The 54,987-nt window shown below is 72.3% G+C and carries 56 protein-coding genes and 1 riboswitch (1 of these 57 only partly in view); of the genes, 19 read left to right on the forward strand and 37 right to left on the reverse strand.

Annotated elements, in window-relative coordinates:
• Positions 1–182: 182 nt before the first annotated feature.
• Complete coding sequence (locus tag ACFWWQ_RS20615) at positions 183–485, forward strand: hypothetical protein (protein WP_384598131.1); 303 nt, start codon at positions 183–185, stop codon at positions 483–485.
• A gap of 28 nt (positions 486–513) precedes the next feature.
• Here ACFWWQ_RS20615 and ACFWWQ_RS20620 read toward each other — a convergent pair whose 3' ends face one another.
• From ACFWWQ_RS20620 to ACFWWQ_RS20645, 6 genes are all read right to left on the reverse strand, one after another.
• Positions 514–2,115 (reverse strand): type VI secretion protein, encoded by a 1,602-nt coding sequence (locus ACFWWQ_RS20620; protein ID WP_384598254.1) that lies wholly within the window; start codon positions 2,113–2,115, stop codon positions 514–516.
• A gap of 269 nt (positions 2,116–2,384) precedes the next feature.
• The gene (locus ACFWWQ_RS20625) at positions 2,385–3,851 is read right to left on the reverse strand and encodes an ATP-binding protein (RefSeq protein WP_384598256.1); all 1,467 of its coding nucleotides are present in this window, start codon (positions 3,849–3,851) and stop codon (positions 2,385–2,387) included.
• Between the two features lie 28 nt (positions 3,852–3,879).
• Positions 3,880–5,439 (reverse strand): SCO6880 family protein, encoded by a 1,560-nt coding sequence (locus tag ACFWWQ_RS20630; protein WP_384598133.1) that lies wholly within the window; start codon positions 5,437–5,439, stop codon positions 3,880–3,882.
• Complete coding sequence (locus tag ACFWWQ_RS20635; protein ID WP_384598135.1) at positions 5,436–6,734, reverse strand: hypothetical protein; 1,299 nt, start codon at positions 6,732–6,734, stop codon at positions 5,436–5,438. The genes ACFWWQ_RS20630 and ACFWWQ_RS20635 overlap by 4 nt, the downstream gene beginning before the upstream one ends.
• Positions 6,724–7,572, reverse strand: coding sequence for a hypothetical protein (locus ACFWWQ_RS20640; protein WP_384598137.1), 849 nt, complete (start codon positions 7,570–7,572; stop codon positions 6,724–6,726). Before ACFWWQ_RS20640 ends, ACFWWQ_RS20635 begins: the two co-directional genes overlap by 11 nt.
• Positions 7,573–8,122: 550 nt before the next feature.
• Positions 8,123–8,431: a hypothetical protein gene (locus tag ACFWWQ_RS20645; protein WP_143945021.1), complete on the reverse strand. Its 309-nt coding sequence runs from the start codon at positions 8,429–8,431 to the stop codon at positions 8,123–8,125.
• Between the two features lie 614 nt (positions 8,432–9,045).
• On the opposite strand from ACFWWQ_RS20645, the gene ACFWWQ_RS20650 reads away from it, so the two are divergent.
• Together ACFWWQ_RS20650 and ACFWWQ_RS20655 are read left to right on the forward strand one after the other, a co-directional pair.
• The gene (locus tag ACFWWQ_RS20650) at positions 9,046–10,053 is read left to right on the forward strand and encodes an NlpC/P60 family protein (RefSeq protein WP_384598139.1); all 1,008 of its coding nucleotides are present in this window, start codon (positions 9,046–9,048) and stop codon (positions 10,051–10,053) included.
• A gap of 224 nt (positions 10,054–10,277) precedes the next feature.
• On the forward strand, positions 10,278–11,096 hold the full coding sequence (locus ACFWWQ_RS20655; RefSeq protein WP_384598141.1) for a phosphatase PAP2 family protein: 819 nt from the start codon (positions 10,278–10,280) through the stop codon (positions 11,094–11,096).
• Between the two features lie 120 nt (positions 11,097–11,216).
• Here the strand turns inward: ACFWWQ_RS20655 and ACFWWQ_RS20660 are convergent, their stop codons facing one another.
• Together ACFWWQ_RS20660 and ACFWWQ_RS20665 are read right to left on the reverse strand one after the other, a co-directional pair.
• Positions 11,217–12,809 (reverse strand): FAD-binding oxidoreductase, encoded by a 1,593-nt coding sequence (locus ACFWWQ_RS20660; RefSeq protein ID WP_384598143.1) that lies wholly within the window; start codon positions 12,807–12,809, stop codon positions 11,217–11,219.
• A gap of 228 nt (positions 12,810–13,037) precedes the next feature.
• Positions 13,038–13,271 (reverse strand): hypothetical protein, encoded by a 234-nt coding sequence (locus ACFWWQ_RS20665; RefSeq protein WP_384598145.1) that lies wholly within the window; start codon positions 13,269–13,271, stop codon positions 13,038–13,040.
• A 201-nt stretch (positions 13,272–13,472) separates the two neighbouring features.
• Here ACFWWQ_RS20665 and ACFWWQ_RS20670 point away from each other — a divergent pair, with 201 nt between their 5' ends.
• Both ACFWWQ_RS20670 and ACFWWQ_RS20675 read left to right on the forward strand, forming a co-directional pair.
• Entirely contained in the window at positions 13,473–14,321 is an 849-nt protein-coding gene (locus ACFWWQ_RS20670) for a hypothetical protein (RefSeq protein WP_384598147.1), read from the forward strand.
• A 343-nt stretch (positions 14,322–14,664) separates the two neighbouring features.
• The gene (locus tag ACFWWQ_RS20675) at positions 14,665–14,850 is read left to right on the forward strand and encodes a hypothetical protein (protein WP_384598149.1); all 186 of its coding nucleotides are present in this window, start codon (positions 14,665–14,667) and stop codon (positions 14,848–14,850) included.
• Positions 14,851–14,875: 25 nt separating this feature from the next.
• On the opposite strand, the gene ACFWWQ_RS20680 is transcribed toward ACFWWQ_RS20675, so the two are convergent.
• Positions 14,876–15,277 carry a metal-sensitive transcriptional regulator gene (locus tag ACFWWQ_RS20680; protein WP_384598151.1) on the reverse strand — a complete coding sequence of 134 codons (402 nt, stop codon included), beginning with the start codon at positions 15,275–15,277 and terminating at the stop codon, positions 14,876–14,878.
• A 195-nt stretch (positions 15,278–15,472) separates the two neighbouring features.
• Here ACFWWQ_RS20680 and ACFWWQ_RS20685 point away from each other — a divergent pair, with 195 nt between their 5' ends.
• Together ACFWWQ_RS20685 and ACFWWQ_RS20690 are read left to right on the forward strand one after the other, a co-directional pair.
• On the forward strand, positions 15,473–16,093 hold the full coding sequence (locus ACFWWQ_RS20685; protein WP_030286220.1) for a DUF47 domain-containing protein: 621 nt from the start codon (positions 15,473–15,475) through the stop codon (positions 16,091–16,093).
• Between the two features lie 9 nt (positions 16,094–16,102).
• Entirely contained in the window at positions 16,103–17,101 is a 999-nt protein-coding gene (locus tag ACFWWQ_RS20690; RefSeq protein WP_384598153.1) for an anion permease, read from the forward strand.
• A 139-nt stretch (positions 17,102–17,240) separates the two neighbouring features.
• On the opposite strand, the gene pstB is transcribed toward ACFWWQ_RS20690, so the two are convergent.
• The 4 genes from pstB to pstS all read right to left on the reverse strand — a co-directional run bounded on the left by pstB (position 17,241) and on the right by pstS (position 21,480).
• Positions 17,241–18,017 carry a phosphate ABC transporter ATP-binding protein PstB gene (gene pstB / locus ACFWWQ_RS20695; RefSeq protein WP_384598155.1) on the reverse strand — a complete coding sequence of 259 codons (777 nt, stop codon included), beginning with the start codon at positions 18,015–18,017 and terminating at the stop codon, positions 17,241–17,243.
• A 134-nt stretch (positions 18,018–18,151) separates the two neighbouring features.
• Positions 18,152–19,243 (reverse strand): phosphate ABC transporter permease PstA, encoded by a 1,092-nt coding sequence (gene pstA / locus ACFWWQ_RS20700; protein WP_384598157.1) that lies wholly within the window; start codon positions 19,241–19,243, stop codon positions 18,152–18,154.
• A complete protein-coding gene (gene pstC, locus ACFWWQ_RS20705) occupies positions 19,240–20,229 on the reverse strand; it encodes a phosphate ABC transporter permease subunit PstC (protein ID WP_384598159.1) in 990 nt (329 codons plus the stop codon). The genes pstA and pstC overlap by 4 nt, the downstream gene beginning before the upstream one ends.
• Before the next feature lie 126 nt (positions 20,230–20,355).
• Positions 20,356–21,480 (reverse strand): phosphate ABC transporter substrate-binding protein PstS, encoded by a 1,125-nt coding sequence (pstS, locus tag ACFWWQ_RS20710; RefSeq protein WP_384598161.1) that lies wholly within the window; start codon positions 21,478–21,480, stop codon positions 20,356–20,358.
• Positions 21,481–22,022: 542 nt separating this feature from the next.
• On the opposite strand from pstS, the gene ACFWWQ_RS20715 reads away from it, so the two are divergent.
• Both ACFWWQ_RS20715 and ACFWWQ_RS20720 read left to right on the forward strand, forming a co-directional pair.
• Entirely contained in the window at positions 22,023–23,126 is a 1,104-nt protein-coding gene (locus tag ACFWWQ_RS20715; protein WP_384598258.1) for an NlpC/P60 family protein, read from the forward strand.
• Positions 23,127–23,559: 433 nt separating this feature from the next.
• On the forward strand, positions 23,560–24,951 hold the full coding sequence (locus tag ACFWWQ_RS20720; RefSeq protein WP_384598163.1) for a PP2C family protein-serine/threonine phosphatase: 1,392 nt from the start codon (positions 23,560–23,562) through the stop codon (positions 24,949–24,951).
• A gap of 90 nt (positions 24,952–25,041) precedes the next feature.
• On the opposite strand, the gene ACFWWQ_RS20725 is transcribed toward ACFWWQ_RS20720, so the two are convergent.
• The 4 genes from ACFWWQ_RS20725 to ACFWWQ_RS20740 form a co-directional block, all read right to left on the reverse strand.
• Positions 25,042–25,383: a DUF2516 family protein gene (locus tag ACFWWQ_RS20725; RefSeq protein ID WP_384598164.1), complete on the reverse strand. Its 342-nt coding sequence runs from the start codon at positions 25,381–25,383 to the stop codon at positions 25,042–25,044.
• Between the two features lie 98 nt (positions 25,384–25,481).
• Entirely contained in the window at positions 25,482–26,165 is a 684-nt protein-coding gene (locus ACFWWQ_RS20730) for a hypothetical protein (RefSeq protein WP_384598166.1), read from the reverse strand.
• Positions 26,166–26,212: 47 nt separating this feature from the next.
• The gene (locus ACFWWQ_RS20735) at positions 26,213–26,644 is read right to left on the reverse strand and encodes a helix-turn-helix domain-containing protein (RefSeq protein WP_384598168.1); all 432 of its coding nucleotides are present in this window, start codon (positions 26,642–26,644) and stop codon (positions 26,213–26,215) included.
• Positions 26,645–26,754: 110 nt separating this feature from the next.
• Positions 26,755–27,264: a hypothetical protein gene (locus ACFWWQ_RS20740; protein ID WP_384598170.1), complete on the reverse strand. Its 510-nt coding sequence runs from the start codon at positions 27,262–27,264 to the stop codon at positions 26,755–26,757.
• Between the two features lie 475 nt (positions 27,265–27,739).
• Between ACFWWQ_RS20740 and ACFWWQ_RS20745 the strand changes: the two genes are divergently transcribed.
• Positions 27,740–28,702 carry a LysR family transcriptional regulator gene (locus tag ACFWWQ_RS20745; protein ID WP_384598172.1) on the forward strand — a complete coding sequence of 321 codons (963 nt, stop codon included), beginning with the start codon at positions 27,740–27,742 and terminating at the stop codon, positions 28,700–28,702.
• 69 nt (positions 28,703–28,771) lie between these two features.
• Here ACFWWQ_RS20745 and ACFWWQ_RS20750 read toward each other — a convergent pair whose 3' ends face one another.
• Complete coding sequence (locus ACFWWQ_RS20750; RefSeq protein ID WP_384598260.1) at positions 28,772–29,548, reverse strand: oxidoreductase; 777 nt, start codon at positions 29,546–29,548, stop codon at positions 28,772–28,774.
• A gap of 527 nt (positions 29,549–30,075) precedes the next feature.
• On the opposite strand from ACFWWQ_RS20750, the gene ACFWWQ_RS20755 reads away from it, so the two are divergent.
• Entirely contained in the window at positions 30,076–30,801 is a 726-nt protein-coding gene (locus ACFWWQ_RS20755; RefSeq protein WP_384598174.1) for a DUF4232 domain-containing protein, read from the forward strand.
• A gap of 291 nt (positions 30,802–31,092) precedes the next feature.
• On the opposite strand, the gene ACFWWQ_RS20760 is transcribed toward ACFWWQ_RS20755, so the two are convergent.
• From ACFWWQ_RS20760 to ACFWWQ_RS20775, 4 genes are all read right to left on the reverse strand, one after another.
• Positions 31,093–31,236, reverse strand: a complete 144-nt coding sequence (locus tag ACFWWQ_RS20760) for a hypothetical protein (protein ID WP_384598175.1) — start codon at positions 31,234–31,236, stop codon at positions 31,093–31,095.
• Positions 31,237–31,597: 361 nt separating this feature from the next.
• Positions 31,598–32,029: an ankyrin repeat domain-containing protein gene (locus tag ACFWWQ_RS20765; RefSeq protein WP_384598177.1), complete on the reverse strand. Its 432-nt coding sequence runs from the start codon at positions 32,027–32,029 to the stop codon at positions 31,598–31,600.
• A gap of 259 nt (positions 32,030–32,288) precedes the next feature.
• Positions 32,289–33,287, reverse strand: coding sequence for an asparaginase (locus tag ACFWWQ_RS20770; RefSeq protein ID WP_384598179.1), 999 nt, complete (start codon positions 33,285–33,287; stop codon positions 32,289–32,291).
• Positions 33,288–33,341: 54 nt separating this feature from the next.
• The gene (locus tag ACFWWQ_RS20775) at positions 33,342–33,884 is read right to left on the reverse strand and encodes an ABC transporter substrate-binding protein (protein ID WP_384598181.1); all 543 of its coding nucleotides are present in this window, start codon (positions 33,882–33,884) and stop codon (positions 33,342–33,344) included.
• A gap of 318 nt (positions 33,885–34,202) precedes the next feature.
• Between ACFWWQ_RS20775 and dtd the strand changes: the two genes are divergently transcribed.
• Positions 34,203–34,628 (forward strand): D-aminoacyl-tRNA deacylase, encoded by a 426-nt coding sequence (dtd, locus tag ACFWWQ_RS20780; protein ID WP_384598183.1) that lies wholly within the window; start codon positions 34,203–34,205, stop codon positions 34,626–34,628.
• Between the two features lie 93 nt (positions 34,629–34,721).
• On the opposite strand, the gene ACFWWQ_RS20785 is transcribed toward dtd, so the two are convergent.
• The 13 genes from ACFWWQ_RS20785 to ACFWWQ_RS20845 form a co-directional block, all read right to left on the reverse strand.
• Positions 34,722–35,687: a YgfZ/GcvT domain-containing protein gene (locus ACFWWQ_RS20785; protein ID WP_384598185.1), complete on the reverse strand. Its 966-nt coding sequence runs from the start codon at positions 35,685–35,687 to the stop codon at positions 34,722–34,724.
• A 132-nt stretch (positions 35,688–35,819) separates the two neighbouring features.
• Complete coding sequence (locus ACFWWQ_RS20790) at positions 35,820–36,287, reverse strand: Fur family transcriptional regulator (RefSeq protein WP_384598187.1); 468 nt, start codon at positions 36,285–36,287, stop codon at positions 35,820–35,822.
• A 36-nt stretch (positions 36,288–36,323) separates the two neighbouring features.
• Positions 36,324–37,337 (reverse strand): ABC transporter substrate-binding protein, encoded by a 1,014-nt coding sequence (locus ACFWWQ_RS20795; protein ID WP_384598189.1) that lies wholly within the window; start codon positions 37,335–37,337, stop codon positions 36,324–36,326.
• Positions 37,338–37,345: 8 nt separating this feature from the next.
• Positions 37,346–38,149 carry an ABC transporter ATP-binding protein gene (locus ACFWWQ_RS20800; RefSeq protein WP_384598190.1) on the reverse strand — a complete coding sequence of 268 codons (804 nt, stop codon included), beginning with the start codon at positions 38,147–38,149 and terminating at the stop codon, positions 37,346–37,348.
• A complete protein-coding gene (locus ACFWWQ_RS20805; RefSeq protein WP_384598192.1) occupies positions 38,149–39,243 on the reverse strand; it encodes a FecCD family ABC transporter permease in 1,095 nt (364 codons plus the stop codon). The genes ACFWWQ_RS20800 and ACFWWQ_RS20805 overlap by 1 nt, the downstream gene beginning before the upstream one ends.
• 116 nt (positions 39,244–39,359) lie before the next feature.
• Positions 39,360–39,443: riboswitch (cobalamin riboswitch) on the reverse strand.
• An 86-nt stretch (positions 39,444–39,529) separates the two neighbouring features.
• The gene (locus ACFWWQ_RS20810; RefSeq protein WP_384598194.1) at positions 39,530–40,135 is read right to left on the reverse strand and encodes an FABP family protein; all 606 of its coding nucleotides are present in this window, start codon (positions 40,133–40,135) and stop codon (positions 39,530–39,532) included.
• A gap of 346 nt (positions 40,136–40,481) precedes the next feature.
• Positions 40,482–40,760 carry a DUF3099 domain-containing protein gene (locus ACFWWQ_RS20815; RefSeq protein WP_384598196.1) on the reverse strand — a complete coding sequence of 93 codons (279 nt, stop codon included), beginning with the start codon at positions 40,758–40,760 and terminating at the stop codon, positions 40,482–40,484.
• 179 nt (positions 40,761–40,939) lie between these two features.
• Entirely contained in the window at positions 40,940–41,227 is a 288-nt protein-coding gene (locus ACFWWQ_RS20820) for a DUF1416 domain-containing protein (protein ID WP_143943862.1), read from the reverse strand.
• A 32-nt stretch (positions 41,228–41,259) separates the two neighbouring features.
• Entirely contained in the window at positions 41,260–42,105 is an 846-nt protein-coding gene (locus ACFWWQ_RS20825; protein WP_384598198.1) for a sulfurtransferase, read from the reverse strand.
• A 165-nt stretch (positions 42,106–42,270) separates the two neighbouring features.
• Complete coding sequence (locus tag ACFWWQ_RS20830; protein ID WP_384598200.1) at positions 42,271–42,378, reverse strand: Ms5788A family Cys-rich leader peptide; 108 nt, start codon at positions 42,376–42,378, stop codon at positions 42,271–42,273.
• Positions 42,379–42,582: 204 nt separating this feature from the next.
• Complete coding sequence (locus ACFWWQ_RS20835) at positions 42,583–43,281, reverse strand: DUF2993 domain-containing protein (protein ID WP_384598202.1); 699 nt, start codon at positions 43,279–43,281, stop codon at positions 42,583–42,585.
• Positions 43,282–43,527: 246 nt separating this feature from the next.
• On the reverse strand, positions 43,528–44,727 hold the full coding sequence (locus ACFWWQ_RS20840) for a hypothetical protein (RefSeq protein ID WP_384598204.1): 1,200 nt from the start codon (positions 44,725–44,727) through the stop codon (positions 43,528–43,530).
• A 10-nt stretch (positions 44,728–44,737) separates the two neighbouring features.
• Positions 44,738–44,983, reverse strand: a complete 246-nt coding sequence (locus ACFWWQ_RS20845) for a MoaD/ThiS family protein (RefSeq protein WP_384598262.1) — start codon at positions 44,981–44,983, stop codon at positions 44,738–44,740.
• A gap of 342 nt (positions 44,984–45,325) precedes the next feature.
• Between ACFWWQ_RS20845 and ACFWWQ_RS20850 the strand changes: the two genes are divergently transcribed.
• A complete protein-coding gene (locus ACFWWQ_RS20850) occupies positions 45,326–47,059 on the forward strand; it encodes an ABC transporter ATP-binding protein (protein WP_384598206.1) in 1,734 nt (577 codons plus the stop codon).
• Positions 47,060–47,289: 230 nt separating this feature from the next.
• Entirely contained in the window at positions 47,290–49,191 is a 1,902-nt protein-coding gene (locus ACFWWQ_RS20855; RefSeq protein WP_384598264.1) for an ABC transporter ATP-binding protein, read from the forward strand.
• Between the two features lie 34 nt (positions 49,192–49,225).
• Here the strand turns inward: ACFWWQ_RS20855 and ACFWWQ_RS20860 are convergent, their stop codons facing one another.
• Together ACFWWQ_RS20860 and ACFWWQ_RS20865 are read right to left on the reverse strand one after the other, a co-directional pair.
• Positions 49,226–50,119 carry a Fic family protein gene (locus tag ACFWWQ_RS20860; RefSeq protein WP_384598266.1) on the reverse strand — a complete coding sequence of 298 codons (894 nt, stop codon included), beginning with the start codon at positions 50,117–50,119 and terminating at the stop codon, positions 49,226–49,228.
• A 39-nt stretch (positions 50,120–50,158) separates the two neighbouring features.
• A complete protein-coding gene (locus tag ACFWWQ_RS20865; RefSeq protein ID WP_384598208.1) occupies positions 50,159–51,022 on the reverse strand; it encodes an alpha/beta hydrolase family protein in 864 nt (287 codons plus the stop codon).
• Positions 51,023–51,258: 236 nt separating this feature from the next.
• Between ACFWWQ_RS20865 and ACFWWQ_RS20870 the strand changes: the two genes are divergently transcribed.
• From ACFWWQ_RS20870 to ACFWWQ_RS20890, 5 genes are all read left to right on the forward strand, one after another.
• The gene (locus tag ACFWWQ_RS20870; protein WP_384598210.1) at positions 51,259–52,068 is read left to right on the forward strand and encodes a winged helix-turn-helix domain-containing protein; all 810 of its coding nucleotides are present in this window, start codon (positions 51,259–51,261) and stop codon (positions 52,066–52,068) included.
• 115 nt (positions 52,069–52,183) lie between these two features.
• Positions 52,184–53,209 (forward strand): LacI family DNA-binding transcriptional regulator, encoded by a 1,026-nt coding sequence (locus ACFWWQ_RS20875; protein ID WP_384598212.1) that lies wholly within the window; start codon positions 52,184–52,186, stop codon positions 53,207–53,209.
• Positions 53,210–53,520: 311 nt separating this feature from the next.
• Complete coding sequence (locus ACFWWQ_RS20880) at positions 53,521–53,814, forward strand: hypothetical protein (protein ID WP_384598214.1); 294 nt, start codon at positions 53,521–53,523, stop codon at positions 53,812–53,814.
• 17 nt (positions 53,815–53,831) lie between these two features.
• Positions 53,832–54,056 carry a hypothetical protein gene (locus tag ACFWWQ_RS20885; RefSeq protein ID WP_384598216.1) on the forward strand — a complete coding sequence of 75 codons (225 nt, stop codon included), beginning with the start codon at positions 53,832–53,834 and terminating at the stop codon, positions 54,054–54,056.
• 163 nt (positions 54,057–54,219) lie between these two features.
• Positions 54,220–54,987: the 5' portion of a S1C family serine protease gene (locus tag ACFWWQ_RS20890; protein WP_384598218.1), read on the forward strand. The gene runs 336 nt beyond the window's last position; the window shows 768 of its 1,104 coding nt (coding positions 1–768); its start codon is at positions 54,220–54,222; its stop codon lies off the right edge, out of view.

The raw sequence follows: 54,987 nt of genomic DNA on the forward strand, positions 1-54,987 counted from the left end.
GCTAAGCCTTTCAGCGCCGATGGTACTGCAGAGGGGACTCTGTGGGAGAGTAGGACGCCGCCGAACAATTTTTGAGCTCCGGTCTCCGGAAACCATTCAGTGGTTTCCGGGGGCCGGAGCATTTTTGCGTTCAGGGCCCGGATTTCACTGGTCAGCGGGGGCGGGCGCTGCGTGCTGAGTCGATGGCGTACCTGATCAGACCGGTGACGGCGGACGAGTGGAAGCGGCTCAAGGAGCTGAGGCTGGAGGCGTTGGCCGATCCCGTGGCGCGGGTGGCGTTTCACCGGACGTCCGAGGCGGCGCTCGGCTGGTCGTGGAGCCTGTCGGAGCCGGTGGTGGGCCGCGTACGGGTGTGGGTGCACGAGGAGAGCGCCCCGGCGGAGGGGCTGTACCGGGCGCTGGGGTTCGTACCGACGGGGCGGACGCCGGGGAATCCGAAGAACCCGGCGGCCGTCGAGCGGGAGATGGCGCTGCCCCGGCTGTAGGCGGGTGCCCGCCCCGGGGCCGCACGGCTCAGAGGGGCAGGGCGGCGTGGGGCCAGCGGGCGCGGGCCTGTTCCGGGGAGCGCATCGTGGCGAGGGTGAGCAGGCCGCGGGACGGGTCCGCGCGGAGGAGGTCCGGCAGGGCGGGCAGCGGGGCCAGTGCGGCGATGTCGTCCAGGGCGAGGGTGAGCGGCGGGTCGAGACGGCCGGTGGCGGAGCGGGCGGCCAGCCGGCGGCCGTGCTCGACGACCTGCGTCAGGAGCGCGGTGAGCAGCGGCATCGCGCCCGGGTCGGTGCGCGGGTCCTCCAGCGCCTCGCCGACGACGTAGAGCGTGCCGCCCTCGTCGAGGAAGGAGTCGAGGACGAGGGCGTCGGCGCGCTGGGCGTTGCAGGCGTCCCGGATGTGGACGGAGCCGAGGGCGGACAGGGCCCGGCTCGCCAACTCCTTCGCCTGGTCGCGGCGTTGCGGGTGGGCCGTCAGCACCGACTCCAGCTCGCCCGCCTGACCGGTGGCGCACTTCGGGTCGGTGCGCAGGATGCGGACCGGCTCCTGGGCGCCGCCGCCGGCGTGCGCCCAGCGGTGCAGCTGGCGGAACGGGCGTCCGTCGACCGCGGCGGCGTGCAGCCAGCAGCGCAGCAGCGTCCGGGCGGCGTCGGCGACGGCCGCGTCCAAGGTGCTGTGCGGCTGTACGGGGGCCAGCAGCGCGGCCGCGCGGGAGGCGGCGGTGGCGAGGTCCTCGCAGCCGGTCGTCGGCGACCAGCGGAGCCGGGACGGGGTGTCGAGGCGGTGCGCCGGGTCGTAGACGAGGACCGGGCCGAGCTTGGCGCGGGAGTCCTTGGTGGCCGACCAGAGGAACGGATCGGTGGTCGCGACGACGACGGGGCCCGGCGCGGCGGTGACGGCGGCCAGCGCGGCGGCGGTGGCGGCGGCTCGGTCGGTGCCGAAGTGGAGGCGGGGGAGGGGCGGTTCGGCGGCCTCGGTGGGGGTGGCGAGGGCGATGGCGGGGAGCGGGGCGGGAGCCGCACCGGGGGCTTCGCCCGTGCCCGTGCCCGCGCCGGGAGTCGCGCGCGTACCAGGAGCGACGTCCGCGGTGGGCGTGGCGCTGAGGGCCGCACCCGCGCCGAGTGGTGGGTGCGGGCCGGGAGCCGTCTCCGTAACGGAAGCCGTGCCGAGGCCCGTACCCGTCCCAGGAGCTGAGGTCGTGTCGGGGGCCGGGGCCCCCGATGCCGTCCTCGGAACCGCCTGCGCGCCTGGTCCCGTAGGGGACGTCGGGGACTGCTCGGACGGCCCGGGAAGCGCCCCCGCCCGCCGGGCCCGCCGCACCGCCCGGTAGCGCGTCAGTGTCCCCAGGGCGAAGAGGGTCAGGACCAGGAGGACCATCAGTTCGCCGATGAGGAGCCCCCAGAAGAGGCCGTAGCCGGCGAGTTGGGACTTGGGGGTGGCGGGCCAGGCTCCGGGAAGGTCGTGGGGTTCGGTGATGAGGTGGCGCAGGGCCGTGGGGGTGCCGGAGTAGGTGACGCCGTCCGGCCAGGCGCCGTGGCTGAGGAGTCCGGCGAGGCCGGTCGCCGTCCAGATCAGGACGCTCAGGCCGAGGAGGAAGGCCAGCAGGCCGATGAGCAGGGAGTCCGGGATGCCGCCGTGCTGCCGGGGGCCGCGGTCGGGCCGGGGGGCGCGGGGCGCGTCGTACCGGGGGCCGTGCGGACCGGAGTCGTACCGGGCGCCGTGCGGGTCGTACCGGCCGTCGTACGCCCCTGGACGGCCGTCGTATGCCCCCGGATGGCCGTCGTACGCCCCCGGATGACCGCCTCGCGGGTCGTGGTCGTACCGGGCGCCGGGGGGCGCGTAATCGTCGCCGTACGCCCCCGGGTGGCCGTTCCGGGGGGCCGGGTCGTGTGGGGGAGTCACGCCACCGTCTCGCTCGACTCGCCCTGGAGTTGGCGGGCCAGGGCCAGGGCCTCGGCGCGCTGTTCGGCCTCGGCGTCGGCGGCGGCTTCCAGGGCGCGGGCTTCGTCCGTGGGCAGGGCGGAGGCCGCGGAGACCTCGGACGCCTCGGTCATCGCGCGGTCGGTGTAGACCAGCGGGCGCTCCGCCTCCGTGATGAGGTGTTTGACGACCTGGACGTTGCCGTTGACGTCCCAGACGGCGATGCCGGGCGTCAGGGTCGGGATGATCTCGACGGCCCAGCGGGGCAGGCCCAGGACCTGGCCGGTGGAGCGCGCCTCGTCGGCCTTCTGGGCGTAGATGGTGCGGGTGGACGCCATCTTGAGGATGGCGGCGGCCTCGCGGGCGGCGGCGCCGTCGACGACGTCACTGAGGTGGTGGACGACGGCGACGAAGGAGAGGCCGAGGCGGCGGCCGAACTTCAACAGGCGCTGGAAGAGCTGGGCGACGAAGGGCGAGTTGATGATGTGCCACGCCTCCTCCACCAGGAAGATGCGCTTCTTGCGGTCCGGGCGGATCCAGGTGTGCTCCAGCCACACGCCGACGATCGCCATGAGGATCGGCATGGCGATGGAGTTGCGGTCGATGTGCGAGAGGTCGAAGACGATCAGCGGGGCGTCGAGGTCGATCCCGGCGGACGTCGGGCCGTCGAACATGCCGCGCAGGTCACCGTCGACGAGGCGGTCGAGGACGAGGGCGACGTCCAGGCCCCACGCCCGGACGTCGTCTATGTCGACGTTCATCGCCTCGGCGGCCTCCGCCTCCGGGTGGCGCAGCTGCTCGACGATGTCGGTGAGGACGGGCTGGCGCGGCGGGCCGGAGCCGTCGTCACCGCCGCCGAACTCGCCGAGCACCGTGGAGTGGGCGACCTTGAGGGCGAAGCCGGACCGCTCGTCCAGGCCGTGGCCCATCGCGACCTCGATGATCGTCCGCAGCAGCGCGAGCTGGCCGGTGGTGGTGATCGACGGGTCGAGCGGGTTGAGGCGGATGCCGCCGTTGAGGGCGGCGGTCGGGTCGAGGCGGATGGGGGTGATGCCGAGCTGCTCGGCGATCAGATTCCACTCGCCGACGCCGTCCTCGCCCTGGGCGTCGAGGACGACGACCTGCCGGTCCCGGAAGCGGAGCTGGCGCAGGACGTACGTCTTCTCCAGCGCGGACTTGCCGTTGCCGGACTCGCCGAGGACCAGCCAGTGCGGCGCCGGGAGCTGCTGGCCGTAGAGCTGGAACGGGTCGTAGATGTAGCCCTTGCCGCTGTAGACCTCGCGGCCGATGATGACGCCGGAGTCGCCGAGACCGGGGGCGGCGGTGGGCAGGTAGACGGCCTGCGCCTGCCCCGTGGAGGTGCGTACGGGCAGCCGCGTCGTCTCCACCTTTCCGAACAGGAAGGTGGTGAAGGCGTCGGTGAGCGCTCCGAGCGGATCGAGCATGGCCATGACGTACGCGCCTCCCAGCGGCTTAGCGGCGGATTCCGGTCGCGAACGGCAGGGTGTTGACGAACGCCCGGTGGTGCTCGCGGTCGCACCACTCCAGCTTGAGATAGGACTTTCCGGCCGAGGCGCGGATGGTGCGCTTGTCGCGGGCGAGCGCCTCGGGGGAGCGGGAGGAGACCGTGAGGTAGCCGACGAGGTTGACCCCGGCGGCGCCGGAGGCGAGGTCCTCGCCGCGCTGGTCGACGCGGCCGTGGTGGGCGACGTCGCGGGGGTCGACGACGCGGTTCATCTTCGCGGCGCGGCTGGCCTCGGCGTCGTCGTTGGTCTTCTCCGTCAGCATCCGCTCGATGGCGATCTCGGTGGGCTCCAGGTCCATGCAGACCGCGACGGTACGGATGACGTCCGGGGTGTGGACCAGCAGCGGCGCGAGGAAGTTGACGCCCACCGGGGTCAGCGGCCACTCCTTGATCCAGGCGGTGGCGTGGCACCAGGGGGCGCGGGTCGTCGACTCGCGGGTCTTGGCCTGGAGGTAGGTCGGCTCCATCGCGTCCAGCTCGGCGGGCCAGGTGTTGCGCTTGCTCATCGCCTGGATGTGGTCGATGGGGTGGTCCGGGTCGTACATGGAGTGCACGAGGGAGGCGAGGCGGGCCTGGCCGAGCGGCTGGCGGACGCGGATGTCGGCCTCGGCGAGGCGGGCGCAGATGTCGGTCAGCTCGCGGGCCATGACGACGGCGAGCCCGGCGTCGCGGTCGAGCTTGCCGCGGGAGGTGCCGCCGCGCTGGGCGGCCGCGGCGCGGGCCATCGTCATCGCCTCGGCGGCCAGCTCGCGGTCGTAGTGCATGCAGGCGACGAGGTAGGCGCGGTGCTGTTCGGAGGAGGTGGAGACCATCGACTGGAGCTGGTCGTACGACTCCTGGAGCCAGGCGGGGGAGGCGGTGTCGCCGCGCTGGGCGACGTCCTTGGCGTGCGCGTCCGGGTCGGCGGGCAGGGTGCGGGCCAGCATCTGGAGGCGGGTGACGAAGCCGTCGCCGTTGGCGACGTGCTTGAGCAGCGTGCCGAAGCGGTCGACCAGCGCCTCCTGGTCCTCGCTGTCGCGCAGGCCGACGCCGGGGCCCTCGATCTCGATGGCGGCGGTGACGGTGCGGCGGTCGGCGTGGAGGAGGACGGCGATCTCGTCGGGGCCGAAGGGGGCGGCGAGCCAGTTGATGCGGCCGATGCCGGGCGGCGGGCCGATCTCGACCTCGCGGCCGTCGAGCCGGATGCCGGCCTCGGCGGCGGCGGAGCGGTAGGCGGTGCCGCGGCGGAGGGTGCGGCGGTAGCTGCGCCGGATCTCGAACCACTTGTAGAACGTGCGGCCCTTGTACGGGACGTACACGGCGGCCAGGCCCAGCACCGGGAAGCCGGTGAGGGCGGCGATCCGCAGGGCGAGGACCTTCACCATCAGGCCGCACACCATGCCGAGGAAGGCGCCGGCGATGATCAGGGCGATCTCGCCGGTTTCGCGGTTCTTGCCGACGACGGCGTTGGGCCGGGCACGGCCGATCAGATACGTCCTGCGGGGCGCGATCGGATGGGGTGTGGTCACCGCCCTTCACCTCCTGCTGACTTGCCGGTGCGGGAGCCGCCGGGGGCGCCGGTGCCGGGGTGGGTACGGGGGGCCGGGGGGGCGGTGCGGGTGCTGTGCGCGGCGACGCCGCCGGCCACGCCGTTCGCGGGAGACTGGCCGCCTCCGCCGCCCTGGGACTGGCCGCCGCCGTCGGACTTGCGGGTGCTGTGGGTCTTGATGCCCTGGGAGACCAGCGCGGCGGGGGAGGAGACCATGGCGGCGGCCTGGCTGCCGTCGGTGGCGCGGCCCTTGTTCGTCCGGGCGGAGATCATTTCGTCGCCGAAGCCGGGGACGAAGCGGTAGATCATCGCGCTGGCGAAGATCGCGAGGATGATGATGGCGAGGCCGGAGACGACGGCGGAGAAGGCGTTGGGGCCCTCGTCGGAGGAGAGCGCGCCGGCGATGCCGAGGACGATCACGATCACCGGTTTCACCATGATCACCGCGATCATGATCCCGGCCCAGCGGCGGACGTGGCCCCACATGTTCTTGTCGACGAGCCCGGCGTAGACGACGGTGCCCAGCAGCGCGCCGACGTACAGCAGCGCGGCGCGGATCACCAGCTCCAGCCAGAGCACACCGGCGGCGAGTACGGAGACCAGCGAGACGACGATCAGCATGATCGGGCCGCCGCCGATGTCGGTGCCCTTCGTCAGCGCCTCGGAGAACGCCCCGAAGAACGTGTCGGTCTTCGCGCCCGTGCCCTTCGCGATGATCTCGGTGACGCCGTCGGTCGCCGAGACCACGGTGTAGAGGATCAACGGCGTGAACGCGGAGGCGAGCACGGTCAGCCAGAGGAATCCGATGGCCTCGCTGATCGCCTCCGTGAGCCGCACGCCGCGCACGGCGCGCTTGGCGACGGCGAGGAGCCACAGGACGAGGGTGAGGACGGTCGAGGCGGCGAAGACGACGGCGTACTGCCGCAGGAACGCGGAGTTGGTGAAGTCGACCTGCGAGGTCGCCTTCACGGCGTCGGACAGCTTGTCGACGATCCAGGCGGCGGCCTTGGCGCAGCCCTTGGCCAGGGAGGTGAGGGGGTCGAGGGGGTTGTTGTCGGAGAGACCGGGGGTGGGGGTGCTGGGGGCCTTGTCGCCGTCCAGGCAGTAGTCCTTGGCGGGGCCGGACAGCGCGTCGCAGGGGTTGCCGCTCCCGCTCGGCGAGGGGTCGGGCGACGGGGCGGCCATGGCCCGGGTCGCCAGCATGAAGAGCGTCGCCTGCGCACCGGCCAGCAGGGCGGCCACCGAGGTCGCGCGACGGCGGATGTTACCGGGCATAAGTGAACCCTCCGAACTCGTCGACGGCCTTCGTGATTTCCTCCGCGCCGGAGGCCGGGACGTCGCCCGTCACCGGGGCGGGCCCGGTCTTCTGGGTGTCGGCGGCGATCTTCCAGTCGCCTCCGGTCCAGGCCAGGTCGAAGGTCCAGGTCTTCCAGTCCGTGCGCACCGGGTCCGTGGAGCCCGTGCCGGCCAGCCCGATCAGGGCCGTGTACCAGACGGACACCTTGGCGGTGCCGTCGCCGAACTTCTCGACCTTGGTCCCTACGGGAATGGTGCGGGAGATGAAGTTCTTGCCCTTGGGGGCGTTGCCCGCGGCGTCCAGTCCGAGCCGCTTCAGGAACGCGGGGGAGTACGCCTTGTCCTGCGACGCCTTGAGCTCGGCGGCCACATCGGGGGTGTAGACGGCGGGCAGGATCTCGTGGCGGCCGGCCGTGCGGAACATCCGCTCGGACCCCAGCGCCACCGCGTAATTCGCCGCCGCCGACTGCGCCCCCTGCTGCGTCTTGGCGAAGCCCGAGGCGATGGTGCCGTTCTTGCCCTCCACGGGGGCGGTGCCGGTGGGGGCGGTGGGCCGGGCGGCGGGGCCGCTCTTGGGGGCGCCGTCCGCGGTGTCGTCGGTGCGGGCGGAGGTGGAGCCGCGGTTGGCGAAGGCGATGGCGGCGATGAGGAGGACCACCACCCCGACGACGGCGATGAGATTGCGGCTCGACAGACCGGCCCGGGACCGGCGTCCCGAGCCGTAGGCGTCGCTCTCGCTGTCCGGGAGTCTGGTGCGGGTCTGGCCGGTGGGACTCGTGTAGTCGCCACCGCCGTAGCCGTCGTCGTCGCTGCTCATCGCGTACGTGCCCCCTCAACCGCCATTGCCGTCTCCACCGTCCTCGCCGTCCCCGCCGTTGTGGGGCTGCCCTCGTATGACCGTAGCCGCGTGGTGGGCGGCTCGGGCGAAGTGGTGCGAGTACATCTCACGGTGACGGGTCCTCAGCTGCTGTGCGGTGGGGGCGAATGGGGTACTGCAGGGCATTTGCCCCCTTGGTGTGCACCCGCTTCGCCGCCTGCCGCTGTGGCCTTCTTCCTTCCGGACGGACCTGTCCCCACGGGGCGGCCGCCCCAACCGGTCCGCTGGTCGCGGGCGTGCCGGGTCCGGCCGGGGGTCCGGCCGTACGCGGGTGGGCGGACGTCAGCATGGGGCCTCGGCGCGGGAGGTGGGGCCGTCGGGGGGTGGATGGAGGCATACGGGCGGCGGACGGGGCGCATGCGGTGGCGCCGGTGGCGGTCCGGCCCGGCTCGGGGTGCGGCCCCGCGGCGGGGGCCGCGGGGCGTGCGGGGCGGGGAGGTGACGGCCCGTCGGCCGCCGGGTGGGGCGGCCGGGGCGCGTCCGGTGTGCGCTAGACGGCCATGCCGTAGACGATCGTGAAGAGGGTGCCGAGGGAGCCGATGATGAAGACGCCGGTGAGGCCGGCGACGATCAGGCCCTTGCCCTGCTCGGCGCTGAAGGTGTCGCGGAGCGCGGTCGCGCCGATGCGCTGCTTGGCGGCGCCCCAGATGGCGATGCCCAGGCAGAGCAGGATCGCGACGGCCATGACCACCTCGACCATCACGCGCGCTTCGTTGCCCAGGGTGCCGAACGGGCCCCAGTCCGGGGCGATTCCGCCGATGATGGTGTTGATGTCGCCTTTGCCGGCCGCAATGAACATTTTGAACTCACCGCCCCTTTATGGGTAGTTGTGGTCCCCTGCATGTGCTGACAGGGGTCAGTCTCCATCTTCGCCGACAAAGACACCACTGGATGTCGACTTGGCGGCATTCTTGCGCGGATTTCGTAGGGGCGGGGTGAGGATCGGCCCGCACGGCGCCCCGCGTCGCCCATCATGCCCATGGCGTCACCGTGTGTATCACGTATGATAACCGTGAGCAATGATGGGCTGAAGGGCGGCCCGGTGTGAGGTGGGCCGGAGTGGGCCGGGGGTGGACCGGAATGGGGTCGTCGGGGCAGGTCCGGGGGTGCGTCCCTTCCCGGGAGGAGGGACGTGGCCTGGGGCGCGGTGGTTCCGTGTCGCACCGTCACTTCGGTGCGGGGGGACCTCGCAAGGATCATCGGCAGGGCCACGAGACGGATCGCGAGGAGGAGGGGGCGCGAGGTGGCGCCCGGGGTGGGGCCGGGGCCGGGCGCGCCCGGTAGCCTCTCGGCCGTACGCCGCTCCCCGGTGAGCGCCCCCTGCGCCGAGGTGTGCGCCGCCGTGCGGTGGGAACTTCCAGGGGTGGCGGGGAATCGGCGGCGAAGTGAGCCCGGATGGGGGAGGGTTGGGACGTGCGGAAACTCTGGATAGCAGGTGGTATCGGGGCGGGGCTGATGCTCTGCCTCCTCGCGCTGCTCGTGATCGGCACGTACACCGCGGCCGCCGGGCTGGTCGGTGCGGCCGGTGGGCGCGCGCTCGGGCTGGCCAAGGGGGCGGTGCCCGCCGAATACCAGCCACTGGTGCAGAAGTGGGGCCAGCTCTGCCCGGCGATAAGCCCCTCGCTGCTGGCCGCGCAGCTCTACCAGGAGAGCGGCTGGAACCCCCGGGCCCAGAGCCCCGCCGGTGCGCAGGGCATGGCGCAGTTCATCCCCGGTACCTGGGCCACCCACGGCGTCGACGGCAACGGCGACGGCAAGAAGGACATATGGGATCCGGCGGACGCCATCGCGTCGGCGGCGTCGTACGACTGTGAGCTGGCGAAGTACGTGAAGGACGCGCCGGGCGACTCCACGCACAACATGCTCGCCGCGTACAACGCGGGCGCCTACCGCGTCATCCAGTACAGCGGCGTCCCGCCTTACGGCGAGACACAGAACTACGTCAAGACGATCACCACGCTCGCCAAGAGCTTCGAGGCGCCGACGGCGCCGGTCGCGTCGAACAAGCAGGCAGCCGCGGCCATCTACTACGCGCAGGCGAAGCTCGGCACGCCCTACCTCTGGGGCGGTACGGGCACCGCCGCGCAGAACGGCCGGTTCGACTGTTCCGGGCTGACGCAGGCCGCGTACCACTCGGTCGGAATAGATCTGCCGCGGGTGGCGAACGACCAGTGGAACGCCGGTCCGCACCCCAAGCGCAACGAGCTGCTCCCCGGCGATCTGGTGTTCTTCGCGAACGATCTGACGGACCCTCGGTCGATCCACCACGTCGGGATGTACGTCGGCGGCGGATACATGATCAACGCGCCGCACACGGGTGCGCTGATCCGGTTCGACAAGATCGACGTGCCGGACTACATCGGCGCCACCCGCGTCACCTCCGATGGCGCGAAAGCGCTGCCCACTGCGAACACCGCGTGAACATGAGGCGCCCGGCGCCCGGGGTGGGTCACGCTGGGACAACAGGCTGTTGATCATCCGGTGGAGTGCGGAACGACCGCGATGACGCGCCCGTTCTCCTGGCGTCGGGCGGGCCGGACGCGGGGGCGCGCCCGTCGTGACGGTACGGCGGAGCGGGACGATCACGGGGGCCGGCAGCACACACACGGCGCTCGCGCGCGCGGAAGATGAAGGGGTCACAGCAGATGGCTGGACTCGCACTTGAGGGGCCGGACCCGGATGCCGACGTGCTCGGCGGCATCAACGGCCTCGCGAAGGATGCTCCGCGGTGGGTCAACCACGCGATGGAGTATCTCGGCGAATACGGCGTCCTCGCCGCGCTCGCCGTGCTGTGCGTGCTCGCCTGGTGGTCCGTGCGGCGCCGCGCCGGGGCGCCCGCCGCGGTTGCCGGGCTGGTGTGGGCGCCACTGGCCGCCGGTCTCGCGCTGCTCGCCAACGCCCCCATCCGGGCCATCGTCAGCCGCCCCCGCCCGTTCCACGACCACGCCGGGCTGACGGTCCTCGTTCCGGGGAAGACCGACTTCTCGTTCGTCAGCGACCACGCGACGCTCGCCATGGCGGTCGGCGCCGGACTCTTCCTCGTCCGCCGCTCCTACGGCCTGATCGGTATCGGCCTGGCGCTGTTCGAAGGGTTCTGCCGGATCTACCTGGGTGTGCACTACCCGACGGACGTCATCGGCGGGTTCGCGCTGGGCACCGCCGTGGTGCTGCTGCTCGCGCCGCCCGCGCAGGCGCTGCTGGTACCGCTGATGACCCGGCTCGGCCGCTCCCGCGCGGGCCGCCTGGTGCGGGCCCCCGGGGTCCCCGAGACGGCGGAGACGCCCGATGCCCGGGCGGCGGTCGAGGCGGCGTACGCGCAGGCGTTCACCGAGACGTACGGCGAGCGGTACGCCCCGGCGGACGACGGGCACCCGGCACCGGAGGAAGCGTCCGGTGCCCCGGCGGCCCGGGGCCGGGCGGCGCTGCCCGGCGGCGAGGGGCAGGAACGCGACCTGGCGGCGTGAGGGCGGGGCAGCAGGCCGCCGGGCTGCGCACCGCGCGGCGGCGCCCCGCCCGGCGCCCCGGCCCGAACGCCCCTGGGGCCCGCGCCCGTCCGGCCCGCGACGCCCCGCCCCGTACGCCGCTTACAACGCCTGCGGGAACGTGCTGAACAGCCGCTGCGGGTCGTACGTCCGCTTGACCTTGTCGAGGCGGTCGGAGGCCGGGCCGTAGTAGGCGGACTTCCAGTCCGTCAGGGACGGGTCGGTGTAGTTCTGGTAGGCGGCGCCCGAGGAGTGGCGGCGCATCGCGCCGTGGAAGGTGTCCAGCCAGGCGGTGCGTGAGGCGGACGAGCCGCCCGCCGGCCAGGACGCCAGGTACTGCGCGAGGAAACGCGAACCGCGGTGGACGAACGCGGTGTCGGTGGCGCCGACGCGGTTGATCGCGCCGCCCAGCGCGGTGAACGCGACATTGCCGGTCACGCCCTTGTGGCCGCCGCTCTCGATCTGCGCCAGGGCCGTCTGGATGCCCGGCGCGGACAGCGGCCGGTCGAAGAAGTGCGAGCGCGCCGCGTACGTTTCGCGGCCCAGCTGGCCCGGCGGGGTCTGGCCGGGCAGCGTGCCCGGCGCGTGGCACTGCGCCGTCGTCTTGGACGAGCAGCCCGCGTACGCCTCCATCGCGTCCAGGTGGTCGATGGGGGTGAGCCGCACGGTGGTCGCGGGGCCCGGGCCGCCGGGCCCGTCGGCGAGCTGGTCGACGGCGTTCTGGAGGTCGCGGTAGCCGCCCATGGAGAACGCCGCGACGGAGACGGAGGGGGTGCCGCCGGGGCGGGCGTCCAGATGGCAGGTGGACCATATCTCGTCCGCCTGCGAGGGGCCCCACCGCTGCCAGGAGCCCAGCACCTTGGCCGCCTTCGCCCACGGCCACGTCATGTACGCCATGACCGAACGCGGCGCGGGGTGTGTACGGAAGCGGAGTTCGGTGACGACGCCGAAGTTGCCGTTCCCGGCGCCGCGCAGCGCCCAGAAGAGGTCGGAGTGCTGCGAGGCGTCGCATGCGACGGTCTTGCCGTCGGCGGTGACGACCGTCGCACCGATGAGACTGTCGCAGGTCAGGCCGTACGCACGGGAGGTGACGCCGTGTCCGCCGCCCAGGGTGAGGCCGGATATCGCGACGGTCGGGCAGGAGCCGCCGGGCAGCGTCACGCCGCGCGCACCGAGGCCGGCGTAGATGTCGATGAGCTTGGCGCCCGCGCCGATCGCGACCTCGCCGCCCGAGGGCGCGCCGACCGTGTCGAGGGACGAGACGTCGATGACGAGCTTGCCGTTGCCGCTGGAGTAGCCCGCGTACGAGTGGCCGCCGCTGCGGATGGCGACGGGGGTGCGGTAGCGGCGCGCGAAGGACAGGCATTCGGCGATGTCCGAGGGGTGCGCGACGTAGGCGACCGCCGACGGCTTCAGGGTGTCGTAGCGGGTGTTGTACAGGCGCCCGGCCGTCGCGTACGCGGCGTCCGAGGGGCGGATGAGCTTGCCGTCGAGGCTCTTGGCGAGTGCGCTCCAACCGGCTTTGGTGGCGGCCGGTTTCGTGGACGAGGAGGCGGTGGCGGTGAGTGCGCGGCCCGCCGTGGCCGGGGCGGCGGAGGTGCCCGTGGCCGTGCCGTTCGTGGTGCAGCCGGTGGCCCAGGCGACCGAGGTGGCCGCGAGGCCGCCACCGGTTTGCAGGAGTGTGCGGCGCTTCATTGGGAGATGTCCCCTCATGGTGATCGGCGTCCCCGTACGGCCACGGGTCCGGCCGGTGGCCGAGGGGTGCGGCACCGGGGCGGGAGGCGCTGCCGTGGGGGCGGCGCTCCGGCGGCGGCGCGTGCAGCCTGAAGGTCGGTCAGGTGCGGTGCGCCGGCCGGTGCCCGGTGTCGTCGTTCTCTCCCTACCCAGATGCGGCGGGGGAGTTGGCGGTTCCCGGACGCGGGGTCATTCCGGCCGCGCGGCGGCGGTCAGATGGCGTTCGGCGTCCGTACGGGCCTGGGAACGGGCGCGGCGGGCGGCGCCGCGCCAGCCGCAGGAGCAGCCCGCCGAGATGAAGGACCCGCGCTCGGAGGTGGAGGCGCGGTGCCTGGTGCCGTTGGCCGGGGCGTCGTCGACGGCGGGCGCGGGGCCGGGGACGGAGGGGCCCGACGGGTGGGGGTGCGGGGCGCGAGCGGTCACCCCGCCACGCTACGCGCCCCGGGTGGCGGGGCGTGACGGGCCCCGGAAACGGTCGTTGTTCCGGACGGCCGGTGCGTGACCGGCCGTCCGGAACGGGCCGCCCGGCGCGGACCGCCGGTGAGCGGAGCGCCCGGTCGGCGACTTCCGGTACCGGCCGTTCCGGGTCCGCCCAGGGGAAGCGGCCGAAGGGGCTCGTACGCGATGGTGGCGCAGGTCAGGCGGGAGACGGGCGGGGTCGTCGCGGCGTTGGTGTGCGGGGCGGGGCTGCTGACGGCGGGGTGTTCGGCGGTCGGCGCGTCCGCCGACGGGCTGCTGGGCGCGGATTCCCCGGCGGCCGAGCGGGCGGTGCGGGCCAGCGCCGACGCGCTGCTGCGGGCCGGCGGGGCGCGGGTCACCTCGACGATGGAGACGGTCAGTGGCGGCACCCGGGTGGCGATCCGGGGCAGCGGTGAGTACGACTTCCGGCGCGGTACGGGGCGGCTGCTGCTGAGGCTGCCGGACCCGGCGGGCGGCGGGCGCGGGCCGAGGCCGCCGGTCACCGAGATCCTGGTGCCGGGCGCGCTGTACATGAAGAACCGCGGCGCCGGGGTGCCCGCGGACAAATGGGTGCGGATCGATGCGACGGGCCTCGCGGACGGCAACCTCGTCACCGGCGGGGCCACCGATCCGCTGGCCGCGGCCGAACTGCTGCGGGGCGCACAGGAGGTGACGTACCGGGGCGAGGCGCGGGTCGACGGCGTCGCGGTGCGGCACTACAGCGGGACGACGGACATCGCGGCGGCGGCCGGGGCGGCGTCGGCGCGGACGCGGCCGGTGCTGACGGCGGCGGAAAAAGGGTTCACCACGCGGCGGGTGCCGTTCGACGCGTATCTGGACGCGGCGGGGCGGCTGCGCAAGGTCAGCCAGCACTACCGCTTCGCCAACGGTTCGCCGCGCGGCGCGGCGGTGACGTCGACGACCCGGCTCGACGACTTCGGGCCCAGGCCGGAGGTGGCACTGCCGCCGCGGGACGCCATCTACGCGGGGCGGATCGCGACCGCGGGGTCGTGAGGGGGCCGCGGGGCGGTGGGTGACGGGGTGCCGGGTGGTGAGGCGTCGGGTGCGGGGGCCGGGCCGTGCGGCGAGGGGGGCGCGTACGGGGGCCGGGGGCGGGGCCGGGTGTGGTCGCCGGAGCGGGCTCCGGAGCGGTCGCCGGAGCGGTCGCCGGAACGGGCTCCGGGCCGGAAGATCACCTTTTCGACCGTCGGTTTTCAGCCGTCTCCGGAGTAGGTCGCGGAAGGGGCCGGTACCCGGACGGGGTGGCGGAAATGGTCCTTCCGTGCCATGGGCTGCGGGTGGCGCCGTCCCTACGCTGGGCGGTGTCCGCCTCGGAGGGGGAGGCGCGCGAAGGAAGGTGTCGTCCGTGACCGTGACCTGCGATGCGACGGTTCAGGACCGCGTGGCCCTCGTCGAGATCGAGCTGACCGGCGAGCTGATGATCGCCGCGGCCGCCGCGAGCGAGGAGCGGCTGAGCCCGGACCGTATCGACGAACTGCTGGATGTCGACGGGCATCGGCGGGAGCGGTCCGCCGGGCGGTGATCCGGCGGCCGGTGTGCCGCGGGTCTCAGGTGCGGAGCATCCGCTCGATGGCCTTGGTGGCCTCCTGGACCTTGGCGTCGATGGCCTCGGGACCGTGCACCGCGGCGTCGGCGACGCAGTGGCGCAGGTGCTCCTCCAGGAGCTGGAGCCCGAAGGACTGCAGGCCCTTCGTGCTCGCCGAGACCTGCGTGAGTATGTCGATGCAGTAGACGTCCTCCTCCAGCATCCGCTGGAGGCCGCGGATCTGGCCCTCGATGCGGCGCAGCCGCTTGAGGTGGGCGTTCTTCTGGTGGGCGTAGCCGTGGATGCCGCGGTCGTGGTCGGTGACGGTGTCCGGGGCGCTCTGGGGGGCGGTTTTCGGCGCGGGGGCGGGGTCGACCGCGGCGGTTTCGGTGGTGCCGTCCGTACCGGCGTCCGTCGTCGTCATGGCCGTCTCCCGTGGTATGCCCGTCGATTCATATACCCCCGGCGGGTATATGGTACCGAATTTTCCAGGTACCGGAGGTACCCCGTGCAGAGCATGCTGCCCGATGCGCGACACTGAAGGAATGCTGGTAAGCAGTGGCTGGATGATGCGCCTAACATCAACTCGACCGGAACCGATGCACCCCGAGGATTTCACGTGCGCTTTCGTCTGACCCCCAGGGAGACGAGCTTCTACGACATGTTCGCCGCATCCGCGGACAACATCGTCACCGGCTCGAAGCTCCTGATGGAAATGCTCGGGGCGGACACCTCCGCGCGGGCCGAGATCGCCGAACGGATGCGGGCGGCGGAGCACGCAGGGGATGACGCGACCCATGCGATCTTCCACCAGCTGAACTCCTCGTTCATCACGCCCTTCGACCGCGAGGACATCTACAACCTCGCCTCGTCACTCGACGACATCATGGACTTCATGGAGGAGGCCGTCGATCTCGTCGTCCTCTACAAGGTGGAGGAGCTGCCGAAGGGCGTCGAGCAGCAGATCGAGGTGCTGGCGCGGGCGGCCGAGCTGACCGCCGAGGCGATGCCGAATCTGCGGACGATGTCGAACCTCACGGAGTACTGGATCGAGGTCAACCGTCTGGAGAACCAGGCCGACCAGATCCACCGCAAGCTCCTCGCCCACCTCTTCAACGGCAAGTACGACGCCATCGAGGTGCTGAAGCTCAAGCAGATCGTGGACATCCTTGAGGAGGCGGCCGACGCCTTCGAGCACGTGGCCAACACGGTCGAGACCATCGCGGTCAAGGAGTCCTGAGCCCCGGCCATGGACACCTTCGCGCTTGTCGTGACCATTGCGGTCGCGCTCGGTTTCACGTATACCAACGGCTTTCACGATTCGGCGAACGCCATCGCCACCTCGGTGTCGACCCGGGCGCTGACGCCCCGGGCGGCGCTGGCGATGGCCGCCGTGATGAACCTCGCCGGTGCCTTTCTTGGCAGCGGGGTCGCCAAAACGGTCAGCGAGGGGCTGATCTCCACCCCTGAGGGCAGCAAGGGGATGGGCATCCTGTTCGCCGCGCTGCTCGGCGCGGTGGTCTGGAATCTCGTCACTTGGTACTTCGGTCTGCCCTCGTCCTCCTCTCACGCACTCTTCGGCGGCATGGTCGGCGCGGCGCTCGCGGGGGGCACCGAGGTGATCTGGTCCGGGGTGATCGAGAAGGTCGTCCTGCCGATGTTCATCTCGCCGGTGATCGGCCTGGTGCTCGGCTATCTGGTGATGGTCGTCATCCTCTGGCTGTTCCGCGGCGCCAACCCGCACCGCGCCAAGCGTGGTTTTCGCATAGCGCAGACCGTCTCGGCGGCGGGCATGGCCCTCGGCCACGGCCTCCAGGATGCGCAGAAGACCATGGGCGTCGTGGTGATGGCGCTGGTCATCGCCGATGTCCAGGACGCCAGCGCCGCCATCCCGGTCTGGGTGAAGCTGGTCTGTGCGATCACCCTGTCGCTCGGTACGTACGCGGGTGGCTGGCGGATCATGCGGACGCTGGGGCGGCGGATCATCGAGCTGGACCCGCCGCAGGGCTTCGCCGCGGAGACCACGGCGGCGTCGGTGATGTACACCGCGTCGTTCATGTTCCACGCGCCGATCTCCACCACGCACGTCATCACCTCCGCGATCATGGGTGTGGGCTCGACCAAGGGCTCGCGCGCGGTGCGCTGGGGCGTTGCCAAGAACATCGTGATGGGCTGGTTCATCACGATGCCGGCGGCGGGTATCGTCGCCGCGTTCGCCTACTGGGTGATCAAGCTGGCCTTCGGCTGACCGCCGCCGGGCCCTGGCCCGGCGCACCCGTACGGAAGGAAAGGGCCCGCCCCCCGATGTGGAGGGGCGGGCCCTTCGTCGTGCGGTGGCACCGCCATGCAGCACCGCAGGACGTGGGTGGGGCCGCCGGGCGGGCGGCTCAGCCGAAGCGGCCGGAGATGTAGTCCTCGGTCGCCTGGACGGACGGGTTGGAGAAGATCCGCTCGGTGTCGTCGATCTCGACGAGGGTGCCGGGCTGCCCGACCGCCGAGAGGTTGAAGAACGCCGTACGGTCCGAGACGCGCGCCGCCTGCTGCATGTTGTGCGTCACGATGACGATCGTGAAGCGCTCCTTCAGCTCGCCGATGAGGTCCTCGACGGCGAGCGTGGAGATCGGGTCGAGCGCCGAGCACGGCTCGTCCATCAGCAGGACCTGCGGTTCGACGGCGATGGCGCGGGCGATGCAGAGCCGCTGCTGCTGGCCGCCGGAGAGGCCGGAGCCGGGCTTGTTCAGGCGGTCCTTGACCTCGTTCCAGAGGTTGGCGCCCTTGAGGGACTTCTCGACGATGCCGGTGAGGTCGCTCTTCTTGGTGGTGCCGTTGAGCCGCAGACCGGCCGCGACGTTGTCGAAGATCGACATGGTGGGGAACGGGTTGGGCCGCTGGAAGACCATGCCGACGGTGCGGCGGACCGCGACCGGGTCGACGCCGGGACCGTAGAGGTCCTCGTCGTCCAGGAGCACCTTGCCCTCGACGCGGCCGCCGGGGGTGACCTCGTGCATACGGTTCAGGGTGCGCAGGAACGTCGACTTGCCGCAGCCGGAGGGGCCGATGAAGGCGGTCACCGAGCGGGGCTCGACGCTCATGGAGATGTCGTCGATGGCCTTGTGGTTGCCGTAGAAGGCGGAGAGGCCGCTGACATCGATTCGCTTGGCCATGGGGATCACTGCTTCTTTCTGGACGCGCGGTCAGCGGGCCGTCTGTGTTGAATGGTCGGACTTCGTTTCGCTTCCGCTCCGGCCGGGTGCCGCACCCTCGTTCCTCGGGTACGACCCCCAACCTCCGCTGCAGCTCAACTGCGTCCTCCGCGAGGGGCCTTCCAGCGGGCGATGCCGCGGGCCACCAGGTTGAGGATCATCACGAAGGCGATGAGGACGAGGGCCGCGGCCCAGGCGCGGTCGTACGACGCCTCGGAGCCCTGCTGCCACTGCTGGAAGACGTAGAGCGGCAGGGACTGCTGGGCGTCCTGGAACGGGTTGGTGTTGATCGTCTTCGCGCCCCACACCAGCAGCATCACCGGCGCGGTCTCGCCGGTGATCCGGGCGACGGCGAGCATCACGCCGGTGGTGATGCCGCCGATCGACGTCGGCAGGACGACCTTCAGGATGGTGCGCCACTTCGGCACGCCCAGGGCGAGGGACGCCTCGCGCAGCTCGTTGGGGACGAGCTTGAGCATCTCCTCGGTGGAGCGGACCACGACCGGCACCATCAGGATCGCCAGCGCCATCGCCCCGGCGAAGCCGGACGGGCCGAAGCCGAGGATGAGGATCCAGACGGAGAGGACGAAGAGGCCGGCGACGATGGACGGGATGCCGGTCATCACGTCGACGAAGAAGGTGACGGCCTTGGCGAGGCGGCCGCGGCCGTACTCCACCAGGTAGATCGCGGTGAACAGGCCGAGCGGCGCGGCGATCAGGGTGGCGAGGCCGACCTGCTCCAGGGTGCCGATGATCGCGTGGTAGATGCCGCCGCCGGGCAGCGCGTCCGGCAGGGTGCCCATCGAGTGGGACAGGAAGTAGCCGTCCAGGACCTTGCTGCCCCGCGCGAGCGTCTCCCACAGCAGGGAGGCCAGCGGGATGACGGCGAGGAGGAACGCGATCCAGACGAGGCTGGTGGCGAGGCGGTCCTTGGCCTGCCGGGCGCCCTCGACGGCGGCGGACAGCGCGAACGTACCGGCCATGAAGAGCAGCGCGGCGATCAGGCCCCACTGGACGCGGCTGTCCAGACCGGCGGCGAGGCCGACACCGCAGCCGACGACGGCCGAGCCGAGGGCGAGGGCCGCGGGGGTCCAGCGGGGGAGCCGGGCCTGCTTGAGGGAGACCGGTACGGACGTGCCGCCGGGCCGATCGGCGAGGGCCTGCCGTTCCGTCATGACGTCGCTCACGAGTACTCCTTGCGCCGGGCGATGATCAGGCGGGCCGCGCCGTTGACGAGCAGGGTGATCACGAAGAGGACGAGGCCCGAGGCGATCAGTGCGTCCTGGCCGAAGGTGTCGGCCTCGCTGAACTTCGCGGCGATGTTCTGCGCGAAGGTGCCGCCTCCCGGGTCGAGCAGGCTCTTGCCGATCAGGAAGCTGGGGGAGAGGACCGTGGCGACGGCCATCGTCTCGCCGAGCGCGCGGCCCAGGCCCAGCATGGAGGCGCTGATGATGCCGGAGCGGCCGAAGGGGAGGACCGACATCCGGATCACCTCCCAGCGGGTGGCGCCGAGGGCCAGCGCCGCTTCCTCGTGCATCCTCGGCGCCTGGAGGAAGACCTCGCGGCTGACGCTGGTGACGATCGGCAGGATCATGATCGCCAGCAGGATGCCGACGGTGAACAGCGAACGGGCGGCGCCGCCGCCGTAGCTGAAGATGCCGGTCCAGCCGAGGTAGTCGTCGAGCCAGCCGTAGAGCCCGCTGAGGTGCGGGACGAGGAAGAGCGCGCCCCACAGGCCGTAGATGATGCTGGGCACCGCGGCGAGCAGGTCGATGACGTAGCCGAGCGGGGAGGCCAGCCTGCGCGGGGCGTAGTGCGAGATGAAGAGGGCGATACCGACGGCGACCGGGACCGCGATGACCATCGCGATGAGGGCGCTGACGACGGTGCCGAACGCCAGGACCGCGATGCCGAACTTGGGCTCGGCGCCGGTGGCGTTCCAGTCGAGGGTGGTGAAGAAGTTGGCGTGGTCGCCGGATATCGCGAGCACGGACCGGTAGGTGAGGAAGGCGGCGATGGCCGCCATGATCACCAGGAGGGTGATACCGGATCCGCGGGAGAGCCCGAGGAAGATCCGGTCACCGGGGCGCCGGGCCTTCCCCGAGACGGGGGAGGCCGGGGCCGCGGCCGGTGGGGGCGCGGCGTCGGGTGTCGCGGTTGCTGAGGGGGTCATGGATTCTCCGGTCTGCGGAGCCCGGGGGCTCCTGGCGCGGCGGTGCACCGGAAGGGCGGCGGCCCGGGGGCCGTACGGCGGGGTGACCCGGGCCGTACGGCGTGGTCAGGGCCGCCGCCCGGTGGATCAGGCGAGGGCGGCGACGGTCTTGCGGACCTTGTCGGCGATCTCGGTGGGCAGCGGGGCGTAGCCCAGGTCCTTCAGGGCGTTCTGGCCGTCCTCGCTCGCGATGTAGGTGAGGAAGGACTTGGTGGCCGGGAGGGTCTCGGCCTTGTTGCCCTTGTCGCAGGCGATCTCGTACGTCACCAGGGTGATCGGGTAGGCGCCCTCGGCCTTGGTGCCGTAGTTGAGCTGGAGGGCGAGGTCGTCGCCCTTGCCGATCTGCTTGGCCTCGGCGATCGCCTTGGAGGCGTTGTCGACGGTGGCCTCGACCGGGGCCTTGGCGCCGGTGGCGATCTTGACGGTGGGGATCTTCCCGGCGGTCGCGTACGACAGCTCGAAGTAGGAGATCGCGCCGCTGGTCTGCTTGACCTGCGAGGAGACGCCGGCGGAGCCGGAGGCCGCCTGGCCGCCCTTGCCCTCCCAGGTCTTCGCGGGCTCGTGCTTCCAGGCGCCGGGGGCGGCGCCCTTGAGGTACTTGGTGAAGTTGTCGGTGGTGCCCGAGTCGTCGGAGCGGTGGAACGCCTGGATCTTGAGGTCCGGGAGCGAGGCGCCCGGGTTGAGCTTCTTGATCGCCGGGTCGTTCCAGTTGGTGATCGACGAGTCGAAGATCTTGGCGAGGGTGGGTGCGTCGAGGACGAGGTTGTCCACGCCGGGCACGTTGTAGCCCACCGCGATCGGGCCGCCGACCATCGGCAGGTTGATGGCCTTGCCGCCCTTGCAGACCTTCTCCGACTTGGCGACCTCCTCGGGCTTGAGGGCCGAGTCGGAGCCGGCGAACGCGGTCTGGCCCTGGAGGAAGGTGGTGATGCCCGCGCCGGAGCCGGTCGGCTGGTAGTTGATCTCGGTGTCCTTGCAGCCACCGGCGTAGTTCTGCACCCAGACGTCCATGGCGTTCTTCTGCGCCGAGGAGCCGGAGGCGCGCAGCTTGCCCTTGCCCTCGCACTTGATGCTGCCGGCCTTGGCGGCGTTGCCCGCGCCACCGGAGGCGCTGGTGTCGTCGGAGCCGCACGCCGTCAGGGCCAGGGCACCGGTGACGGCGAGAGCGCCCACCGCGAGAGCGCGAACCCGGTTCTTGCGCTGAAGCTTCACTGTCGAGAGTTCCTTCCTGGGGCGCGCCGCTTCACCGGCGTGCGAGGTGTGTCAGGAGCGTGCGGAGTCAACCGGAGCCCTTATCGGTTCGCGGTGGTGACGCGCACTCGGTACGGCTGAAATTAGGCAGATCAAGTGAAGCGACCGATGGGGAAGAGTGAACGCACGGTGAACCTCATCCGTCAGCTGGGGGCGGCCGTCATGACATGCATCGGTCACCAGAAATCGGGAAATTGCGCCGCCCTCTGTCGGCTTACCGATCGGTATGACACGATCCGCGCCAACGACGACGGCGACACGAATCGGTGCGCATCGACCGGAGGTGGCGGGTGGGGATTCAGGGGGCACGGGATGCCGTACGGGGCGGAGCGGACATGGCGGATGCCGGGTGCATACGGGGTGCCGTCGCGGCGGGTGGCGGTGCGGGGGCCGGGGCCGGGCCCGGTGCCGCGCGGGGCGGTGGGGGCTCCGCGGCCGGGGGGTCCGGCTCCGCGTCCGGCCGCCGCGCCCCGCGGGGCCGGGCCGTCGCCCGCGCCGTCGTGATGCTCTGTGCGCTGGGGCTGCTCGGGCCGGTGACCCCCGCGGCGTACGCGTCGGCCGGGCGGGTGGCCGACGGGCCGGACGGGCGCACGGCCGGGCGGGAGGCGGCGGACCCCACAGCGGAGGGGCCGGAAACGGACGGGCCGGACGCGGGCGAGGCGGGCCCCGGCGCGGACCGCCTCGCGCAGGTACACCGCCGGATCGAGGCCCTCTACCGCGCCGCCGAGCGCGCCACCGACGCGTACAACGCCGCGCAGGAGCGAGTCGAGGGCGAGCAGAAGCAGATCGTCGATCTCGCCCGCCGCATCGACGGCGCGCAGCACAGGCGCGATGCGCTCAAGCGGCAGGCGGGCGTGCTGGCCAGCGCGCAGTACCGCGCCGGGGGCGTACCGGACGAGGTGCGGCTGATGCTGAACGCGGACCCCCAGGGGTACCTCGACAACGCGGTCCTGGCCCGCAAGGCCCAGCGCGCCGCCACCGATGTCGCCGGTGAACTGGGCCGTCTGGCGGCCGGGCTGCGGGACGACGCGCACTCCGCGACCGTCCGCTGGGAACGCCTCGACGCCGAACGCGCGAAGAAGGAGAAAGCGCGGCGCGACATCAAGAAGAAGCTCGACGAGGCGAAGAAAATCGAATCCCGCCTGGCCGCCGCGGAAAAGAACCGGCTGAAAGAGCTGGAGGAATCCCGGGCCCGCGCCGAACAGCAGAAATGGCTCGACACCGGCATCCTGAAGGAGATCCACAACAGAGCGTCCGGCGCCGGAAAGAAAGCCGTTTCCTTCGCGACCGCGCAGATCGGCAAGGATTATGTGTGGGGCGCCGAGGGACCGGACACCTTCGACTGCTCGGGGCTGACCCTGCGTGCCTGGCAGGCGGGGGGCCGTACGATTCCGCGGACCTCACAGGAGCAGTGGCGGCGGCTGCCCCGCGTCGCCGTCACGGATATGCGCCCGGGTGACCTGATCATCTATTTCTCCGACGCCAGCCATGTCGGCATGTATCTGGGCGACGGCGCGATCGTGCACGCGCCGCGACCGGGTCGACAGGTCACGATCGCCGGGGCGGGTTCGATGCCGATCCTCGGTGTCGTACGTCCCGATCACTGACGGGATGAGGGTGACGACCTCGCTCGCGATTGTCAGCGGCGTCGCGGGTGAGGTCGTTATCGGACGGTTGCCGGGCCGTGGCACATTGCGATCGGTTCCGGCCCCGACGGGGTGATATTCGTCATTCCCTTTCCGTCTTTTCCCGGTCTCTCCAGGTCAAATGGCTTATACGCGGCGGCATATGACGCCCTCGCGTGCCGCGGGTCATTCCGCACACGTGTCCGGTGGCGCTATGGTCGCACTCGCGGTGCCCGGTGGCGCACCCCTCACCTCCACGAGCGGCGTACGACCGGGCACGTTGGTGCGCCGGACGGCGCGCCCCGGCACCCTCGGGAGCGCCGTCACCGTGGTCTCGCGCCCGTCAGGGCGGCCCCCAGCGAGCCGGGCGTCATGTCGGCCACCACGACCCAGGGGGAGGGAAGGAAACAGAGCCATGTCCGTACCCGTACCGCACCGGCGAACGGCCGTGCTGTCACAGCAGGTGGTCCCGGCCCGTGACGTCTGCGCCGCCGCACGCCGGACGGCGGACGGCACGGCGGACGTCGGCACCGCGCCCGCGCACCTTCTCGCCACCGCCCCCGCCGGGACCAGGGCGCCGATCCCGGGCGCGCGCCGCCCCGAGGCGCCCGCCGACAACGGCTCCGGGCCCGGCCTGACCGTCCTCCTCATCGGCGACGACCCGAGCAGCACCGTCCCGGACATGTGGGACTGGGCGGGCCGCAAGGTCCGGCTGCGCACCGCCCGCAACCTCACCGAGGCGGCGCGGCTGCTCACCCACGACGTCGACTGCATCCTCCTCGACCTCGCCCCCGCCAAGGAGACCGACGGTCCGGCGGCGGACGCCGCCGCCGACACCCTCGGCGCGCTCCACGCGGTGCTGCGGATGGCCCCGGCCCACGCCGTCCTGGTGATGACGCCGGAGACCGACGCCGAACGCGCCGCCGAGGCCGTCCGCGTCGGCGCGCAGGACTACCTCTTCCGCGACGAACTGGACGGCGCGGTCCTCAGCCGCGCGGTGCGCTACGCCGTCGAACGCAAACGCGCCGACCTCGCGCAGCGCCAGCTCACCGAGTCGCGGATGCGCGCCCAGGAGAACGCCCGGCTGGAGCGCGGCCTGCTGCCGACCCCGCTGCTCGACGGCTCCGACCTGCGCTTCGCCGCCCGCTACCGCCCCGGCCGCAGCCGCGCGCTGCTCGGCGGCGACTTCTACGACACCGTCCGCATGCCGGACGGCACCGTCCACGCGATGATCGGTGACGTCTGCGGCCACGGCCCCGACGAGGCGGCGCTCGGCGTGGAGTTGCGCATCGCCTGGCGGGCGCTGACCTTCGCCGGACTCTGCGGCGACGAACTGCTCTCCACCCTCCAGAAGGTCCTGGAGCACGAGCGCGCCGACGACGAGATCTTCGCGACGCTCTGCACCGTCGACATCTCCCCGGACGGCCGCCGCGCCGGACTCTGCCTGGCGGGCCACCCGGCCCCACTGCTCTCCTGCGCAGGCGGCCCGCCGCGGCTGCTCCCGTACGAGTTCGGCGGCCCGGCGCTCGGCCTGTTGCCGTACGCCCGCTGGCCGCGCCACCAGATCGAGCTGGGCGGCGCCTGGAGCCTGATGATGTACACCGACGGCCTGATCGAGGGGCACGTCGGGGAGGGCCGGCTGCGGCTGGGCCAGGAGGGCATGGCCGAACTGGTCGCCCGCCGGATGGCGGCGGGCCTGACCGGCGAGGAACTGCTGGACACCACCCTGAACGAGGTCCGCGACCTCAACGGCGGCGAGCTGACCGACGACGTGGCGGTGCTGTTGCTGGACCGCGGGCGGGGGTGAGCGGGGGCGGGCCCGACGGCTCCTGCTCGGGGCGGAACGGCCGCGGGCTCTCAGGACCCAGGGCCCCGGAGGCCCCTCGCCTCGCTCTGCTCAGCGTCCGCCGTTGTACGGCCCGTACGGCCCGTCGGAGCTGGAGCCGCGGCGGCGCGGGCCCCCGCCGCCGGTGGCGTGGCGGAGTGCCGGGCGGACGTCGACGGTGTAGACGATCACCGCGATCACGCCGATGATCGGCAGGAACGACATCAGCGGCATGACGAAGAGCAGCAGCGTGGCGAGGGCCAGGAAGATCAGCCACATCGGCTTGGACTGCTTGTCGGCCGCGCGGTAGGCGTCGTCGCGGCGCACCGCCGCGTCGACCAGCATCACCGCGGCGTAGACGCCCAGGGCCAGCTGCGCCCAGCCCAGAAGAGACTGGAATCCGTACACCAGCACGCCGCGCACCACCTTGTCGACTCGGGCCGTCGCGGCCCACCGTACCCGGACAACGGGCCGGGCCGCCGTCGCGTGCCCGGCCCGTGTGGATAACTACGTCACTTCGCCGACGGCGGGGTGCTCCGACGCGTGGCGGGCTTGCGGGCCGGGTCCTTCTTCGCGGACTTCGCCTCGGCCGGCTTCGCGCCGTCGGCCTTCGCGGCGACCGGCTTGGCGGCGGGCTTGGCGACCGGCTTCGGCACCGCGCCGGTCCGGGACGGCTTGGCCGCGGCCTTGCCGTTGGCGGTGCCGTTCGCCATGCCGTTGGCCTTCGCCGGCTTCGGGGTGGCCTTCGGCGCCGGGTCCGGCTCGATCACCACGGCCAGCTCCTCGACGTGGTCGGCGGCGTCACCGCGCCAGCCCTGCACCGCGCCGCGGCCCCGCTCGGCCAGCCCGTCGTACGTCTCCCGCGCCCTGACCGCGTACTCGGCGGCCCGGCCGACGCCCTGGAGCGCGAGGACCTGCGCCTGCTCGCGGAGCTTCTTCAGGTCGGTGTCGAGCGAGCCCAGCAGGTCGTTGAGCTTGCCCTGGGCCTCCTTGGCCTGCTGGGCGACCCGTGCCTGGACGTCCTTGGGGTCCGTGGCCCGCACCGCCTCGATGTGCTTGGGGGCCTCCGCGCGGATCCGCTCGACCAGCACCGGCACCTCACCGAGCTTCTCGGCCGCCAGGTCGGCGGTACCGGCGAGGGCGTACAGCGGGGTCGGGTCGGTCAGGGTCTTGCGGAGGTCATCGGTGATGGCCATGAGGTGCTTCCTCCTGCATTCGGTGTCCTGATTGAGATGTCGTGCGCTCAGCCGTGGCCCGGGGCGTCGCCGGCCGGGGCGTCGCCGGCCGGGGCGTCGCTGGCTGGGGCGGCGTCCGCGTCGGTGCTGCCGTATCCGTTCTCCTTGCGGAAGGAGTCGTAGATCTGCAGCAGCACCTGCTTCTGCTTCTCGTTGAGTGCGGGGTCGGTGCGTATCGCGGTCTGCACCTCGACGCCGTCGAGTCCCTGGCGCTCGTCGAGGATCCCGGCCTGGACGTACAGCGTCTCGGCGGAGATCCGCAGCGCCTTGGCCAGCTGCTGCAGGATCTCCGCACTCGGCTTGCGCAGCCCGCGCTCGATCTGGCTGAGGTACGGGTTCGACACCCCGGCGTCCGCCGCGAGCTGCCGCAGACTCAGCTGCGCCGTGCGCCGCTGCTCTCGCAGGAATGCGCCGAGATTGCCGACGTTGAGCGATGCCATGGCCCCATCGTGCACCGCCGGTGCTAACTATTGCAAGCAGAGTGCTTGCGGGAGTGTTACGGGGATGGCGGTGGGCGGGGCGTCGTCGATGAAGGGGTCGGCGATGGTGTTCACGCCCCGCGGGAGATCTCGGCGCGGGCGTCGGCCAGCAGCTGGAGGGCGTGCTTGCGGTCCTGCTTCAGCGTGCCGTCCACGCCGTGGACGGTGACCGTGATCCGCTTCCTGCCCTCGCTCCCGTGGATGTCCAGCCTGCCGCCGACCAGGAACTCCTCGGAAGGTTCGGCCCGGTAGACGCTGCACGCCCCCTTGGGGCCCTGGAAGATCTCGGTGACCCCGTAGGCCGAGGTGTGGTGACAGACCTCGTCGACGGACTGAGCCGCCAGGGCGGGGTCCTTCCAGCTGAGGATCTCCAGCGAGAGCTTCACGTTGGTGTGCAGCGGCCCGCTCGTCCCGCGGCCGGCCTCCCTGACCGAGATGGTGACCGAGCACGACCCCTTGCCGCCCTGGATCTGCCCAAGGGTGCCGTCGAACGTGTTGTCGCCGAGCGCCGCGGCAACCGACTCCGGCTTCAGGAAGTGGCTGCAGCTCTTGTTCACGGCCTTGGCCAGCGCCGGGTCCACCGCGGGAGCGGACCCGCTCCCGCCGCCCCCTCCGCACCCGGTCACGAGCAGCAACCCCACGGCCACCCCGGCCCCAGCAGACCCAGTTCGACGCATCTTCGCCCCCAATGCCGTGGCGCGCCACCGCTCCCCATTCATGGCGGCAAGAATTTAACAGGCGTGCTGGAGACGCTGGTTGAGCCTCAAGGGTCAGAGCCTTTAGGGCGGGACGGGCCGAGGAGGCGGGCGGCCGCCCGGCGGTGGTGCGGGGCGGTCGTCGCCGCCGCGCGGAGGCGCACCCGCTCAGCCCCGACCGGCCGGGGAATTCCCCCATTCCCTTGCAGGCGCCATGGGTGTTGACTCTCTCCTGGGAACTTCCACGGGGATCTCCAGCGAACCTCCGCGGGAATCCGTCGGCAGAACCGGGTTACCGGCTATGGCGGCGAGAGGGCAGTGCGGGTGGGCCGTGGCCCGGCGTGGGGAGGGGTGGGAGCAAATGAGTCTGCGTCAGTTCGAGTACGCCTTGGCCGTTGCCGAGGAGGGATCGGTGACGGCGGCGGCGGAGCTGCTGCGCGTCGCCCAGCCGTCGGTGTCCCAGCAGATCCGCGGCCTGGAGCGGGAACTCGGCGTGGAGCTGTTCGCCCGTACGCCGACCGGACTGGTGCCCACGGTGGTCGGCCGCGCCTTCCTGCGGGACGCGGAGGCCGCGGTGAGCGCGGCGCGGCGGGCCCGGGCGACGGCGCGGGCCGGTGCCGGGGAGCTGGCGGGCGAAGTGGTGGTCGCGGCCCAGATGGGCTTCGGTGCGCGGCAGTTGCCGGGGGCGCTGGGCGCGCTGCGCCGCCGCTTCCCGCGCCTTGAGGTCACCGTCTTAGAGGAGCCCGGCTCCGCGGAGCTGGAGCGCCTGTGCCGCCGGGGCGTGCTGGATCTCGCCCTGATGGCGGCGTGCGGGCGGAGCCCCGCCGACGCCCACCGCCTCGGCGACGAGGAGTTCGTCGTGGTGCTGGGCGCCGGGCACCGCCTGCTCGCCACGGACCGGGTCGAGGTGCATGCGCTGGAGGGCGAGCCGTGGGTGCGGTTCGACCGCGACAGCGCGCTCGACGCCGTACTCCTGGACGTGCTGCGGGCCAACGGGCTGGACCCGGCCATGGCCGCCCGGGTCTCCCAGACGGCGACGGCCGTGCGCTGGGCCGCCCACGGGCTGGGGGTGACGCTCGTCCCGGCCTCCGCGGTGCCCGAAGGGTACGAGCACCTCGTACGCCCGGTGTTCCCGGCCGTGTCCCAGCCCGTCATCGCCGTGCTCCGGTCCGTCCCGGGCCCGGCGGAGACGGCCCTGCTGGAATTCCTGCGGCGGGAGGAATGGGCTGGGGCCGTTCCCGCCTCCCCGCTTTCCCCGGAAAGCGGGAAAGCGGCCGGGGCTGCCGAGGAGGGAGTGGTGGCCGCCTTCTCGCCGATTTTCTGAGTGGCGAAAGGGAAGTGGGCGCAACGGAATTTCTTTTACCGTGACCGGGCTTCCGGAATTCCGTCGGTGTCAGCCCCTCGGGAATTCGCCGCCGTCCACGACGAGCTTGCTTCCGGTCAGCCAGTCCGCCCGTCCGGAGACGAGGAACAGCACCGCGTCGGCGATGTCGTCGGGGCGGCCCTCGCGCCCCAGCGGCGCGGTGTCGTCGGCGTTGGTCGCGCCCGGCGCCGCGGCCAGGTGTGCCCACCGCTGCCGCGTCTCCTCGCCGCCAGGGGTGGCGGTCCGGCCAGGGGACACGGTGTTGACCCGGATGCCGGACGGCGCCAGCTCCGCGGCCAGCCCCCGGCTGTAGTTCTCCAGCGCCGCCTTCGCCGTCGTGTAGTGCAGGAACGGCCCCACCGGGGTGGCGACCGCGGCCGAGGAGATGTGCACGATCGCCCCCGAACGCCGCTCCCGCATCCCCGGCGCCAGCAGCGAGTCCAGCCGCACCGACGCCAGGAAATTCAGGTCCAGCGCGTCCTGCCACTCCTCGTCGGGGATGGCCGCGGCGTCCTTGTACGGCTGTGCCCCGCCGGCGTTGTGGACCAGGATGTCCACCCCGCCGAGCCGCTCCCGCGCGGCCGCGGCGAGCGCCTCCGCACCCGCCCGGGTCCGTACGTCGGCCGGTATGAAGGCGGCCCCGTCCGGCGCCGTGCCCGTCGCCGACCTGGCGGTCGTCAGCACCTCGGCGCCCGCGTCCAGGAGCCGGCGCACGACGGCCGCGCCGATGCCGCGGGTGCCGCCCGTGACCAGGGCCCGCTTTCCCGCGAGTTCCCGCTTTTCCGGTGCGTTCTCGTTCGTGGGCATGTCGGTGGTCATGTCGGTGGTCCTCTCGCTCGTGTCATTGTCCGCTCGGCGGAAGTCGCGTCACTGTCCGCTCGGCGGATAAGGGATCGACGTGCGCTCTGCGGAAAAAGGGATCGACGTGCGCGGAGCGCGAATCTTCGGGGAATTCGCGGTGGGCGCCTCGTCGAGCAGTTTCACGGTACGGACGGAAAGGAGCGGGAGGCAAAGACCAAAAGGCAGCGGGAGGTATAGGGATTTCCTATGCGGCCTGGCCCGGGGTGGCCTGGCCTGGCCTGGCCCGGCCCGGGGCGGGGCGGCCTGGCCCGGCCCGGGTCAGCCGGAGGAGACCTTCGCCGGTGCCCTGGCCGCGACCGTCGCGGGCCGCCTGAACGACCGCGGACTCTCCCGCCGCACCACCGGCATCGCCCTCGCCCGCGAGGGGTTAGCCGGGTGTTAGCCGCGCGGCAGTCGCGCGCCAGGGGCCGCGGGCAAGGTGAGTGTCGTACCGAGGAGATCACGTCACCGACTGCCCCCAGGGGGAACCCGAAATGCGCTCCAACACCGGCCGTACCGCCCGCCGCCGTACCCTGCGTGTCGCCGCCGCCGCTCTCACCATGGCCGCCGGGCTGACCCTGACCGCCTGCTCCGGCTCGGACGCCGGTGGCGCGAAGGCCGCGGGCCAGGCGGATGCGGCCGCGGCCGCCACGGGCGTCGACGCCGGTGCGGGGGCCTCCACCACGGTGCAGAACGGCGAGCCGCAGGCGGACTCCGGTACGAAGGGCGACGCGAAGACCGACGCCAAGGCGGGGGCCTCGGGCGGGCAGGCCGCCAACTCGTCCGCCGCCCAGGGAGAGCGCTGCCACACCTCCGGCCTGAAGGCGGCGTTCGCCACCGGCGGCGACGCGGCCCCCGACCCGGACGCGGAGGGCGCGACGACCACCAGCGTCGCGCTGACCAACACCAGCGGCCGCACCTGCAAGATCGGCGGCTTCCCCGGTGTGGACCTCACGTCCGAGAACGGTGGCGGCACCTGGTCGCTGGTCCGCTCGTCGGCCAAGTACAGCTCGATCACCCTGGGCCCCGGCGACACCACCGACTTCACGATCAACCTCGGCCTGGCCCACGAGGGCGACGACGGCGCCTGGAAGCCCGCCTACGCGGAGATCACCCCGCCGAACGAGACCACCTCGCTGAAGGTCGAGTGGCCCTGGGGCCCGCTCGTCGACCAGTCCGCCGCCACCCACCCGGTCACCTTCGTCAACCCCATCGGCTGACCCAATCCGGCGGGCCCGGTTCGCGACGTGACTACACAGGGGGCAGGGAGTGGGGCGGGATCATGTACGTCCCTCCGCGGTGCGGGCCTTCACACCTCGGGGCCGCCTTGCAGGAGAACCCTCTCCCCTTGCAGTTCCGGCACCGGTGCATGGCGACAGCGGAAGTGCCTTGCCCGTAGTAGGTGATGGCGAGGGTTGCCTCTGCTTTCTGTCCCGCCCCTCCGCACCCGTCACAGCCCGAGTGTGGCCCCGGACAGATGGGGTCGTCGTCCTGCTCGCTGTAGTCAGTCATCAGCCCCTGTCGCCTCCCTCAATCCACCCGTTGACGCAGGCGGTGCACGTCTGCTCTTCGTACGCCGAGCCGCCCTGGTTGTCGCCCATGTCGTGCGCCCGCGGAATCAGTTTGTATGCCTGGCCGCCGCACTCGGTGTGCACTGCTGCATGGTGAACTCCTGCCTGCTGGACGCTACTTCAGCAGATCGGTGCCACTCGTAGCCAGCGACGATGCGCCCCGGTCCCGGTGTTCGGTGCACGGTAAGGCGGAACTGTTCGACGCCGTGTGTGCGGCGCAGCATGGACGCCACGGTGCGCCCGTACACAGCCGTCACAGCTTCCGACTCGGGAGGGGGAGTCGGTTTCGGGCACGGGGGTCCTCCGAAGGAAAGCGTGGATGGCGGTGGCGGTGGCGGTGGCGAGCGCACCGCACATGGCAGGACCCCGGCCGGAAGCGGCCCCGCGCCGCACCCGGCCCGTGCCCGCCCCGCCCGGGGCCCGTACCCCAGGGGCGCCGCCCCGCTCAGCCCGCCTTGAACAGCTTCAGCAGCTCCGTCTTCTCGAACATCCGGGCCGTGTCGACGGCCGACGGTGTGCCCGCGGCCGGGTCCGCGCCGTGGGCCACCAGGACCTTCACGACCTCGTCCTCGCCCTTGAAGACCGCGCCCGCCAGCGGTGTCTGGCCGCGGTCGTTGGTGCGGTCGGCGTCCGCGCCGCGCCGCAGCAGCGCCGCCACGGTGGCCGCGTGGCCGTGGTACGCGGCCAGCATGACCAGCGAATCGCCCTTCTCGTCGGTCAGGTTGGCCGGTACCCCGGCGTCCACGTACGCGGCGACGGTGTCCGTGTCGCCATGGCGCGCGAGATCGAACACCTTGGCCGCGAGCTGTAGCACCTCGGGGTCGTGGGCGTGCTCGATCGCCTCGGGCCCCTGCGGTCCGGTGTGCGCATCGCTCATGATCGCCGGCCTCCTGCTGTGATCGTCCCCAACTGGCTGTCGCCGCCACTGTAGGCACGGCCCGTGCCCTTTGTGCAGGCCAACGCCGTACGAGGAGGGAACACCACGCGACCGGAACGCAGACCGGCCGGGCGCGCGACGGACGGCCGGACGCCGCAGCCCCGGCGGGGACGCGGGGCCCCGGCGGGGACGCGGGGCGACAGCCAGGCCGCGCCGGACACCCGCCACCGGGCCCCGGCGTGCCCCGCTCCCGGGCGCCTCAGAACGCCGCCCGAACCTCTCCCACCCGGACGCCGCCACCCAGCAGCGGCATATCCTCGATCCGGTCCAGGACCGGCGCCTCGATGCCCATCCCGCGCAGCGTGCGGGCCAGTACCGGGCCCAGGGTGCGGGTGTTCCCGTCGTCGATCTTGAAGGCGAGGGCCCGGCCGTCGGGCAGGGCCAGGGCCTGGACGGCCTCCGCGCCCATCTTCGACAGCGTGCCGGGCAACTCCCGCATCAGCCAGGTGTCCGGGCGCCGGGTCCCCGCGACGTACTCGGGGTGCGCGCGCATCGCGTCGGCGACCCGCCGCTCGGGCGTGCCCGGCTCGGCGAGGACGAAGCTCCGGAACGACCGGGCCAGACCCGTCAGCGACAGCGACATCAGCGGTGCGCCGCAGCCGTCCGTGCCGATGTGCGCCACCTCCTCGCCGCTCGCCGCGCGCACGCTCTCCAGGACCAGCTGCTGGAGCGGGTGGTCCTGGTCGAGGTAGGTCTCCGTCGGCCAGCCGTTGGCGACGCAGGCGGCGAGCATCGCGGTGTGCTTGCCGGAGCAGTTCATCGTGAGAGGGGAGCGGACCTGCCCGGACGCCAGGTACAGCTCGGCCTCCTCGGGGTCCAGCGGGAGGTCCGGCGGTGTCTGGAGCTGCGCCGCGTCGAGCCGGAACTCGTCGAGCATCGTCCGCACGAGCTCCAGGTGGAACGCCTCGCCGGAGTGGCTGGCCGCCGCCAGCGCGAGCCGTTCGCCGGACAGCTCCAGGCCCGCCCGCAGCAACGCGGCGGCCTGCATCGGCTTGTTCGTGGAACGGGGGAAGACGGGGGCGTCGACGTCACCGAGCGCGGTCGCGACGCTGCCGTCGGCGGCCAGCACTACCAGGGAGCCGCGGTGGCGCCCCTCGACGAAACCGGAGCGGACGACCTCGGCGAGGACCGGGGCGTTCGGAGTGGCCGGAGTGGCCGGGGACTCCGGGCGGTCGGATATCGGGCGGGACGGAGACATCGGTGAGCCTTCCGGGAACGTGACCGGCCCTCCCCGGAAGGCTTGTGGCCCAGGTCAGGACAGCAGGTCGTCTACTTGCGCTTCCCCCTCACGGTACCTGCGGGCGATTTCGGTGCTGCAATCGTCGGCCATCCGCTGGAGCGACTGCCGCCGCCCGGAGACCTGCTGCTCGTACCGGACCAGCCGGGTCATCGCCTCCGTCAGCTCACCGCCCGTCCGCGCCCCCAGATCGGACAGCTCGACCTCGCCGAGCATGTCGTCGGCGAGCCGCCGGTACTCCTCACCGTGCGGCGTGCCGACCGTGACGTGCCGGGCGGACGAGCGGTGGCGGGACGGGACGTCCGCCAGGATCTCCGGCAGCCGGTCCAGCAGCGGCGGCAGCGGCGCCGCCCGGCGGGCCAGCTCCGCCCGGAGGATGTCGATCCGGCCCTGGAGCAGCCGCCGCAGATAGCTGAGATCGGCCTCCTCGCGCTGCGCGTCACGCCGCAGCACCCGCAGCTCGGGCAGGCCGGGGGCGGTCAGATCCGGCTGGACGACCGGATGGAAGCGGTCGCGTTGCTGCGGTGGGCGGTGCTGCGACCGGCCGGCTTGGAGCATGGGGCCATCCTCGGTGCGGGCGCCGTCGGCGGGGGCCGTAGCCAGGGTCGTCCGACGGGCGGCGGCCGGTGCCGGAGCGGCACTCGGGGTCGTACGGGCGGGTGGTACGGGACCGGGGATCCGCCCGGCGCCGGCAGTGCTCATGAGTGGTTCCGTCCCCTCGTCCGGTGCGGCATCCAGGGCATGTTGTCCATGAAACGCACCACGTGCACGCATCGTGCCACTCTGGGCGGTCCGTATGCAGGGCCATGACACCCGAACGGCCCTCGGAGGGGCACGGCTGTCCGAACGCCTCGCGGGCCCGGCATGATGGCGGGTATGCGAGCAGTGGTGCAGAGAGTGGACGGCGCACGCGTCGTCGTGGACGGCGAGACGGTCGGCGAGATCGTCGGCGAGGGACTGTGCGTGCTGGTCGGGGTCACGCACGACGACACGGCGGAGAAGGCGGCGCAGCTCGCCCGGAAGCTGTGGTCGGTGCGGATCCTCCAGGGCGAGAAGTCCTGCTCGGACACGGCCGCCCCGCTGCTGGTCATCAGCCAGTTCACTCTCTACGGTGACGCGCGCAAGGGCCGTCGCCCCACCTGGAACGCGGCCGCGCCCGGCCCCGTCGCCGAACCGCTCGTCGACGAGGTGGTCGCGCAGCTGCGGGCCCTCGGCGCCCAGGTGGAGACCGGCCGGTTCGGCGCGGACATGAAGGTGTCGCTGACGAACGACGGGCCGTTCACGGTGCTCGTCGAGGTGTGACACCCACCCACACCCACCGTTCCCGTCCCGGCATGACGACGGCCGCGGCCCCTGCGAGAGGGGACCGCGGCCGTCGCCGTACGAGAGGGCGCTCTACGGCGCGACCACGACCTCCTGGGCCGCGGCGGTGCCCTCGGCGCTCAGCGGGGCGTCGACGGGGACGTTCCGCTTGATCAGCCCGAGGGCGATCGGGCCCAGCTCGTGGTGGCGGGCCGACGTGGTGACGAAGCCGATCTGACGGCCCTCGGGACCGTCGGCGGCGAGCCGCAACGGCGTGCCGTGCGGCGGCAGATGCACCTCGCTGCCGTCCAGGTGCAGGAAGACCAGACGGCGCGGCGGCCTCCCCAGGTTGTGGACGCGGGCGACGGTCTCCTGGCCGCGGTAGCAGCCCTTCTGGAGATGGACCGCGGTCTCCAGCCAGCCCAGCTCGTGCGGGATGGTGCGGTGGTCGGTCTCCAGGCCCAGCCGCGGGCGGTGCGCCTCGACGCGCAGCGCCTCCAGGGCGAGGATGCCGACCGCCGGGCCGTGCGCGGCGGCGAAGGCGTCCAGGCCGGCGCGCGGCAGGAACAGGTCCCGGCCGTGCGGCGTCTCGCGGACGACGGTGCCCTCGGGCGCCTCGGCGATCGAACCGGCCGGGAGGTGCACCACGGCGATGTCCGCGGTGCGGTCGGTGACCTCGACGCGGTAGAAGAACTTCATGCTCTCCAGATAGGCGATCACCGCCTCCTGGTCGCCCGGCTCGGTGTGCAGCCAGGTCGTCTCCCCGTCGTCGACGAGGTAGAGCGCGTGCTCGATATGGCCGTGCGGGGAGAGGATCAGCGCCTCGGTGGCCTGTCCGGGCGGCAGGTCGCTGACGTGCTGGGTGACCAGCAGATGCAGCCAGTTCAGCCGCTCCGGGCCGGTGACGGTGAGGACGCCGCGGTGCGAGAGGTCCACGAAACCGGAGCCGTCCGCCAGCGCGCGTTGTTCGCGGAAGAGGTCACCGTAGTGCGCGGCGACGCCTTCGTCGGGGGCCTCGGCGGGGACGGCACCGGGCAGCGACAGCAGGGAACTCTTCATGCCGCCAGCCTACGGCCCGGCCGCCCGCCACAGGGATCGCGGTACGGGGCCGCCCGGCCGGGCGGAGGAGAGGGTGCGGCGGGCCCTCACGCCTCGCCGCCCGCCGCTCTCACGCCTCGCCGCCCGCCGCTCTCACGCCTCGTCGCCCGCCGCCTCCGCGCCGTCCTCCTGCTGCCGGGCCGCCTTCTCCGTACAGGCCCGGCAGCGGCCGAAGATGGCGAAGTGCTTCAGGTCGGTGGTGAAGCCGAACTGTTCGCGCAGCACGGCGGTGAACGGCTCGGCCACCGACAGGTCCGCCTCGATCACGTCCGTGCAGTCCCGGCAGACCAGATGCATGTGGTGGTGGCGGTCGGCGAGGTGGTACGTCGCCGAGCCGTGCCCGAGGTGGGCGTGGCTGACCAGCCCCAGCTCCTCCAGCAGCTCCAGCGTGCGGTAGACGGTGGAGATGTTCACGCTGCCCGCGGTCTTGCGCACCTCGGTGAGGACGTCGTCCGGGGTCGCATGCTCCAGTCTGTCGACGGCTTCCAGCACGAGCTGGCGCTGGGGCGTCAGCCGGTAGCCGCGTTTGCGGAGGTCGCTCTGCCAGTCGGTGCTCACCACGCCCCCAGTGTAGGGAGCGCCCGGCCGCCCGAGGAGTCAGTCGGCGCGCCCGGCGGCGAGGTAGCGGGCCAGGGAGCGGACTGCCGCCGGGTTGCGGGGCGATTCGACGAGGTCGGCGTAGTCCAGCGTGAAGATCCGGCGGTGCTTGACGGCGGAGACGTGCGCCAGCGGCTTGTAGGAGAGCAGGAAGTCCTTCTTCTGCGCGGCGGTCGGGGAGCCGTAGTCGTTGATCACGATCACGTCGGGGTCGCGTTCGACGACGGTCTCCCAGCCGATGGTGGTCCAGGTGTCCTTGAGGTCCTTGGTGATGTTGACGCCGCCCGCCTTGGTGATGATGTCGTCAGGACCGGCGAAGGCGCCCGCGGTCAGCGGCTTGTCGGTGCCGCTGTCGTAGAGGAAGACGGAGGGCTTCTTCCCGTCCGCGGCGTGCGCGGCGCGGACCTCGGCGATCTGCGCGCGGTACTCCTTGACCAGCTTCGCGGCACGGTCCTCGACGTGGAAGATCTTCCCGAGGTTCGTCAGGTCGGTGTAGAGCGCCTCCAGCGGCGGCATCACCCCGCGGGCGCTGCCGGAGCCGCCGTTGCGGCACGACTCGGTCAGCACGTACGCGCCGATGCCGAGCTTCTTGAGGGAGGCGGGCGTGAGGTCGTTGCCCTCGCCGAAGCCGTAGTTCCAGCCCGCGAGGACGAGATCGGCGTGGGCGTCGAGCGCGATCTCCTTGGTGATCGCCTTCTTCGACAGCCACGGCACCTTGTCGTACGCGTCCCGCCAGGCGACCTTGTCGATCCGGCCCCGGTACGACGGCATGACGTACCCGGCCATCCGGTCCTCCAGACCGAGCGCCAGCATCAGATCGGTGATGCCGACGTCGTTGGTGACGACCCGGGACGGCTTCCGGTCGAAGGTCAGGCCGGTGCCGCAGTTCTTGATGGTGACCGGGTAACCGGCGGCGTCCTTGCGGTCGGCGCTGTCGTCGGGGGCGACCTTCGCGCCGCAGCCGGTGAGGGCCAGCGCGAGAACGGAGAGCAGGGCGGCGGGGCGGCGGAACATCGGGGGCCTCATCCGGTGGGAGGGGAGGGGAGGGAGGGGGCGGTGTCCGGCAGCCGGTCGAAGAGGAGCTGGACGGCGCCGGTCTCCGGGTGGCGGACGCGGTGGGCGCGGACGCCGAAGACGTCCGCGAGCAGATCGGCGGTGAGCACCGCGTGCGGCTCCCCGGCGGCGACGATCCGGCCGCCGTCGAGGACGTACAGCGCATCGCAGTGCCGCGCCGCCAGGTTGAGGTCGTGCAGCGCCGCCAGCACCGTCAGACGGCTGTCGCGGACCAGCGCCAGGACCTCCAACTGCTGGGCGATGTCGAGGTGGTTGGTGGGCTCGTCCAGCACCAGCACCCGCGGTTGCTGGGCCAGCGCACGGGCGATCAGCACCCGCTGCTTCTCGCCGCCGGACAGCCCGGGGAAGCCGCGGTGCGCCAGATGCCCGGCGCCGACCCGGGCCAGCGCCCGCGCGCAGATCTCCGCGTCGGCGGCGGACGCCCGGCCGCTGCCGCGCTGGTGCGGCAGCCGTCCCATCGCCACGATCTCGGCGACGGTGAAGTCGAAGGTGGCCTGCGCCTCCTGCGGCAGCGCGGCCAGCAGCCGGGCGCCCTCGCGCGCGTCCATGGCGTGCAGGTCGGCGCCGTCCAGCCGTACGGTGCCGACCGCCGGGCGCAGCGCCCGGTAGACGCAGCGCAGCAGCGTGGACTTGCCGCTGCCGTTCGGGCCGACCAGCCCGATCAGCTGCCCGTCCGCCGCCCGCAGCGTCACGTCGTGGAGCAGCCGCCGCCCGGCGACCTCCACGGCCAGGTCCTCAATGTCGACGCGCATCAGACGCCCCCTCCGAAGCTGTAGCCGTTCCGCCGCATCAGCAGCACGAAGCCGGGCACGCCGAGCACCGCGGTGATCGCCCCGACGGGCAGTTCGACGGGCGCGATCAGCACCCGCGACAGCACATCCGCCCAGACCAGCAGCACCGCGCCGAGCAGCGGCGCCACCGCCATCACCCGGCGGTGGTCGGCGCCCACCAGCATCCGCGTCACATGCGGCACCAGCAGCCCGACGAAGCCGATCGCCCCGCTGACCGCGACCACCGCCCCGGCCACCGCCGCCACCACCAGGAACAGCTCCCGCCGCAGCCGCCCGGCGTCCACGCCGAGGGCCGCGGCCGTCTCGTCGCCCATTGCCAGCGCGTTCAGCCGGCCCGCGGCCAGCCACAGGTAGACCACCGCCCCGGCCACCGCGGCGGCGGCGAGCGGCACCGACGGCCAGCCCGCGCCGCTCAGGCTGCCGAGCAGCCACATCACCGCGGAACGGGCCGCCTCCCCGCGGTCGGCGGAGAACACCATCAGGGTCGTCACGGCCGAGAAGCCGTAGTACATCGCGGTGCCGGTGAGGACCAGCCGCAGCGGGGTGAGGCCGTGCGGGGTGCGGGCGGCGGCGTACACCAGGGCCATGGCGAGCAGCGCGCAGACGAACGCCGAGGCGGAGAGCGCCCAGACGCCCAGCGCCCCGGCGGCGCCGAAGAGGAGGACGGCGTTGGCGCCGACGGCGGCGCCGGAGGAGATGCCGAGGACGAACGGATCGGCCAGCGCGTTGCGGACCAGGGCCTGCACGGCGACGCCGATGGCGGACAGCCCCGCGCCGACGACGGCGGCCAACAGCGCCCGGGGGAAGCGCAGTTCCCAGACGACGGTGTAGCCCGCGAACTCGTCGGCCGGCAGGGTCCCGCCGGTCACCCCGGCGGCGAGGTAGTGCACCGTCTCGCCCCAGCTCACCCCGGCGGAGCCCAGGCCGACGCCGCACACCACGGAGCCGAGCAGCAGCGCGGCGAGGGCCGCGGCCAGCGGCGGTACGGGAAGGCGGCGCGCGGGCGCGTCGTACGGGCGCGGGGGCGCGGTGGCCTGGGAGGGCGTGGGTTCCACGGACGGTCCGCCTTCGGCTCGGGCCGTCCTACGGTGAAGACACGGCCCGGCGCGGGTGGCGCGGCGGGCGTCCCCTCGCAGTCCACGGCGAGTTCTACAGGAGCGTGCGCCGCCGTGGGCGATCGGGCTTGCGGACGGTCCCCGGGACGGGGCTCCGCTTACCGTTGCGGGTCAGCGCCGGACTCTCACCGGACTTCCCCCGCGGGGCGCGTCATACGTATGCGGTGGTGGGACGTACGGGGCGCTGCGGATGTGTCCTGGGCCCCGTACGCCGTCGAGCGGTGGCTCAGCCCTCGTACGGGGTGCCGTCGGGATGGAAGAACGAGACGCCGTCCGGGGTGTCGGCCGGCAGGCTCTCCGCCCACTCCTTGAGGCCGGCGACCTTCTTCAGGTGCGCCGACATGTACGGCCGCAGCGGCACCTCGGGGGTGGCCTTCTCGCCGACCCACATCAGGTCGCTCTTGACGTAGCCGTAGAGCCGCTTGCCACCGGTGTACGGACCGGCGGCCGCGGTGCGGGCGACGGCGTCGGTGGCCAGGTCGATCTGCGGCTTCTGGTCGGCCAGCTCGCCGTACCAGACCTCGACGATGCCCTGGTCGCGGATCATGACGACCTCGACCTTGCGGTCCTTGTCGATGCGCCAGTATCCGCTCTCGGTCTCCAGCGGGCGGACCTTCTTGCCCTCGCCGTCCAGGACCCAGCTGTGCGACGTGTACTCCAGGAAGTCACGGCCGTCGTGGGTGAACGTGACCTCCTGCCCGAAGTTGCACTTCTCGGTGCCGGGGCCCCCTTCTTCATCAAACAACTCGGCGACGCCCGCGCCTTCCCAGTTGCCGAGGAGGAAGGCCAGGGGAACGAGGGCCGGGTTCAGGTCGGACGGGATCTCGATCATCAGCTCAGGCGATCTGTGGGGAGGGACAAGGCGGCACGGCGGGAGGCGGTCGTCAGCGCTGACCCTGGTAGAGCTTCTTGACGGTCAGACCGGCGAAGGCGATGACGCCGACGCCGACCAGGACGAGCAGGGTGGTGAAGACTGCCTCAAGCACGTCGTGCTCCTTGGACGGAGTGGGGTGGAACGGACCGTGCACGAGTCTAGTCGGCGCCGTTCGCGGCGGCGCTGTGAGGTTCCCCGCGCGAGGCCGGGGCGTCGGGCACGGCAACCGCGGGGCCGGGGCGTCGGGCACGGCGACCGCGAGGCCGGAGAGCGCGGCGGTCACGGGCCGGGGCGCCGCGTCCCCTCAGCGCGAGTGGTGGTCGTCGCGGTCGTCCAGCTCACGCCACCAGCGGTCCGACTCCGGGTCGCCGGACTCGTCCCACCAGCGTTCGTAGGGGCCCCGGCGGTTGGCGACGATCGCCGCGACCGGCGGGATGACCATCGCGATCAGGCACATCACCACCGCTGCCGTCACCGACCACAGCCGCACCACGCTCCAGGCCAGGACGAAGAGGGTGAGGCAGACCCCCATCATCACGAAGTACCAGCGATGACGGCGTCGGGGAGGCGGCCAGCCAGGCATACCTCCACGGTAAGTCCGCGCGGCCCCGGAAAGAAGCCCCGGCGGCCCGTTCCCGGCGCGTCCCGTCGCCCGTGCGCAGCACGAAGGGCCGCACCCCCCGCAAGGCGTCCAAACCCCGGGGTGCGGCCCTTCGGCCGGTGGGTGCGCGACCGCTGCCGCACACCCACCGCACGCTGGCGTCAGACGGCGATGGCGACCTCCGCCAGGCCGCCCTGCTGCGCGACCACGGTGCGGTCGGCGGTGGCGCCGGGGACGAGGGCGCGCAGCGTCCAGGTGCCCTCGGCCGCGTAGAAGCGGAACTGTCCGGTCGCGGAGGTGGGGACCTCGGCGGTGAACTCGCCGGTGCTGTCCAGCAGCCGGACGTAGCCGGTGACGGGCTCGCCGTCGCGGGTCACGCTGCCCTGGATCGTGGTCTCACCGGGCTTGATGGTCGACGCGTCGGGGCCGCCGGCCTGTGCTCCACACATGGGGATTCCTTGAGGGTAGGGAAGGGTCGGGCTTACTTCGCGGCGCCGAGCTCGATCGGCACGCCGACCAGCGAGCCGTACTCGGTCCAGGAACCGTCGTAGTTCTTGACGTTCTCCTGGCCCAGCAGCTCGTGCAGCACGAACCAGGTCAGGGCGGAACGCTCACCGATACGGCAGTAGGCGATGGTGTCCTTGGCGAGGTCGACCTGCTCGTCCTCGTAGAGGGCCTTCAGCTCCGCGTCGGACTTGAAGGTGCCGTCGTCGTTGGCGTTCTTCGACCACGGGATGTTGCGGGCGCTCGGCACGTGGCCGGGGCGCTGCGACTGCTCCTGCGGGAGGTGCGCCGGGGCGAGCAGCTTGCCGCTGAACTCGTCGGGGGAGCGCACGTCGACGAGGTTCTCGGCGCCGATCGCGGCGAGGACGTCGTCCCGGAAGGCACGGAGGGAGGTGTCCTGCGCCTGGGCCTTGTACGCGGTGGCCGGGCGGCTGGGGACCTGCGCGCCGTCGACCAGGTCGCGGGAGTCCAGCTCCCACTTCTTACGGCCGCCGTCGAGCAGCTTCACGCTGTCGTGGCCGTAGAGCTTGAAGTACCAGTAGGCGTACGAGGCGAACCAGTTGTTGTTGCCGCCGTAGAGGACGACGGTGTCGTCGTTGGCGATGCCCTTGGCGGAGAGCAGCTTCTCGAAGCCCTCCTGGTCCACGAAGTCGCGGCGGACCGGGTCCTGGAGGTCGCGCTGCCAGTCGATCCGGACGGCGTTCTTGATGTGGTTCTTGTCGTAGGCGGCGGTGTCCTCGTCGACCTCGACGAGAACGACCTTCGGGTCGTCGATGTGGGCCTCGACCCACTCGGCGTCCACCAGAACGTCACTGCGGCTCATGTTCTTCTCCTCCGGGGCAGTTGCGGGGGTGCTTGCGGACGGGCACGCGGATACGCCGGGGAAGCGCGGCGGCAACGGACGGCGCGCGGCGCGGCGTGGCACAACGGGAACGGCGATCAGGCGGAGCGGCCGGGGGCGATCCGGCCGTCGACGGGGACAGACCCGTCAGACAGGGCGACAGAGCATGGTGGCGACGCGGCACAGGTCGACTGCCCGCCGCTTCGTGAGGTTCGCCTGTCCCCGGAAACGGAGACTGCTCGATGCGCTCTGCATGGAGCCGATCGTAGGGACGGACACCGGGGCCTGTCACCGGTGTGTCATATGACGAGACGTGATTGTCCGCGATACGGAACGTACGCCGCCGCCCGGCGCTCCCTCGCGGGTGCCGGGCGGCGGTGGGACGGTGGGGGGTCTGTCGTACGGGATGTGCCGTCTCAACCGCTGGACGGTGGGGGTCCGGCGGGCGGCGGCGGCCGGTCAGCCGGGGAGCTGGACGTCCGTACCGGTCGCGGTGATCTTCACGCCGCCGGGTCCGGCCGTGACCTTGTCGAGCTTGAGGTGGGAGGGCAGCTGGTCCAGCTTCCACTCGTGGTCGGTCTGCTCGCGGACCTTGTCGGCGCAGCCGGGGATCAGGCGGCACATGGTCGGGATGGAGTCGGCGTGCAGCCGCAGGGTGTCGCCGTGGGCGGTGACGGAGCCGGTCACCTCCAGCGAGCTGAGCAGCGGAATGGCCGGCGAGATCTTCACCTGGCCCTGGCCGTCCTTCTGCCCGCCGTACGCCACCTGGACGTTCTCGCCGGATGCCTGGGTCAGGTCCGGGTAGGAGAGCGTGGCGGTGGCGGTGGCCGACGCGGCGTTCTCGATCGCGCTGTAGTCGTGGGAGAGCCGGACGTCGTGGAAGGTCGCCTTCAGCTTCTCGACACGGAGCGTGCGGCCGTCGGCCTGGGCCTTGAGATCGCCCAGCTCGGTGTCGACCTCGTCGAGGTTGCGCCCGGCGACCTGGGTCAGGAACGGGAAGCCCTTGATCGAGACCTCCGGGGTCACCGACAGCCCCAGACCGCCGCGGATCTTCTCCGCCGCCTTGTCCTCCGCGAGATTGACCGCGACCCGGTCGGCGGCGACGAACAACCCGCCGACCACCACGACCAGCACCAGCAGCACCTTCAGTGCGCGCATCGAACCCTTCCCCCATACCCGGCCGGTCCGCCCGGCCCATCGCTTCGTTCTCCGTACGTCACGGGCCCCCTGCCCGCGCACCGGCGAGCCTAGACGACCGGCCCAAGGGAACGACGGGGGCGATCGGCTCCCGCTCCGCGACGGCTCCGGACCGCGATGGCTCCGGACCGCGACGGCTCCCGGAACGCGAACGGCCGCCGGGGGCGCGCGGGGCGCCCGGCGGCGGCCGGTCGGGAAGCGGGCGGGTCAGCTCAGGACCGGCCCCAGCAGATGGACGACCGGGGCGGCGAGCGCCAGCGGGAGGGCGACACCAGCGGTGAGGTGGACGAAGCGGGACGGGTAGTCGTAGCTCGCCACCCGCAGGCCGATCAGCGCACCGCATCCGGCCGCCAGGCCCAGCACGGCGCCCGCGGTGCCGAACGCGTTGAGCTGTCCGGCGGCGGCGCCCGCACCGGCGGCGGCGAGCAGCGCCAGGACCGCCGAGACCGGGCCCGGCAGCGGCAGCACACGGACCAGGACGGCCAGTGCGACGGCGGCGGCGCCCACCACCACCGCGTCCGAGGTGGCGGAGAGCTGCCCGGCGGCGAGCACCGCCAGCGCGGTGGAGGTCAGCCCCGCGGTCAGCGCGTACATCCGCTCGTCGGCGCTGCTGCGGTTGCGCAGCTGGAGGACGAGAACGAACAGACACCACACGCCGAGCGTGCCGAGCGCCACCAGCGGCGCGTCCTCCCGGTCCGTCGCGAGCAGTGCCACGTCGGTCGTCACACCCGCGAGGAACGCCAGCGCGATGCCCTGCCGGGCCGGCCACATCCCGTTCAGCCGGAACCATCCGGCCGCGGTGACCGCCTGCAACAGCACCACCGGCACGCACCGCACGGCCTCCGGCAGCGGCGCGGCCAGCGCCAGCAGCAGCGCGAGAACGGCGGTCAGCGCGGCGGGCTGGAGCCCGGGCGCGATGATCGGGGACCGGCCTTCGGCGCGGGCCCGCTGGTTGGGGGCGAGGCGGGAGAGGTCCTGGGGGGCGTCCGGCTGCGGGGCGCCGTGCGGGGCCGCGCTGCTCTCCCCGCCGTCGGGGGCGGGGACGGTGCGCCCGTCGCCGGGGACGGCGGTGGTCGGCGTGGCCGGGGCGTAGGGGGCGGCCGGGACCTGCCCGTACGGGGCCTGGCCGGGGCCGGGGTGCCCGTGCGGGGTCTGCCCGTAGGGCGCCTGGCCCTGGGGCGCCTGTCCGGCGTACCCCTGCCCGGCGTACCCCTGCCCGTAGGGTTCCTGCCCGTAGGGCTGCTGAGGGGCGTACCCCTGCTCGTACCCCTGCTCGTACCCCTGCTCGTACCCCTGCTCGTACCCCTGCGGGGACGGCTGGCCGGAGTACGGGCCGGAGGCGGCGTACGGACCGGGTCCGGGCTGCTGCTCCGGGGTGCCGTAAGGCTGCTGCTGGGACTCGTTCATGATCGCTTCCTCACCCTCCCGCGAACGGCGGCAGGACCTCGACGGTGCCACCCGGGGCGAGCGGGACGTCCGCGTGGTCGCGGGTGCCGACCGGTGCGCCGTCCACCAGGAACGAGCTGCGCCGCAGGACGCGCGCGAACTCCGGGTGCGCGGCGTGCGCGGTGCGCGCCGCGTCCAGCGCTTCGGCGAGCGTCTCCGCCGCGTAGGGCTCCTCGGCCGTGCCTGCGGCGGCCTTGGCGGCTGCCCAGTAGCGCACGGTGCCAGTTGTTGTCACGGCGGCCTCTTCGTCGTGGGTGTCGTGGGTGCGGGGTGCGTGGGACCCGCCGCGGCACCGGAACGGGCGGGGCCGTCCGCCGGGCCGCGCCGTCCATGATGGCGTACGCCCGGCCGGGCCCGTTGCGGGCGGGGGCCGGGCGGGCGGCGCCGGAACCCGGGTGGCGGAGGCGGCGTCCGGGCGCGCGCACCGGCACACGAGCGGGCCGACGGCGCGGAACGGCGCGTCCAGGCGGCGCCGGAGAAATCCGTTCGCCTCGGAGAAATCCGGTTCGCCCCGGGGAAATCCGGTTGCCGCGGGCAAGTGTTCGCATAAGGTCGTACGGTGTTGGTCCGACTCGCGTGGGCGCATCTGCGGCCCCACAGGCGCGCAATATCGCTGATCGTCCTCCTCCAGCTGATCCAGACGCTGGCCACCATCTCCCTGCCCACCCTCAACGCCGACATCATCGACAACGGTGTCGTCCGCGGGGACACGGGCTACATCCTGCGCATCGGCGGCTTCATGATCGCCATCGCGCTGCTCCAGGTCGTCTGCGCGACCGGCGCCGTCTACGTCGGCGCCCGCACCGCCATGCGGCTGGGCCGGGACATCCGGGCGGCGGTCTTCGACCGGGTCCAGACGTTCTCCGCCCGCGAGGTGGCCGCCTTCGGCGCGCCCTCGCTGATCACCCGCACCACCAATGACGTCCAGCAGGTCCAGATGCTGGTCCTGATGACGTTCACGATGATGGTGTCGGCGCCGATCATGTGCATCGGCGGCGTGATCATGGCGCTCAACCAGGACGTGCCGCTCTCCGGCCTGCTGCTGGTCATCGTCACGATCCTCGGGATCTTCGTCTCCCTCATCGTGCGCCGCCTGCGGCCGCTGTTCCGCAGCGTCCAGGAGCGCATCGACACCGTCAACCGCGTGCTGCGCGAGCAGATCACCGGCATCCGCGTCATCCGCGCCTTCGTCCGCGACCGCCACGAACAGCAGCGGTTCGCCGCCGCCAACACCGACCTCTACGACGTGTCGCTGCGCTCCGGCAAGCTGATGTCGACGATGTTTCCGCTGGTCATGATGATCGTGAACCTGTCGAGCGTCGCCGTGGTCTGGTTCGGCGGGCTGCGCATCGACTCCGGCGCGATGCAGATCGGCGCGCTCACCGCGTTCCTCAGCTACCTCATGTACATCCTGATGTCGATCATGATGGCGACGTTCATGACGATGATGCTGCCGCGCGCCGAGGTCTGCGCCGAGCGCATCCAGGAGGTGCTGGACACCGACAGCAGCGTCGTCCCGCCCGAGCGGCCCGTCACCGCCCTGAGCCGCCCCGGCGAGCTGGAGCTGCGCGGTGTGGAGTTCCGCTTCCCCGGCGCGGAGGAGCCCGTCCTCAAGGACATCTCGCTGCGTGCCCGGCCCGGCGAGACCACCGCCGTCATCGGCTCCACCGGCAGCGGCAAATCCACCCTGATCGGCCTGGCGTCCCGCCTCTTCGACGCGACCGGCGGCACCGTCCTGGTCGGCGGCGAGGACGTCCGCACCCTCGACGAGGCGACGCTGGCCCGCACCATCGGCCTCGTCCCGCAGAAGCCGTACCTCTTCTCCGGCACCGTCGCCAGCAACCTCCGCCACGGCGACCCGGACGCCACCGACGAGGACCTGTGGCGGGCCCTGGAGACCGCGCAGGCCAAGGAGTTCGTCGCGGCGATGGAGGGCGGTCTCCAGGCGCCGATCGCGCAGGGCGGCTCCAACGTCTCCGGCGGGCAGCGCCAGCGCCTGGCCATCGCCCGCGCGCTGGTCGGCAAGCCGGACCTCTACCTCTTCGACGACTCGTTCTCCGCCCTCGACTACGCCACCGACGCCGCGCTGCGCGCCGCGCTGACCCGCGAGACCGGTGGCGCGAGCGTCGTCATCGTCGCCCAGCGCGTCGCCACCATCCGCGGCGCCGACCGCATCGTCGTCCTCGACGAGGGCCGCGTCGTGGGCACCGGCACCCACACCGAACTGATGGCGGACAACGCCACGTACCGGGAGATCGTGCTCTCCCAGCTCACCGAGCAGGAGGCGGCGTGACCACCGCGGACAGGGGAACGGATGCCCGTGGCGGGGATGCCCGTGGCGGGGATGCCCGTGGCGGGGATGCCCGTGGCGGGGATGCCCGTGGCGGGGATGCCCGTGGCGGGGATGCCCGTGGCGAGGACGCCCGCGGCGAGGACGCCCGCGGCGAGGACGCCCGCGGCGAGGACGCCGCGAGCGCGGAGGAACTGCGCCGCACGGCGCGCCCCGCCGGGCCGGCCCGCGCCATGGGCGGCCCGCCGCTCGTCAAATCGCTGGACTTCAAGGGCTCCGGCAAGCGGCTGCTGGGCCAGCTGCGGCCGCAGCGCGCCGCGCTCACCGGCGCGCTGCTGCTGACCGTGGCGTCCGTGGCGCTGACCGTCACCGGCCCGCGCGTCCTCGGGCACGCCACCGACCTGCTCCTCGCCGGACTGGTCGGCCGCGATCTGCCGCCCGGCGTCACCAAGCAACAGGCCGCCGAGCAGCTGCGCGCCCACGGCCAGGGCGGCCTCGCCGACCTCATCGGCACCCTGCCGCTCGTCCCCGGCCGCGGCATCGACTTCACCGCCGTCGGCACCGTCCTGCTCTACGCCACGCTGATCTACGCGGCGGCCGCCCTCTTCGGCTTCCTCCAGGCGCGGCTGGTCACCACCGCCGTGCAGGGCACCGTCTTCCAAATGCGCGAGCAGGTCGAGGAGAAGCTGTCGCGGCTGCCGCTGAGCTACTTCGACAAGCAGCAGCGCGGCGAGGTGCTGTCCCGGGCGACCAACGACATCGACAACGTCCAGCAGACGCTCCAGCAGAGCCTGAGCCAGATCGTCACCTCGCTGCTGACCGTCCTCGGCGTCCTCGCGATGATGTTCTGGATCAACCCGCTGCTGGCGGTGGTCGCGCTGGTCACGGTGCCGCTGTCGGTGCTCGTCGCCACCCGGGTCGGCAAGCGCGCCCAGCCGCAGTTCGTCAAGCAGTGGTCGTCCACCGGCAAGCTCAACGGCCAGGTCGAGGAGATGTACACCGGCCACTCCCTGGTGAAGGTCTTCGGCCGCCAGAAGGAGTCCGCCGACCGCTTCCGCGAGCAGAACGACGCGCTCTACGAGGCGAGCTTCAAGGCGCAGGCCATCTCCGGCTTCATCCAGCCCGCGATGACCTTCGTCGGCAACCTCAACTACGTGCTGATCGCCGTCGTCGGCGGACTGCGGGTCGCCTCCGGCGCGCTCTCCGTCGGCGATGTCCAGGCGTTCATCCAGTACTCCCGCCAGTTCAGCCAGCCGCTCGCGCAGTCCGCGGCGCTGGCCAACCTCGTCCAGTCCGGCGTCGCCTCCGCCGAGCGGGTCTTCGAACTCCTCGACGCCGAGGAGCAGACGCCCGACCCGGAGGAGTCCGCCGCCCCGCCGCGCACCGCCGGACGCGTCGCCTTCGAGGACGTCTCGTTCCGCTACGACGAGGAGAAGCCGCTGATCGAGGGCTTGTCGCTGACCGTCGAGCCCGGCCAGACCGTCGCCATCGTCGGCCCCACCGGCGCCGGGAAGACCACCCTCGTCAACCTCCTGATGCGGTTCTACGAGACCCGCTCCGGCCGGATCACTCTCGACGGCACCGACATCGCCGCCGTCAGCCGCGAGGAACTGCGCTCCCGCATCGGCATGGTCCTCCAGGACACCTGGCTCTTCGGCGGCACCATCGCCGAGAACATCGCCTACGGCGCCCCCGACGGCACCCCGCACGAGAAGGTCGTCGAGGCGGCCCGCGCCACCCACGTCGACCGCTTCGTCCGCACCCTGCCGGACGGCTACGACAGCGTCGTCGACGATGAGGGCGGCAGCGTCTCCGTCGGCGAGAAGCAGCTGATCACCATCGCCCGCGCGTTCCTCGCCGAGCCCGCCATCCTCGTCCTCGACGAGGCCACCAGCTCCGTCGACACCCGCACCGAGGTCCTGATCCAGCAGGCCATGGCCCGGCTCCGCACCGGCCGCACCAGCTTCGTCATCGCCCACCGCCTCTCCACCATCCGCGACGCCGACCTGATCCTCGTCATGGAATCCGGCGCCATCGTCGAACAGGGCACCCACGACACCCTCCTCGCCGCCGACGGCGCCTACGCCCGCCTCTACGCGGCCCAGTTCGCGGAGGCGGTGGTGGAGGCGGAGTAGCTCATCCGGCGGTGCCGGGGCCCCGGCACCGCCGTCAGGCGGCGTACGGGTCGGTGATGGTGTGGCGCCGCTGCGCGGTGTCCAGGACGTGCCGGGGGAAGTGCGGGCCCGCCGTGTAGTGACGGCCGCGGGTCTGCCCGACGGCGTTCAGCAGTCCGGCCTTGGTGAGGGCCTGGAGGTCCCTTGTCGCCTGCTGCGTGTTGAGCGCCTCCGCCTTCTCGTAGCGCGAGCGCCGCACCCGGCCCACCATCGCGACCTCGTGCAGCGCGGTCAGCTGCCGCTCGGTGACCCCGAAGCCGTCGGCCGCTTCCCTCAGCTGGATCCAGCAGTCGTTCGACCGGTCCACCCGGTGCTGTACGCGCTGGGTCTGCTGGTGGTAGGCGAGCAGGTTGAACCTGACCCACGGAAGGGTGTCGCGCTCGGGTGACCAGACGGGACCACCCACCTCACGGAGCACCTTGTAGTACTCCCAGGTGTTGCCCGGCATGCCCAGCCACTCCTCGATGGAGGAGAACTCCGGGGCCAGCACCCCGCCGCGGGCGATGACCAGCGTCTGGAGCGAACGGGACATCCGGCCGTTGCCGTCGGACCACGGGTGGATCTTCACGAGGTTCAGGTGCGCCATTGCGGCCCGTACGAGGACGTGACGGTCGAGGTCGCCCTCGTTGAGCCAGGTGACGAGCTCGCCGGTGAGGTCGGGGACGAGTTCGTGGTCGGGCCCCTCGTAGTCAGTGGCGAGCTCGTCACCGGGGGCCGTGATGCGGATCGCCGTCCTGCGCCACTGCCCTGCCGTGGTGAGCGGATGGTGGTGTCCCTGGAGCATCCAGTGAAGGCCGTTGAGCAGACCCTTGCTGTACCGCGCGGCGGAGCTGCTCGCGCAGGGCGTCGATCTGGTCCAGGACCTCTTGGTCGGCCGGTGCCAGGTCAGGGGTTCGGTAGAGCATGACGCAGTGACACCTACTTCCTGTCATTGGTTGTCGAGCCGCTCCGCGATCCACCCCCCGATCCGGTCCAGCAGGTCGGGGGCGGCGGCGTTCTCGGCGTGGCCGAAGCCCGGTTCGAGCCAGAGGTCGCAGGTGGCCGGGTCGGCGGCGGCGGAGAGCATCCGCGGGTGGTCGAGGGGGAAGTACGGGTCGCGGTCGCCGTGGACGAGGAGCAGCGGGACGGGCGCGATGAGCGGGACCGCGGCGACGGGCGAGAGGGGCACCGGGTCCCAGTCCTCGGGGTGGATGCGGGTGCGCAGGCCGACGCGGGAGACGAGGCGGCCCGTGGGGCGGGTGACGGCCCAGTGGAGGCGGCGCATCGGGGCGGTGCCGCGGTAATACCAGCGCGCGGGGGCGCTCACCGACACGACCGCGTCGGTGTGAGCTGCGGTGCGCCCCCCGTGCGCCGGCCGGTGCAGCGCCGCGTGGCGCAGGACGACCGAGCCGCCCATGGAGAAGCCGAGGGTGGCGACGCGGCGGTGGCCCAGCGCACGGGCCCAGCGCACCGCCGCGGCCAGGTCCTCCACCTCGCGGTCACCGACGGTGGAGCGCCCGCCGGAGCGCCCGTGGCCGCGGAACGAGAACGTCACCACCGCCGCCCGCCCGTGGAAGGCGGCGGCCGCGCGGCGCAGCGCCGGGCGGTCCAGGGAGCCGGTGAAGCCGTGCGCGACGACCAGCGCGAGGTCGTCGGCGGCACCCGTACGACCTGCGGCGACGGCGTCGGAGCGCGGGGTGTACGCGGCCTCGATCCGGACGCCGTCGGCGGTCAGCAGCGACGCTCGGTGACCACGCGACGTGATCGAAGGAACACGGGAGCGGCCGGGATCGACCTCGGGTCCGGGGGACATGTGGGCTATTCTGCTGGGCGTGGAGGATCCGGGCAGCGAAGCCCCCGGATCCTTTTGTGCTTTCGGACAGGCACGGTGCGTGGCCGAAAGCAGCGTACGAAGCAGTGCCGCAGACTCCCCCGGCCGAGGCCGGGTGGTGCCCCCGTCGCAGGGACCGAGGAGGAACCAGACGTCATGGGCGAGCGAAGCGAGCAGTACCGACAAGAACGGGCCGGGTACCGGGCAGGTGGTCGGAAGTGAGTTCCCTCCTGCTGCTGACCAATGCGCTGCAGCCGTCGGCGGAGGTGCTCCCCGCCCTCGGCCTGCTGCTGCACGGCGTGCGGGTGGCTCCTGCCGAGGGCCCGGCCCTGATCGACACCCCCGGAGCGGACGTCATCCTCATCGACGGCCGCCGCGACCTGCCACAGGTGCGGTCGCTGTGCCAGCTGCTGCGGTCCACGGGCCCCGGCTCTCCCCTGATCCTCGTGGTGACCGAGGGCGGACTCGCCGCCGTCACCGCCGACTGGGGCGTCGATGACGTCCTGCTCGACACGGCGGGCCCCGCCGAGGTCGAGGCCCGGCTGCGGCTGGCCCTGGGCCGCCGCCAGCTCTCGTTCGACGACAGCCCGATGGAGATCCGCACCGGTGATCTCTCGGTGGACGAGGCGACCTACAGCGCCAAGCTCAAGGGCCGGGTCCTGGACCTGACCTTCAAGGAGTTCGAGCTGCTGAAGTACCTCGCGCAGCACCCGGGCCGGGTCTTCACCCGCGCCCAGCTGCTCCAGGAGGTCTGGGGCTACGACTACTTCGGCGGCACCCGCACCGTGGACGTCCACGTCCGGCGGCTGCGCGCGAAGCTCGGCCCCGAGCACGAGTCGCTGATCGGCACCGTCCGCAACGTCGGCTACCGCTTCGTGGTGCCGGACAAGGCGGAGCGCGCGGCCGAGGCGAAGGAGAAGAAGGCAGTGGCCCCGCCGTCCGCGAAGAAGACGGCGGCCCCGCCGCCCGCGCAGGAGACCGTCCGCTCCGGCGGCACGGCGACCGGGGCGTGCACCGGCAAGAAGTGACCACGGGCCGACGGTTCACGGCCTCCGGCCCGGCCGCGCACGCTTTCGTGCCCGCCCTGTGAACCGTCGGCCGCCCCCTGGGGGCACCCCCGCCCACCCGCGTAGACTGCCGCGCGTGGCCAAGGTGACGCGGGATGATGTGGCAAGGCTGGCGGGGACCTCGACCGCGGTGGTCAGTTACGTCATCAACAACGGACCGAGGCCGGTCGCCCCGGCCACCCGGGAGCGGGTGCTCGCCGCGATCAAGGAGCTGGGGTACCGCCCGGACCGGGTCGCGCAGGCCATGGCGTCGCGCCGTACCGATCTCATAGGGCTGATCGTCCCCGACGCCCGGCAGCCGTTCTTCGCGGAGATGGCGCACGCCGTGGAACAGGCAGCGGCCGAGCGCGGCAAGATGGTGCTGGTCGGCAACGCCAACTACCTCGACGAACGCGAGGTCCATTACCTGCGCGCGTTCCTCGGGATGCGGGTCTCCGGTCTGATCCTCATCAGTCAGGGTCCCAGCGAGCACGCCGCCGCCGAGATCGACGCCTGGGACGCCCGGGTGGTGCTGCTGCACCGCAGGCCCGACGCGATCGACGATGTCGCGGTGATGACCGACGACGTGTGGGGCGCCCAGCTCGCCACCCGGCATCTGCTGGAGCACGGCCACCCGTACGTCGCGTTCCTCGGCGGTACGGAGCAGACCCCCAAGTCCGGCGACCCGGTCGCCGACCACGTCGAGGGGTGGCGCCGGGCGATGCTGGAGGCGGGCCGGTCGCTGGAGGGCCGCTACTTCCAGGCCCCGTACAACCGCTACGACGCCTACAAGGTCGCGCTGGAGCTGCTGGCCGGGCCGGACCGGCCGCCGGCCCTGATGTGTGCCACCGACGACCAGGCCATCGGGGTGCTGCGGGCCGCGCGGGAGCTGCGGATCGACGTGCCGGGGGGGCTGGCGGTCGCCGGGTTCGACGATGTGAAGGAAGCCGGGCTGACCGATCCGCCGCTGACGACGGTTGCCTCGGACCGGGAGGCGATGGCGCGCGCCGCGGTCGACCTCGTCCTCGACGACGGGCTGCGGGTGGCCGGGTCGCGCCGCGAGCGGCTGCGGCAGTTCCCCTCGCGGCTGGTGATCCGCCGCTCCTGCGGCTGCGGCGGCTGACACCGGCGGCCTCGCAGGTGAAGGAGAGCCTGTAACAACGGGGGAGACCACTTCCCGTATCAACTTCCCGTATCACCTGACAAGAATCATCTCGGCACGTTCTCGTCCAGGAATGCTGCGATATTATGCTGCGATATTCCGTTCGGTGAATCGTGGCCGAAGTCGCGGGGTGGCCATATAGCCATATAGCCATATGCGGCCTTGGTGTCCGGCCTTTCGAGTGAATGCGCAAACCTCGAAGATTGGCCGACCGGGGGTTGGGGAGGAATCCGCACAGGCTTCGTTGTGAATGGATTCCCGGGAGGTCTCTCGTGCCGAACCTCACCCATCGATGGACAGGGCAAATCGCCCTGGCCGCGAACAGTGACATCACATTCAAGGTCTGGTACACCGACGTACAGGTCATCCAGGCCACGAGCTATACCCACTGGGCGGTATCGCCCGCCCTCCAGATCCCCGCCGATCGGGTCCGCCTGCAAATCACACAGCAGTGGGCGAACTGGGTCATCGACGACCCCGACAGCCGGTATTCGTGGTGGCTGACCGTGCGGAGCGACGGGGACCGTTGCGACTTCATCGTTGATTCCATCATGGTCGAGCAGTGAGTTTGCGGGAGAGAGACATGCGTGCTCATGTGGTCTACGAACAGGACGGCCGTATCGTCGGACTCGTGGAAATCGAGGATCGTCCGGCAGGTGGCGTCGGAATCCGTCCGGTCGCCGAGCCGGGCCGTGAGGTGGCGGAGATGGAAATCCCGGACCGGTACCGCGATTCCCGATTCGCGGAGTTGCTCGACGTGTTGCGGGTCGACGTGGGCTCGGGAACTCCGGCTCTGGTCGAGAGGTAGGACGCCAACGGCGGCGGGTGGGTTCTCGCCGAGTGGAAGAACGGACATGTGATCGTTTGAATGCCCGTGAAACTACAGGCTCTTATACCGGGCATACCTACTTCTGCCGGGTCTCTCAGGGCGTTCTCACCCCGTTCTCATGGTGGTCGCGCACAGTGATCACATGACCGAGAGCTACCGCGGCAGCGGCGATGAGATGTCCCAGGACGGGCCGTACGGCTACGGCCACGGCGACGGCGCCCACGCGGGCGGGGCGGGGCAGGCGTTCCCGCCGCCGCCCCCGTACAGGCCCGGAGGCGAGGGCACGTACGCGGGGTTCGCGGGCGCCAACCCGGCCGCGCCGCAGGCGCCGCAGGAGGCGCCTCGGCACCGGGCGCGGCGGCCGGTCGCGCTGATCGCGGCGGTGGCGCTGGCCTCCGGTCTGATCGGCGGCGGCAGTGCGGCGCTGATCGCCGGGGCGACGCAGCACCGGCAGGACTCGACGGTCTCCGCGCCGTTGGTCAACGCGGGGAAGACCGGCGGGAGCGGGGTCTCCGCGGTGGCGAAGGCGGTCAGCCCGTCGATAGTCGAGATCCAGGCGCGGTCCGCGGAGGGCGATTCCACCGGTTCCGGTGTGGTCGTCACCGCCAAGGGCGAGATCGTCACCAACAACCATGTGGTGGCCGGCGCCCGGACGGTGTCCGTCGCGTTCAGCGACGGCAGCCGGAGGACCGCGGATGTCGTCGGGACCGATCCCGACAAGGACCTGGCGCTGGTCAGGGTCCACGACGCGAAGGGGCTGACGCCCGCGAGCCTCGGGGACTCCGACCGGATCGCGGTCGGCGACCAGGTCGTGGCGATCGGCTCGCCGGAGGGCCTGACCGGCTCGGTGACCAGCGGCATCGTCTCCGCGCTCAACCGCGACGTCACGGTGCCGAAGAGCAACGGGCAG

It is taken from the genome of Streptomyces sp. NPDC059080 (assembly GCF_042739975.1).
Taxonomy (GTDB): domain Bacteria; phylum Actinomycetota; class Actinomycetes; order Streptomycetales; family Streptomycetaceae; genus Streptomyces; species Streptomyces benahoarensis.

Coding starts and splice junctions, on each gene's coding strand:
- ACFWWQ_RS20680 (WP_384598151.1), bottom strand. CDS start 15,277: ATGACGACGACGGACGCCGGTACGGACGGCACCACCGAAACCGCCGCG.
- ACFWWQ_RS20730 (WP_384598166.1), bottom strand. CDS start 26,165: ATGGCCATCACCGATGACCTCCGCAAGACCCTGACCGACCCGACCCCG.
- ACFWWQ_RS20785 (WP_384598185.1), bottom strand. CDS start 35,687: ATGAAGAGTTCCCTGCTGTCGCTGCCCGGTGCCGTCCCCGCCGAGGCC.
- ACFWWQ_RS20820 (WP_143943862.1), bottom strand. CDS start 41,227: ATGTGTGGAGCACAGGCCGGCGGCCCCGACGCGTCGACCATCAAGCCC.
- pstC (WP_384598159.1), bottom strand. CDS start 20,229: ATGACCCCCTCAGCAACCGCGACACCCGACGCCGCGCCCCCACCGGCC.
- ACFWWQ_RS20615 (WP_384598131.1), top strand. CDS start 183: ATGGCGTACCTGATCAGACCGGTGACGGCGGACGAGTGGAAGCGGCTC.
- ACFWWQ_RS20645 (WP_143945021.1), bottom strand. CDS start 8,431: ATGTTCATTGCGGCCGGCAAAGGCGACATCAACACCATCATCGGCGGA.
- ACFWWQ_RS20640 (WP_384598137.1), bottom strand. CDS start 7,572: ATGAGCAGCGACGACGACGGCTACGGCGGTGGCGACTACACGAGTCCC.
- ACFWWQ_RS20810 (WP_384598194.1), bottom strand. CDS start 40,135: ATGATCGAGATCCCGTCCGACCTGAACCCGGCCCTCGTTCCCCTGGCC.
- pstB (WP_384598155.1), bottom strand. CDS start 18,017: ATGGCCAAGCGAATCGATGTCAGCGGCCTCTCCGCCTTCTACGGCAAC.
- ACFWWQ_RS20660 (WP_384598143.1), bottom strand. CDS start 12,809: ATGAAGCGCCGCACACTCCTGCAAACCGGTGGCGGCCTCGCGGCCACC.
- ACFWWQ_RS20855 (WP_384598264.1), top strand. CDS start 47,290: ATGGGCGGCCCGCCGCTCGTCAAATCGCTGGACTTCAAGGGCTCCGGC.
- ACFWWQ_RS20670 (WP_384598147.1), top strand. CDS start 13,473: ATGGTGGCGCAGGTCAGGCGGGAGACGGGCGGGGTCGTCGCGGCGTTG.
- ACFWWQ_RS20775 (WP_384598181.1), bottom strand. CDS start 33,884: ATGCTCCAAGCCGGCCGGTCGCAGCACCGCCCACCGCAGCAACGCGAC.
- ACFWWQ_RS20770 (WP_384598179.1), bottom strand. CDS start 33,287: ATGTCTCCGTCCCGCCCGATATCCGACCGCCCGGAGTCCCCGGCCACT.
- ACFWWQ_RS20865 (WP_384598208.1), bottom strand. CDS start 51,022: ATGTCCCCCGGACCCGAGGTCGATCCCGGCCGCTCCCGTGTTCCTTCG.
- ACFWWQ_RS20635 (WP_384598135.1), bottom strand. CDS start 6,734: ATGCCCGGTAACATCCGCCGTCGCGCGACCTCGGTGGCCGCCCTGCTG.
- ACFWWQ_RS20625 (WP_384598256.1), bottom strand. CDS start 3,851: ATGCTCGATCCGCTCGGAGCGCTCACCGACGCCTTCACCACCTTCCTG.
- ACFWWQ_RS20655 (WP_384598141.1), top strand. CDS start 10,278: ATGGCTGGACTCGCACTTGAGGGGCCGGACCCGGATGCCGACGTGCTC.
- ACFWWQ_RS20840 (WP_384598204.1), bottom strand. CDS start 44,727: ATGAACGAGTCCCAGCAGCAGCCTTACGGCACCCCGGAGCAGCAGCCC.
- ACFWWQ_RS20825 (WP_384598198.1), bottom strand. CDS start 42,105: ATGAGCCGCAGTGACGTTCTGGTGGACGCCGAGTGGGTCGAGGCCCAC.
- ACFWWQ_RS20830 (WP_384598200.1), bottom strand. CDS start 42,378: ATGCAGAGCGCATCGAGCAGTCTCCGTTTCCGGGGACAGGCGAACCTC.
- ACFWWQ_RS20835 (WP_384598202.1), bottom strand. CDS start 43,281: ATGCGCGCACTGAAGGTGCTGCTGGTGCTGGTCGTGGTGGTCGGCGGG.
- ACFWWQ_RS20755 (WP_384598174.1), top strand. CDS start 30,076: ATGCGCTCCAACACCGGCCGTACCGCCCGCCGCCGTACCCTGCGTGTC.
- ACFWWQ_RS20815 (WP_384598196.1), bottom strand. CDS start 40,760: ATGCCTGGCTGGCCGCCTCCCCGACGCCGTCATCGCTGGTACTTCGTG.
- ACFWWQ_RS20715 (WP_384598258.1), top strand. CDS start 22,023: ATGCTCTGTGCGCTGGGGCTGCTCGGGCCGGTGACCCCCGCGGCGTAC.
- dtd (WP_384598183.1), top strand. CDS start 34,203: ATGCGAGCAGTGGTGCAGAGAGTGGACGGCGCACGCGTCGTCGTGGAC.
- ACFWWQ_RS20735 (WP_384598168.1), bottom strand. CDS start 26,644: ATGGCATCGCTCAACGTCGGCAATCTCGGCGCATTCCTGCGAGAGCAG.
- ACFWWQ_RS20885 (WP_384598216.1), top strand. CDS start 53,832: ATGCGTGCTCATGTGGTCTACGAACAGGACGGCCGTATCGTCGGACTC.
- ACFWWQ_RS20765 (WP_384598177.1), bottom strand. CDS start 32,029: ATGAGCGATGCGCACACCGGACCGCAGGGGCCCGAGGCGATCGAGCAC.
- ACFWWQ_RS20800 (WP_384598190.1), bottom strand. CDS start 38,149: ATGCGCGTCGACATTGAGGACCTGGCCGTGGAGGTCGCCGGGCGGCGG.
- ACFWWQ_RS20750 (WP_384598260.1), bottom strand. CDS start 29,548: ATGCCCACGAACGAGAACGCACCGGAAAAGCGGGAACTCGCGGGAAAG.
- ACFWWQ_RS20720 (WP_384598163.1), top strand. CDS start 23,560: ATGTCCGTACCCGTACCGCACCGGCGAACGGCCGTGCTGTCACAGCAG.
- ACFWWQ_RS20690 (WP_384598153.1), top strand. CDS start 16,103: ATGGACACCTTCGCGCTTGTCGTGACCATTGCGGTCGCGCTCGGTTTC.
- ACFWWQ_RS20795 (WP_384598189.1), bottom strand. CDS start 37,337: ATGTTCCGCCGCCCCGCCGCCCTGCTCTCCGTTCTCGCGCTGGCCCTC.
- ACFWWQ_RS20745 (WP_384598172.1), top strand. CDS start 27,740: ATGAGTCTGCGTCAGTTCGAGTACGCCTTGGCCGTTGCCGAGGAGGGA.